Source organism: Streptomyces sp. NPDC006335, assembly GCF_040612795.1.
Lineage (GTDB): Bacteria > Actinomycetota > Actinomycetes > Streptomycetales > Streptomycetaceae > Streptomyces.
Window position 1 is genome coordinate 1 of sequence record NZ_JBEXQX010000010.1, and the last position, 56,331, is coordinate 56,331.

The 56,331-nt window shown below is 71.5% G+C and carries 51 protein-coding genes and 1 pseudogene (1 of these 52 only partly in view); 18 read left to right on the top strand and 34 right to left on the bottom strand.

Annotation, left to right across the window (positions count from 1 at the left end):
- The first annotated feature begins 615 nt into the window (after positions 1–615).
- Positions 616–1,680: a tryptophan--tRNA ligase gene (gene trpS, locus ABZ098_RS26215; protein ID WP_356595070.1), complete on the top strand. Its 1,065-nt coding sequence runs from the start codon at positions 616–618 to the stop codon at positions 1,678–1,680.
- Between the two features lie 61 nt (positions 1,681–1,741).
- Here the strand turns inward: trpS and proC are convergent, their stop codons facing one another.
- The 6 genes from proC to ABZ098_RS26245 all read right to left on the bottom strand — a co-directional run bounded on the left by proC (position 1,742) and on the right by ABZ098_RS26245 (position 6,224).
- Entirely contained in the window at positions 1,742–2,554 is an 813-nt protein-coding gene (gene proC, locus ABZ098_RS26220; protein WP_356595072.1) for a pyrroline-5-carboxylate reductase, read from the bottom strand.
- Positions 2,555–2,640: 86 nt separating this feature from the next.
- Positions 2,641–3,423: an ABC transporter permease gene (locus tag ABZ098_RS26225; protein WP_356595074.1), complete on the bottom strand. Its 783-nt coding sequence runs from the start codon at positions 3,421–3,423 to the stop codon at positions 2,641–2,643.
- A complete protein-coding gene (locus tag ABZ098_RS26230) occupies positions 3,420–4,235 on the bottom strand; it encodes an ABC transporter ATP-binding protein (protein WP_356595076.1) in 816 nt (271 codons plus the stop codon). Before ABZ098_RS26230 ends, ABZ098_RS26225 begins: the two co-directional genes overlap by 4 nt.
- Positions 4,236–4,412: 177 nt before the next feature.
- Positions 4,413–5,192, bottom strand: a complete 780-nt coding sequence (locus ABZ098_RS26235) for a class I SAM-dependent methyltransferase (RefSeq protein ID WP_356595078.1) — start codon at positions 5,190–5,192, stop codon at positions 4,413–4,415.
- A gap of 92 nt (positions 5,193–5,284) precedes the next feature.
- Positions 5,285–5,794, bottom strand: coding sequence for an EamA/RhaT family transporter (locus ABZ098_RS26240; protein ID WP_356595080.1), 510 nt, complete (start codon positions 5,792–5,794; stop codon positions 5,285–5,287).
- A 103-nt stretch (positions 5,795–5,897) separates the two neighbouring features.
- The gene (locus tag ABZ098_RS26245) at positions 5,898–6,224 is read right to left on the bottom strand and encodes an SH3 domain-containing protein (protein ID WP_356595082.1); all 327 of its coding nucleotides are present in this window, start codon (positions 6,222–6,224) and stop codon (positions 5,898–5,900) included.
- A gap of 183 nt (positions 6,225–6,407) precedes the next feature.
- Here ABZ098_RS26245 and ABZ098_RS26250 point away from each other — a divergent pair, with 183 nt between their 5' ends.
- Positions 6,408–8,504 (top strand): serine/threonine-protein kinase, encoded by a 2,097-nt coding sequence (locus ABZ098_RS26250; RefSeq protein ID WP_356595084.1) that lies wholly within the window; start codon positions 6,408–6,410, stop codon positions 8,502–8,504.
- Positions 8,505–8,565: 61 nt separating this feature from the next.
- On the opposite strand, the gene ilvD is transcribed toward ABZ098_RS26250, so the two are convergent.
- The 4 genes from ilvD to ABZ098_RS26270 all read right to left on the bottom strand — a co-directional run bounded on the left by ilvD (position 8,566) and on the right by ABZ098_RS26270 (position 13,095).
- Complete coding sequence (gene ilvD, locus ABZ098_RS26255; protein ID WP_356595086.1) at positions 8,566–10,419, bottom strand: dihydroxy-acid dehydratase; 1,854 nt, start codon at positions 10,417–10,419, stop codon at positions 8,566–8,568.
- Between the two features lie 101 nt (positions 10,420–10,520).
- A complete protein-coding gene (locus tag ABZ098_RS26260; protein WP_356595088.1) occupies positions 10,521–11,132 on the bottom strand; it encodes a TetR family transcriptional regulator in 612 nt (203 codons plus the stop codon).
- Between the two features lie 81 nt (positions 11,133–11,213).
- Positions 11,214–12,038: a sugar phosphate isomerase/epimerase gene (locus tag ABZ098_RS26265; protein ID WP_356595090.1), complete on the bottom strand. Its 825-nt coding sequence runs from the start codon at positions 12,036–12,038 to the stop codon at positions 11,214–11,216.
- Between the two features lie 115 nt (positions 12,039–12,153).
- Positions 12,154–13,095 carry a Ppx/GppA phosphatase family protein gene (locus tag ABZ098_RS26270; protein ID WP_356595092.1) on the bottom strand — a complete coding sequence of 314 codons (942 nt, stop codon included), beginning with the start codon at positions 13,093–13,095 and terminating at the stop codon, positions 12,154–12,156.
- Between the two features lie 71 nt (positions 13,096–13,166).
- Between ABZ098_RS26270 and ABZ098_RS26275 the strand changes: the two genes are divergently transcribed.
- Positions 13,167–14,027, top strand: a complete 861-nt coding sequence (locus ABZ098_RS26275; RefSeq protein WP_356595094.1) for a hypothetical protein — start codon at positions 13,167–13,169, stop codon at positions 14,025–14,027.
- 223 nt (positions 14,028–14,250) lie between these two features.
- Here ABZ098_RS26275 and ABZ098_RS26280 read toward each other — a convergent pair whose 3' ends face one another.
- Positions 14,251–15,921 carry a hypothetical protein gene (locus ABZ098_RS26280; RefSeq protein ID WP_356595096.1) on the bottom strand — a complete coding sequence of 557 codons (1,671 nt, stop codon included), beginning with the start codon at positions 15,919–15,921 and terminating at the stop codon, positions 14,251–14,253.
- Positions 15,922–16,152: 231 nt separating this feature from the next.
- Between ABZ098_RS26280 and radA the strand changes: the two genes are divergently transcribed.
- Both radA and disA read left to right on the top strand, forming a co-directional pair.
- A complete protein-coding gene (gene radA, locus ABZ098_RS26285; protein ID WP_356595098.1) occupies positions 16,153–17,562 on the top strand; it encodes a DNA repair protein RadA in 1,410 nt (469 codons plus the stop codon).
- 81 nt (positions 17,563–17,643) lie between these two features.
- Positions 17,644–18,768: a DNA integrity scanning diadenylate cyclase DisA gene (disA, locus tag ABZ098_RS26290; RefSeq protein ID WP_037717494.1), complete on the top strand. Its 1,125-nt coding sequence runs from the start codon at positions 17,644–17,646 to the stop codon at positions 18,766–18,768.
- 30 nt (positions 18,769–18,798) lie between these two features.
- On the opposite strand, the gene ABZ098_RS26295 is transcribed toward disA, so the two are convergent.
- Positions 18,799–19,662, bottom strand: a complete 864-nt coding sequence (locus tag ABZ098_RS26295; RefSeq protein ID WP_356595100.1) for a hypothetical protein — start codon at positions 19,660–19,662, stop codon at positions 18,799–18,801.
- A 612-nt stretch (positions 19,663–20,274) separates the two neighbouring features.
- Between ABZ098_RS26295 and ABZ098_RS26300 the strand changes: the two genes are divergently transcribed.
- From ABZ098_RS26300 to cseC, 5 genes are all read left to right on the top strand, one after another.
- Positions 20,275–21,222, top strand: a complete 948-nt coding sequence (locus ABZ098_RS26300) for an A/G-specific adenine glycosylase (RefSeq protein WP_356595102.1) — start codon at positions 20,275–20,277, stop codon at positions 21,220–21,222.
- A 236-nt stretch (positions 21,223–21,458) separates the two neighbouring features.
- Positions 21,459–22,001, top strand: a complete 543-nt coding sequence (locus tag ABZ098_RS26305; RefSeq protein ID WP_020122536.1) for a SigE family RNA polymerase sigma factor — start codon at positions 21,459–21,461, stop codon at positions 21,999–22,001.
- Positions 21,986–22,663, top strand: coding sequence for a hypothetical protein (locus tag ABZ098_RS26310; protein WP_356595104.1), 678 nt, complete (start codon positions 21,986–21,988; stop codon positions 22,661–22,663). The genes ABZ098_RS26305 and ABZ098_RS26310 overlap by 16 nt, the downstream gene beginning before the upstream one ends.
- A gap of 108 nt (positions 22,664–22,771) precedes the next feature.
- Entirely contained in the window at positions 22,772–23,476 is a 705-nt protein-coding gene (gene cseB, locus ABZ098_RS26315) for a two-component system response regulator CseB (protein ID WP_356595106.1), read from the top strand.
- Between the two features lie 17 nt (positions 23,477–23,493).
- On the top strand, positions 23,494–24,828 hold the full coding sequence (gene cseC, locus ABZ098_RS26320) for a two-component system sensor histidine kinase CseC (RefSeq protein ID WP_356595108.1): 1,335 nt from the start codon (positions 23,494–23,496) through the stop codon (positions 24,826–24,828).
- Between the two features lie 100 nt (positions 24,829–24,928).
- Here cseC and ABZ098_RS26325 read toward each other — a convergent pair whose 3' ends face one another.
- The 4 genes and pseudogenes from ABZ098_RS26325 to ABZ098_RS26340 form a co-directional block, all read right to left on the bottom strand.
- Positions 24,929–25,792, bottom strand: coding sequence for a class I SAM-dependent methyltransferase (locus tag ABZ098_RS26325; protein ID WP_356595605.1), 864 nt, complete (start codon positions 25,790–25,792; stop codon positions 24,929–24,931).
- Positions 25,783–26,217, bottom strand: a complete 435-nt coding sequence (locus ABZ098_RS26330; RefSeq protein WP_356595110.1) for a VOC family protein — start codon at positions 26,215–26,217, stop codon at positions 25,783–25,785. Before ABZ098_RS26330 ends, ABZ098_RS26325 begins: the two co-directional genes overlap by 10 nt.
- A gap of 197 nt (positions 26,218–26,414) precedes the next feature.
- Positions 26,415–26,807 (bottom strand): annotated as a pseudogene (locus ABZ098_RS26335) (helix-turn-helix transcriptional regulator); the annotation flags it as partial.
- Positions 26,808–27,689: 882 nt separating this feature from the next.
- Positions 27,690–29,255: an MDR family MFS transporter gene (locus ABZ098_RS26340; protein WP_356595112.1), complete on the bottom strand. Its 1,566-nt coding sequence runs from the start codon at positions 29,253–29,255 to the stop codon at positions 27,690–27,692.
- 143 nt (positions 29,256–29,398) lie between these two features.
- Here ABZ098_RS26340 and ABZ098_RS26345 point away from each other — a divergent pair, with 143 nt between their 5' ends.
- Positions 29,399–29,995, top strand: a complete 597-nt coding sequence (locus ABZ098_RS26345; protein ID WP_356595114.1) for a TetR/AcrR family transcriptional regulator — start codon at positions 29,399–29,401, stop codon at positions 29,993–29,995.
- Positions 29,996–30,740: 745 nt separating this feature from the next.
- Here ABZ098_RS26345 and ABZ098_RS26350 read toward each other — a convergent pair.
- On the bottom strand, positions 30,741–31,289 hold the full coding sequence (locus ABZ098_RS26350; RefSeq protein WP_356595116.1) for a M23 family metallopeptidase: 549 nt from the start codon (positions 31,287–31,289) through the stop codon (positions 30,741–30,743).
- A gap of 368 nt (positions 31,290–31,657) precedes the next feature.
- Here ABZ098_RS26350 and ABZ098_RS26355 point away from each other — a divergent pair, with 368 nt between their 5' ends.
- Positions 31,658–32,311 (top strand): HAD family acid phosphatase, encoded by a 654-nt coding sequence (locus tag ABZ098_RS26355; protein ID WP_356595118.1) that lies wholly within the window; start codon positions 31,658–31,660, stop codon positions 32,309–32,311.
- 703 nt (positions 32,312–33,014) lie between these two features.
- On the opposite strand, the gene ABZ098_RS26360 is transcribed toward ABZ098_RS26355, so the two are convergent.
- Positions 33,015–35,540 (bottom strand): ATP-dependent Clp protease ATP-binding subunit, encoded by a 2,526-nt coding sequence (locus ABZ098_RS26360; protein WP_053851123.1) that lies wholly within the window; start codon positions 35,538–35,540, stop codon positions 33,015–33,017.
- 430 nt (positions 35,541–35,970) lie between these two features.
- Here ABZ098_RS26360 and ABZ098_RS26365 point away from each other — a divergent pair, with 430 nt between their 5' ends.
- On the top strand, positions 35,971–36,738 hold the full coding sequence (locus tag ABZ098_RS26365) for an SCO3374 family protein (RefSeq protein WP_356595120.1): 768 nt from the start codon (positions 35,971–35,973) through the stop codon (positions 36,736–36,738).
- A gap of 35 nt (positions 36,739–36,773) precedes the next feature.
- On the opposite strand, the gene ABZ098_RS26370 is transcribed toward ABZ098_RS26365, so the two are convergent.
- The 10 genes from ABZ098_RS26370 to ABZ098_RS26415 all read right to left on the bottom strand — a co-directional run bounded on the left by ABZ098_RS26370 (position 36,774) and on the right by ABZ098_RS26415 (position 44,913).
- A complete protein-coding gene (locus ABZ098_RS26370) occupies positions 36,774–37,109 on the bottom strand; it encodes an Lsr2 family protein (RefSeq protein ID WP_031044473.1) in 336 nt (111 codons plus the stop codon).
- Positions 37,110–37,331: 222 nt separating this feature from the next.
- Positions 37,332–37,880, bottom strand: coding sequence for an amino-acid N-acetyltransferase (locus ABZ098_RS26375; RefSeq protein ID WP_356595122.1), 549 nt, complete (start codon positions 37,878–37,880; stop codon positions 37,332–37,334).
- A 9-nt stretch (positions 37,881–37,889) separates the two neighbouring features.
- Positions 37,890–38,294 (bottom strand): BlaI/MecI/CopY family transcriptional regulator, encoded by a 405-nt coding sequence (locus ABZ098_RS26380; RefSeq protein WP_356595124.1) that lies wholly within the window; start codon positions 38,292–38,294, stop codon positions 37,890–37,892.
- 128 nt (positions 38,295–38,422) lie between these two features.
- Positions 38,423–38,599: a hypothetical protein gene (locus ABZ098_RS26385; RefSeq protein WP_356595126.1), complete on the bottom strand. Its 177-nt coding sequence runs from the start codon at positions 38,597–38,599 to the stop codon at positions 38,423–38,425.
- A 59-nt stretch (positions 38,600–38,658) separates the two neighbouring features.
- Positions 38,659–39,357, bottom strand: coding sequence for a hypothetical protein (locus tag ABZ098_RS26390; RefSeq protein ID WP_356595606.1), 699 nt, complete (start codon positions 39,355–39,357; stop codon positions 38,659–38,661).
- Positions 39,358–39,487: 130 nt separating this feature from the next.
- Positions 39,488–40,285: a type III pantothenate kinase gene (locus ABZ098_RS26395; protein ID WP_020122551.1), complete on the bottom strand. Its 798-nt coding sequence runs from the start codon at positions 40,283–40,285 to the stop codon at positions 39,488–39,490.
- A gap of 5 nt (positions 40,286–40,290) precedes the next feature.
- Positions 40,291–41,277, bottom strand: coding sequence for a carboxylating nicotinate-nucleotide diphosphorylase (gene nadC / locus ABZ098_RS26400; RefSeq protein WP_356595128.1), 987 nt, complete (start codon positions 41,275–41,277; stop codon positions 40,291–40,293).
- A 5-nt stretch (positions 41,278–41,282) separates the two neighbouring features.
- On the bottom strand, positions 41,283–42,998 hold the full coding sequence (locus tag ABZ098_RS26405) for an L-aspartate oxidase (RefSeq protein ID WP_356595130.1): 1,716 nt from the start codon (positions 42,996–42,998) through the stop codon (positions 41,283–41,285).
- On the bottom strand, positions 42,995–43,987 hold the full coding sequence (gene panC / locus ABZ098_RS26410) for a pantoate--beta-alanine ligase (RefSeq protein ID WP_356595132.1): 993 nt from the start codon (positions 43,985–43,987) through the stop codon (positions 42,995–42,997). Before panC ends, ABZ098_RS26405 begins: the two co-directional genes overlap by 4 nt.
- On the bottom strand, positions 43,984–44,913 hold the full coding sequence (locus tag ABZ098_RS26415) for a DUF2520 domain-containing protein (RefSeq protein ID WP_356595134.1): 930 nt from the start codon (positions 44,911–44,913) through the stop codon (positions 43,984–43,986). Before ABZ098_RS26415 ends, panC begins: the two co-directional genes overlap by 4 nt.
- A 170-nt stretch (positions 44,914–45,083) precedes the next feature.
- Here ABZ098_RS26415 and ABZ098_RS26420 point away from each other — a divergent pair, with 170 nt between their 5' ends.
- Positions 45,084–46,379 (top strand): beta-eliminating lyase-related protein, encoded by a 1,296-nt coding sequence (locus ABZ098_RS26420; RefSeq protein WP_356595136.1) that lies wholly within the window; start codon positions 45,084–45,086, stop codon positions 46,377–46,379.
- Here ABZ098_RS26420 and ABZ098_RS26425 read toward each other — a convergent pair.
- Positions 46,326–46,493: a hypothetical protein gene (locus tag ABZ098_RS26425; RefSeq protein ID WP_356595138.1), complete on the bottom strand. Its 168-nt coding sequence runs from the start codon at positions 46,491–46,493 to the stop codon at positions 46,326–46,328. The genes ABZ098_RS26420 and ABZ098_RS26425 overlap by 54 nt on opposite strands.
- A 99-nt stretch (positions 46,494–46,592) precedes the next feature.
- Between ABZ098_RS26425 and ABZ098_RS26430 the strand changes: the two genes are divergently transcribed.
- Positions 46,593–47,699, top strand: coding sequence for a DUF5937 family protein (locus ABZ098_RS26430; protein ID WP_356595140.1), 1,107 nt, complete (start codon positions 46,593–46,595; stop codon positions 47,697–47,699).
- A gap of 34 nt (positions 47,700–47,733) precedes the next feature.
- Here the strand turns inward: ABZ098_RS26430 and ABZ098_RS26435 are convergent, their stop codons facing one another.
- The gene (locus ABZ098_RS26435) at positions 47,734–48,405 is read right to left on the bottom strand and encodes a response regulator transcription factor (RefSeq protein WP_356595142.1); all 672 of its coding nucleotides are present in this window, start codon (positions 48,403–48,405) and stop codon (positions 47,734–47,736) included.
- An 82-nt stretch (positions 48,406–48,487) separates the two neighbouring features.
- Positions 48,488–49,690, bottom strand: coding sequence for a sensor histidine kinase (locus tag ABZ098_RS26440; RefSeq protein ID WP_356595144.1), 1,203 nt, complete (start codon positions 49,688–49,690; stop codon positions 48,488–48,490).
- Between the two features lie 118 nt (positions 49,691–49,808).
- Between ABZ098_RS26440 and ABZ098_RS26445 the strand changes: the two genes are divergently transcribed.
- The gene (locus tag ABZ098_RS26445; protein WP_356595146.1) at positions 49,809–50,849 is read left to right on the top strand and encodes an SAM-dependent methyltransferase; all 1,041 of its coding nucleotides are present in this window, start codon (positions 49,809–49,811) and stop codon (positions 50,847–50,849) included.
- Here ABZ098_RS26445 and ABZ098_RS26450 read toward each other — a convergent pair.
- Positions 50,814–51,965 carry an NADH-quinone oxidoreductase subunit D gene (locus ABZ098_RS26450; protein WP_356595148.1) on the bottom strand — a complete coding sequence of 384 codons (1,152 nt, stop codon included), beginning with the start codon at positions 51,963–51,965 and terminating at the stop codon, positions 50,814–50,816. The genes ABZ098_RS26445 and ABZ098_RS26450 overlap by 36 nt on opposite strands.
- Before the next feature lie 31 nt (positions 51,966–51,996).
- On the opposite strand from ABZ098_RS26450, the gene ABZ098_RS26455 reads away from it, so the two are divergent.
- On the top strand, positions 51,997–52,500 hold the full coding sequence (locus tag ABZ098_RS26455) for a PH domain-containing protein (protein WP_356595150.1): 504 nt from the start codon (positions 51,997–51,999) through the stop codon (positions 52,498–52,500).
- Positions 52,497–53,840 (top strand): PH domain-containing protein, encoded by a 1,344-nt coding sequence (locus ABZ098_RS26460; RefSeq protein WP_356595152.1) that lies wholly within the window; start codon positions 52,497–52,499, stop codon positions 53,838–53,840. The genes ABZ098_RS26455 and ABZ098_RS26460 overlap by 4 nt, the downstream gene beginning before the upstream one ends.
- Before the next feature lie 39 nt (positions 53,841–53,879).
- On the opposite strand, the gene ABZ098_RS26465 is transcribed toward ABZ098_RS26460, so the two are convergent.
- Together ABZ098_RS26465 and ABZ098_RS26470 are read right to left on the bottom strand one after the other, a co-directional pair.
- Positions 53,880–55,310, bottom strand: coding sequence for a hypothetical protein (locus tag ABZ098_RS26465; RefSeq protein ID WP_356595154.1), 1,431 nt, complete (start codon positions 55,308–55,310; stop codon positions 53,880–53,882).
- Positions 55,311–55,443: 133 nt separating this feature from the next.
- Positions 55,444–56,331 carry the 3' portion of an alpha/beta hydrolase-fold protein gene (locus ABZ098_RS26470; protein ID WP_356595156.1) on the bottom strand. The gene runs 261 nt beyond the window's last position, so the window shows 888 of its 1,149 coding nt (coding positions 262–1,149); its start codon lies off the right edge, out of view; the stop codon is at positions 55,444–55,446.

Here is a 56,331-nt window from a genome sequence, read left to right on the forward strand (position 1 = left end):
TTCCCTTCGGTCTTGCGTTTCCGACTCTATCAGACCGTTTCCGGTTCCGATTTCCTCGGTGCTTTCCAGGTTCCCGCTTCCGCGTTTCCCTTTCCAGCGGTTCCGACTCTATCAGATCCTTTCGGGCCTGATTCCCAGTCAGAGGGGGCTTGCCTTCCCGGCTGTTGGGCCGTTCCGACGAGTGAGACTTTAGCGGATTCCCGGCTCCCGAGCTAATCGGGGGCCGTCGTCCTTTCGAACGCGGATTCCTCATTTCGCGAATACGCACACCAATACAGCGACGGCAGACAGAAGCGACTGTCATCGTTTGTTGGCTGGTACCTGCGGAATGGCTGTCCGGGGACCGACCGGGGTCGGCGCTCACGTCGGACAACTCGGAGAACACTACGTACCGGGCTGGGGAGTGTCAACTCAGGTCCGGACGGCCCCTTGGAGGCGTAGGCTGGCCGGCATGACAACGCGTACGTGCACCCAGCAGTGGTGGGCCGCCTGACGGCGGCCGTGGGCACGTATGCACTCAACGGCCGCCGCCTCGGCGGCCGTTCGCGTATCTCCCTCCAGAGCTTCTGAGGGTCGGCCGGCCGGGGACGGCGGTCTCGACCAGGAGGTGGAGAGATGACGCGGGTCTTCAGCGGGGTCAAGCCGACGGGGCATCTGACGCTGGGGAACTACCTGGGAGCCATGCGGCAGTGGGCCACGGTCGACCAGCATCAGGCCGAGTCGCTGTTCTGCATCGTCGACCTGCACGCCCTGACCGTCGACCATGATCCGGCGCGGGTGCGTCGGCTGAGTCGGCAGGCGGCGACGCTGTTGCTCGCTTCGGGGCTGGATCCGGAGCTGTGCACCGTGTTCGTCCAGAGTCATGTGGACGAACACGCGCGGCTGTCGTACGTGCTGGAGTGCGTGGCCACGGACGGCGAGATGCGGCGGATGATCCAGTACAAGGAGAAGGCCGCCCGGGAGCGGACGCGGGGCGGGAGCGTGCGGCTGTCGCTGCTGACGTATCCCGTGCTGATGGCCGCGGACATCCTGGCGTACGGGGCCGACGAGGTGCCGGTCGGGGACGACCAGGCGCAGCATGTGGAGCTGACGCGGGACCTGGCGGTGCGGTTCAACCAGCGGTACGGCTACACGTTCGTGGTGCCCCGGGCCACCGTGCCGAAGGTGGGTGCGCGGGTCATGAACCTTCAGGAGCCGACGTCGAAGATGGGGAAGTCCGACGACTCCGGGCCGGGCATCGTCTATCTGCTCGACGAGCCGGACGTGGTGCGGAAGAAGGTCATGCGGGCCGTGACCGACAGCGGGCGGGACGTCGTGTACGACAGGGAGGCCCGGCCTGGGCTGGCGAATCTGCTGGAGATCCTCGCGTCGTGCACGGGTGGGAACCCATCGGAGCTGAGCGGTGTATATGAGTCGTACGGCGCCTTGAAGAAGGACACCGCCGAGGCCGTGGTCGAGGTCTTGAGGCCCGTGCAGGACAGGCACAAGGAGTTGTGCGCGGATCCTGGCTATGTGGAGGGGGTGCTGCGGGATGGCGCGGAGAGGGCGCGGGCGATGGCGCGGCCGACCGTGGATGCCGCTTATCGCGCGATCGGGTTGCTTCCGGCCGCTTCCGATACGGCTGCCCCGAATACCGGCGTGATCGGCAGTGGTGCCGTGCTGAACGCCGCTGCCCGGTAGCCGCGGGACTTGGTCTGCGTGGGGGCGGCCTTGCTCGTGTGGTGGCCGCCCCCGGTCGGTGTCAGTCCTTCTTGCCGGAGGCCAGTGCGCGGCTGCGGTCGCGGGCGGCTTCGAGGGCGGCGATGAGGGCGGCTCGGACGCCGTGGTTCTCGAGTTCGCGGATGGCGTTGATGGTGGTGCCCGCGGGGGACGTGACGTTCTCGCGGAGCTTCACCGGGTGTTCGCCGCTGTCACGGAGCATCGTGGCGGCGCCGATCGCGGACTGGACGATCAGGTCGTGGGCCTTGTCGCGGGGCAGGCCGAGCAGGATGCCGGCGTCGGTCATGGCTTCGACCAGGTAGAAGAAGTAGGCCGGTCCGGAGCCCGAGAGCGCGGTGCAGGCGTCCTGCTGGGACTCGGGGACGCGGAGCGTCTTGCCGACGGCGCCGAAGATCTCCTCGGTGTGGGCGAGGTGGTCGGCGGTGGCGTGGGTGCCGGCGGAGATGACGGACATGGCCTCGTCGACCAGGGCGGGTGTGTTGGTCATGACGCGGACGACGGGGGTGCCTGCGGCCAGGCGCTCCTCGAAGAAGGAGGTGGGGATGCCGGCGGCGCCGCTGATGACCAGGCGGTCGGCCGGGACGTGCGGGGCGAGTTCGTCGAGGAGGGTGCCCATGTCCTGCGGTTTGACCGTGAGGATCAGGGTGTCGGCGGTCTTGGCGGCTTCCGGGTTGCTGACCGGGGTGACTCCGTAGCGGGTGCGGAGTTCTTCGGCTCGCTCGGGGCGGCGGGCGGTGACCAGGAGGTCGGCCGGGGCCCAGCCGGCGCGGATCATTCCGCTGAGCAGGGCTTCGCCGATCTTGCCGGTGCCGAGGACTGCGACTTTCTGGCTCATGCGGTTCAGTCTGGCACCGGGGTGGGGCATGCAGGGTGGGTGTCCGGTGGGCGGGACATGGGGTCGGTGGCTGACCTCGGGCAGTTCTAGGCCGTCCTCCGCCTCAGCGTCGCCGCTCCCAGTCCCAGGACCAGCAGGGCGCAGCCCGCCACGATCAGTGCGTCGCGGACGAAGGTCGCTGTCATGTCGGTGTGCCGGAGGACCTCGTTCATGCCGTCGACGGCGTAGGACATGGGCAGGACGTCGGAGATGGTCTCCAGGACGGGGTGCATGTTGTCGCGGGGGGTGAACAGGCCGCAGAGGAGGAGTTGGGGGAAGATCACGGCCGGCATGAACTGGACGGCCTGGAACTCGGAGGCCGCGAAGGCCGAGACGAACAGGCCGAGGGCGGTGCCGAGCAGGGCGTCGAGCAGGGCGACCAGCAGCAGGAGCCAGGGGCTGCCGGTGACGTCGAGGCCGAGGAACCAGACGGCGAGGCCGGTGGCGAGGGCGGACTGGATGATCGCGAGGGTGCCGAAGGCGAGGGCGTAGCCGGCGATGAGGTCGCCTTTGCCGAGGGGCATGGCGAGGAGGCGTTCGAGGGTGCCGGAGGTGCGTTCGCGCAGGGTGGCGATGGAGGTGACCAGGAACATCGTGATCAGCGGGAAGATCCCGAGGAGGGAGGCGCCGATGCTGTCGAAGGTGCGCGGGCTGCCGTCGAACACGTAGCGCAGCAGGAGCAGCATCAGGCACGGGATCAGGATCATCATCGCGATGGTGCGCGGGTCGTGGCGGAGCTGGCGCAGGACTCGGGCCGCGGTGGCGGTGGTGCGGGAGAGGCTGAGGGCGCTGGTGGGGGCCGGTGTGAGTCGGGGCGTGCTGGTGGTCATCGCGTGTGCTCCTTGGTGCGGCTTGCCTCGACGGCCTGGTCGACCAGGTGGAGGAAGGCCTCCTCGACCGTGTCGGAGTGGGTGCGGGTGCGGAGGGCTTCGGGGGTGTCGTCGGCGAGGATTTCGCCCTCGCGCATCAGGAGGAGGCGGTGGCAGCGCTCGGCCTCGTCCATGACGTGGGAGGAGATGAGGAGGGTGGCGCCGCGGCGGGCGGCGATGTCGTGGAAGAGCTGCCAGAGGTCGCGGCGCAGGACGGGGTCGAGGCCGACGGTCGGTTCGTCGAGGACGAGGAGTTCGGGGGTGCCGAGGAGGGCGACGGCGAGGGAGACGCGGCTGCGTTGGCCGCCGGAGAGGTTGCCCGCGAGGGAGTCGGCGTGGGTGGCGAGGTCGACGTCGTCGATGGCTCGGGTGACGTCGGAGTGGCGGCGGTCGGCGGCGGTGCGGCCAGGGGCGAGGATCGCGGCGAAGTAGTCGAGGTTCTGGCGGACGGTCAGGTCGTCGTAGACGGAGGGGGCTTGGGTGACGTAGCCGATGCGGGTGCGCAGGGTGGGGTGGCCGGCGGGTCGGCCGAGGACGTGGAGGGTGCCGGTGACCTTGGCCTGGGTGCCGACGATCGAGCGCATCAGGGTGGACTTGCCGCAGCCCGAGGGGCCGAGGAGGCCGGTGATCTGGCCGCGTGGGACGTCGAAGGCGAGGTTGCGCAGGACGGTGCGGGGGCCTCGGACGACGGTGAGGCCGTCGGCGTGGACGGCGGGGGCGGTGGGTCCTTCGTCGGTGCTGTCGTGGGGTGGCCCCGGCTCTTTATTCATCATGCGATGAATAATCCTCCCGAGAGTCCGGGGCGTCAAGCGCGGCTGCGTACGGGGCGCGGACGCGCTACGACCGGGAGACCGGGAGCGGCTGAGGACGCGGACGGAGCCTGGCCGGCGGGCTCGGGCATGTGGATGCGCGTGCGCGGCGGCCCTTGAGGTGGGGGCCGCCGCGCGGGGTCAGGCGTTGACGGCGACGAGCAGTTCGACGTCGTAGGTCTCCTCGACGGTGCCGTCGGGGAAGCGCTCCAGCAGGATGCGGCGCTCGTCGGTGAGGAAGGCGCCCGCGTGTTCCTCACCCGCGACCAGGAACAGCGAGTGGCTGCCGATGTTGGCGAGGTGGGTGTCGACGGGCACCCGGCGGCTCCAGCGGACCACTCGGTGCGTGAAGTCCAGGCGGCCGCTGGGGTCGGCCAGGGCGGAGCGGGCTCCGTTGCCGTTCACCTCGACGGCCGGGTGGGCTCCGTACTCCTTGAAGTGTTCGGCGATCCGGTCGACCTGGCCGGCGATCCAGGGGATGTCGAGGGCGTAGGTGTTCCACCACAGGGCCAGCGCACCGCCCGGTCGCAGGACGCGGCAGGCTTCCGGGACCGCGCGGGCCGGGTCGGTCCAGTGCCAGGACTGGGCGTAGGTGAGGAGATCGGCGGAGTCCGTGAGGAGGGGGAGGTCGTTGCCGTCGCCCCTGACGATCGGGAGACCGGGGTGGGTGCGGCGGAACTGCTCGGCCATGCCGTCCCCGGGTTCGACCGCGACGACCTCGGCGCCCCGGGCGTGCAGCAGCGCGGTCGCTATACCGGTGCCGGCGCCGATGTCGGCGATCCGGGCGCCGGTGATCGGGATTGCGGAGAGTTCCTCGATCGCGTCGAAGAGGGCGGGTGGGTAGGAGGGGCGGTTGGCGGCGTACTGGGCTGCGGCGGCGTTGAAGGAGTGGGCTCGGGTGGTGTGGAAGGAGGCGGCCATGAGGCCATGGTGGCCGGACGCCGAGACGGGGGCGGTGAGTTTTGGGTGAGAGCAGCGGGACAGGGCGGAGGCTGTCGGGTGCCCGGCGGGACTCAGCGGCGGCGCTTCTTCTTCGCGGGGTTTCCCGTGCGGCGGGCGCCGCGCTTCTCGTGCTCCCTCCGGGCGGCCTCGTACTCCTGCCGGTGCAGCTTCTCGCCCGGTGCCTCAGCGAGGGTACGGAAGAAGTAGGCGAGGAGAGACCCGACGAACCCGATGGCCAGGAGGCCGCGCAGGGAGGCCTGGCGGGCGGGGTCGGGGCGCTTGCCGAAGCCGTCCCAGGTGTTGCGGAAGGCCAGGGCGCTGCAGATCGCGAACATCGCGATGACGAGGACGGTCACGAAGCTGCCGGTGTCGGCGATCTGGAGGCCCTCGTAGGCGAAGCGGAGGATCAGGCAGGAGGCGACGGTGGCGGCCAGGGAGCCGGCGGCGGCGCCGGCGCGACGGAGGGCGTAGCCGTTGCGGTGGTCCACCCAGGTGGTGCCGAAGAAGCGGATCGGCTCGGGGCGGGGGCCGCCCTCTGGGGAGCCCGCGGGGATGTCCTGGGTGCCGGATTCGTCGCTCACGGGACGATTATGGCTCCGGGACGGGAGCGGGCTCCCTTCGGGGATCAGGAGCAGCGGTCGGCCACGACGTACTGGCCGCTGCTGCTGTTGGTGTCCTGGATGATCAGCCGCAGCGCGAGGCTACGTAGCCGTCGCTGCCGGTGAGGACGTAGGCGTCCGAGACGAACTCGCCGTTGGCGATGTTGTCCCAGATGTTCGACGTGCCGTACGGACCGGCCACCGACGTCCCCGGAGTCTGGCAGTAGATCGCGACCTGGGCGCCCTCGGGCAGGACACGGACGATGCCGTACTGGGTGCCGGGACCGCGGCGGACGTTGAGGCGGTAGCCGGGTGCGACCGCGTAGTAGTGCACGGCCGCGGTCGCGGCGACCGCCGTCGTGACGGTCTTGCTCTCGCTGTTCTCGACTTCTTCGACGCGCTCGACAGACATGACAAATCCTCCCCCGTTGGTCCCCATGACTGCCATGGGGTCCCGTTGATTCCCCTGAATCACGCCATGAAACACATGTACGCGACTCGCACGCGGAGACTAGCAAGCCGCCTCTGTCCCGTACGAGTCATCGACTAGGCTCCGTGCGTCGCGCGCGCGGACGATCAGCACGGGGGTGGTTCCATGGCGCCACAGGGCAACACCGGAGCGGGCGCGGAAGCGGAACTTCCCGAGTACGCCGGTCACTACCGGCTGGAGTCATGCCTCGGTTCGGGTGGGATGGGCGTCGTGCACGTCGCGCGCAGCACCTCGGGGATGAAGCTCGCGGTGAAGGTGGTCCACACGGAGTTCGCCAAGGATCCCGAGTTCAGGGGGCGTTTCCGGCAGGAGGTGGCGGCGGCGCGGAAGGTGAGCGGGGCGTTCACGGCGTCCGTCGTCGACGCCGATCCCGATGCCGAACGGCCGTGGATGGCCACGCTGTTCATCCCGGGCCCCACCCTCTCCGACGAGGTGAAGCGGAACGGGCCCTTGGGGCCTGCCGAGTTGCGCCGGCTGATGGCCGGGCTCGCGGAGGCGCTGCGGGACATCCATCGGGTCGGGGTGGTCCACCGGGACCTCAAGCCGAGCAACGTGCTGCTCGCCGAGGACGGGCCCAAGGTCATCGACTTCGGCATTTCTCGGCCAAAGGACAGTGAACTCCGCACCGAGACCGGGAAGTTGATCGGGACGCCGCCGTTCATGGCGCCGGAGCAGTTCCGGCGGCCGAGGGAGGTGGGTCCCGCGGCCGACATCTTCGCGCTCGGCTCGGTGATGGTGCACGCGGCCACCGGGCGCGGACCGTTCGACTCCGACAGTCCGTATGTCGTCGCCTACCAGGTCGTGCACGACGAGCCGGACCTGACCGGCGTACCGGCGAATCTCGCGCCGCTCATCGTGCGGTGTCTCGCCAAGGAGCCCGAGGAGCGGCCCACACCGGACGAGTTGATGCGGGAACTGCGGTCGGTCGCGGCTTCGTACGACACACAGGCGTTCATACCGGCGCAGCGCACGGGTGACGTGCCGGAGTCCGAGCGGGAGGTCGCGGAGCCGGTACGGCGGCCCAAGCGGCGTCCGGGTCGGATCGCGCTGTTCGTCGGCGGCGCGCTCGTCCTGGTCGCGGCTGGTGTGTTCGCCTCGGTCGAACTGCTCGGCGGGGGACAGGCCGAGGCAAAGGGCACCAGCTCACCCAGTGCCGAGGCCAGCGCGTTCCGCGCGTGGGCGGCGCGACCCGACTCCGGGGGCAAGGGCACGCCCCGGTGCTCCTACGCGGCGGGCAAGCTCCTCTGCGTCCGCTCGGGGTCGGTGTACGCCCTGGACCCGTCCGACGGCGGCCTGCTGTGGCGCCACTCCGCCGACACCGACCGTTGGAGCGCCCCGCCCGCCCTGTCCGGTGGCCTCGTACAGCCGTTGGCCGACTACGGCACCCGTCTGGAGGCGCTCGATCCCGCGTCGGGCCGGGCGCGTTGGCAGCGCGCGGTGCCGACGTACAACGGCATGTGGTCGACCGGCGGGACGGTGCTGGTCGCCGACGCGGACGGGACGGTGACCGGCGTGGACAGCGCGACCGGCGACACCGAGTGGAGCAAGGAGATACCCGGCCATGTCACGCCGTCGTTCTCCACGTTCCCCGGCGACCCGTCGTTGTACGTGACGAGCACGTCCGCCGACGAGTCGAGCACTCGGGTCACCGCCGTGGACGCGGCCACGGGTGAGGTGCGCTGGGACAAGCGCCTCGACGGTGCCCTGACACCGATCGGCGCCGAGGACGGATCCGTCTTCTTCCTCTCCGTCGACCAGGTCTACGACTACGCCAAGGCCGTCGTCCGCTACACCCCCGGGTCCGGGGCGACCCGGAGGGTGGCCCTGCCCGTGCCCCGCCAGGGCGCCCAGGCCACGGTGCACGACGGCGTCGTCTACGTCCTGGCCACGGGCGGATCGCTGGAGGCCGTCGCCCTCGACGCGGGCCGGCAGCTGTGGCATCTGGAGACGTCCGTCAGCCGCGGGTCCGTCCCGGTCTCCGACGGCGGCCACGTCTTCGTCACCGCGTCCGACGGGCGGCTGCTCGCCGTGGACGCGCACCGGGGAACCCTCGTCGGGCAGACACCGACGAGGCTCGGCGGCAACGGGAGCGATGTGGTCGCCACGCTGCCCAGGCCCGTTCTCGCCGCCCACCGCGTCTACGCCACCGCTCCGGACGGCACCGTGTTCGCCATGGACGCGCGCAGGCCCGCGTCCTGGTGATCCGGCGGGCCACGCGAAAGGGCCGCCCCGAAAGGACGGCCCCTGGGCTCAGGCAGCGGGATCAGCCCAACTTCGACACGTCCCGCACCGCGCCCCTGTCGGCGCTGGTGGCCATCGCCGCGTAGGCCCGCAGCGCGGCCGACACCTTGCGCTCGCGGTTCTTCGGGGCGTACACGCCACCCAGAGCCGCCTCGCGGCGCGCGAGCTCCGCGTCGTCGACCAGGAGCTCGATGGTGCGGCCCGGGATGTCGATGCGGATGCGGTCGCCGTCCTCGACGAGGGCGATGGTGCCGCCGGCCGCCGCCTCCGGGGAGGCGTGACCGATGGACAGGCCGGAGGTGCCGCCGGAGAAGCGGCCGTCGGTGATCAGGGCGCAGGCCTTGCCGAGGCCGCGTCCCTTCAGGTACGAGGTCGGGTAGAGCATCTCCTGCATGCCGGGGCCGCCCTTGGGGCCCTCGTAGCGGATGACGACGACGTCGCCCTCCTTGACCTGCTGGGTGAGGATCTTCTGGACGGCCTCCTCCTGCGACTCGCAGACGACCGCCGGGCCCTCGAACGTCCAGATCGACTCGTCGACGCCGGCCGTCTTCACGACACAGCCGTCGACCGCCAGGTTGCCCTTGAGGACCGCCAGGCCGCCGTCCTTGGAGTAGGCGTGCTCGACGCTGCGGATGCAGCCCTCGGCGGCGTCCTCGTCCAGGGACGCCCAGCGCTCCGACTGGGAGAAGGCCTCGGCGGAGCGGACGCAGCCGGGGGCCGCGTGCCACAGTTCGAGGGCCTTCGGGGAGGGCGAGCCGCCACGCACGTCCCAGGTCTTGAGCCAGTCCGCGAGGGACGGGCTGTGGACCGAGTGCACGTCCTCGTTGAGCAGGCCCGCGCGGTGCAGTTCGCCGAGGAGGGCGGGGATGCCGCCCGCGCGGTGCACGTCCTCCATGTAGTACGTGCGGTTCTTCGCCACGTTCGGGGCGACCTTCGCGAGGCAGGGGACGCGGCGCGAGACCGCGTCGATCTCGGCCAGGCCGAAGGGGACTCCCGCTTCCTGGGCCGCCGCCAGCAGGTGCAGGATCGTGTTGGTGGAGCCGCCCATGGCGATGTCGAGGGCCATGGCGTTCTCGAACGCCGCGAAGGTGGCGACGTTGCGCGGCAGGACCGTCTCGTCGTCCTGCTCGTAGTAGCGGCGGGTGATGTCCATGACCGTCTCGGCCGCGTCGACGTAGAGCTGCTTGCGGGCCGTGTGCGTGGCGAGGACCGAGCCGTTGCCGGGGAGCGAGAGGCCGATGGCCTCCGTCAGGCAGTTCATCGAGTTGGCCGTGAACATGCCGGAACAGCTGCCGCAGGTCGGACAGGCGTTCTCCTCGATACGGAGCATGTCCTCGTCGGAGATCTTCTCGTTCACCGCGTCGGACATCGCGTCGACCAGGTCGAGGGTGCGGACCGTGCCGTCCACGAGGGTCGCGCGGCCGGACTCCATCGGGCCGCCGGAGACGAAGACCGTGGGGATGTTGAGCCGCAGCGCGGCGTTCAGCATGCCCGGGGTGATCTTGTCGCAGTTGGAGATGCAGATCAGGGCGTCGGCGCAGTGGGCCTCGACCATGTACTCGACGGAGTCCGCGATCAGGTCGCGGGAGGGGAGGCTGTAGAGCATCCCGCCGTGGCCCATCGCGATGCCGTCGTCGACGGCGATGGTGTTGAACTCGCGCGGGATGCCGCCGGCCGCGACGATCGCCTCGGAGACGATCCGGCCGACCGGCTGCAGGTGGGTGTGGCCCGGCACGAACTCCGTGAAGGAGTTCGCGACCGCGATGATCGGCTTGCGGCCGATGTCCGCACCGGGTACACCGGAGGCGCGCATAAGGGCGCGGGCGCCCGCCATGTTGCGGCCGTGGGTGACTGTGCGGGACCTCAGCTCGGGCATCGTCGCTCGCTCCTTCAGACAGTTCTGGCTGCTATTGAGCGTACGCCGGTCATCCAGGGGGCGGGACAAGGTGTCCGGAATGCGGGACGCCCGTCTCGGAGTCAGGGCCCGGTCAGATGGTGCTGCACCACCGGGGCCACCCGCGCGATGATCTGCTCGACGTCCGTCGACGCCAGTGGTTCCACCTTGATCACGTACCGCAGCATGGCCGTCCCCACGAGCTGGGCGGCCGCGAGTTCCGCCCGCAGCTCCGCGTCCGGCAGGTCCACCTGGTCGGCGATGCGGCGCAGCAACTGGGAGGCGACGAGTCGGCGGAACACGGCGGCAGCGGTCTCGTTGGTCACGGCGGAGCGGACGATCGCCAGCAGCGGCATGCGGGTCGCGGGGTTCTCCCAGACGCCGAAGATGAAGCGGGTGAGGCGCTCTCCGACGTCCTCCACCGGGCCCTCGGCGAGCGCGTCGGGCGCGCTGAGGGCGGGCGCGGCGGCGACCTCCACGGCCGCCTCGAAGACCTGTTCCTTGGTGCCGAAGTAGTGGTGGACCAGGGCGGAGTCCACCCCGGCGGCCTTGGCGATCCCCCGCACGGACGTCTTCTCGTAGCCCCGCTCGGAGAACTCCTCCCGGGCCGCGAGAAGGATCCGGTCACGAGTGCCGGCCGCGTCCGATTCCGCACGCCGGGGCCGGCCGCGCTTCCGCGCGGTGACGTCACTCATGGTTCCTCGCCACGGACGCCCGCCCGCCCGCACGGCCCCTCACCGCCGAAGCCACCCGCACCCCCGGAGGCACCCGCGCGCTCATCGGCGGGGCACCTTGACCGGTGAGGCCAGGTGGAGGCGGGTGAAGGCCAGGGCTTCGGCGAGGTCGGCCTCGCGTTCGGCGCCGGACATCGCGCGGCGGGTGTTGACCTCGATGACGACATGGCCGTCGAAGCCGCTCAGCGCGAGGCCTTCCAGGAGCTCGGCGCAGGGCTGGTTGCCGCGCCCCGGCACCAGGTGCTCGTCCTTCGCGGAGCCCTTGCCGTCGGCGAGGTGGACGTGGCCGAGACGGTCCCCCATCCGGTCGACCATCTGCATCGCGTCGGACCGGGAGGTCGCCGCGTGGCTGAGGTCGATCGTGAAGTGCCGGTAGTCGTCCTTGGTGACGTCCCAGTCGGGGGCGTAGGCGAGCATCTCGCGGTCGCGGTAGCGCCAGGGGTACATGTTCTCGACGGCGAACCGTACGTCCGTCTCGTTCGCCATGCGCCAGATCCCGCTGACGAAGTCACGGGCGTACTGGCGCTGCCAGCGGAACGGCGGGTGGACGACGACCGTGCTCGCCCCCAGTTTCTCGGCGGCCGCACGGGCCCGCTGGAGCTTGACCCAGGGGTCCGTCGACCACACCCGCTGCGTGATGAGCAGGCAAGGAGCGTGCACGGCGAGTATGGGGATCCCGTGATAGTCGGAGAGGCGGCGCAGGGCCTCGATGTCCTGGCTGACCGGATCGGTCCACACCATGACCTCGACGCCGTCGTATCCGAGACGCGCGGCGATCTCGAAGGCCGTCGCCGTCGACTCCGGGTAGACGGAGGCCGTCGAGAGGGCGACCTTCGCATCCGGGATCCGTACGACTGGTTCTGCCACGGTCGTCAGCCTACGGCGTCCGCCGGGGTGGGACGGGACGCCTACTGGCCGTTGTGGTGCTTGCCACTGGGCGGGTGCGGGTGCGCTGTGGTCGCTCGCACATTTCCCCGCGCCCCTAGAGGCCCTGCGTGGAACCCATGTGGTCAAGTCTGCGCAGGATCACACCCTCCCTCAGCGCCCATGGGCAGATCTCGACCGTTTCCACTCCGAAAAGATCCATCGCGCCCTCGGCCACCAGCGCTCCCGCCAGGAGCTGGTTCGCCCTGCCCTCAGAGACGCCCGGGAGCTCCGCCCGCTGTTCCGTCGTCATGCCGGCCAGCCTCGGGACCCACGCCTCCAGGGACTCGCGCTTGAGCTCGCGCTGGACGTAGAGACCCTCGGCGGAGCGGGCCGCGCCGGCCAGGCGGGCGAGCTGCTTGAAGGTCTTGGAGGTGGCGACCACGTGGTCGGGAGCGCCGAAGCGGGCGAACTCGCCGACCGTGCGGGCGATCTGGGCGCGCGCATGCCGTCGCAGCGCCCGGACGGCCTCCGGGTCCGGGGGGTCTCCGGGGAGCCAGCCGGCCGTGAGGCGGCCCGCGCCCAGGGGCAGGGAGACCGCCGCGTCCGGTTCCTCGTCGATGCCGTAGGCGATCTCCAGGGAGCCGCCGCCGATGTCGAGGACCAGGAGCTTGCCCGCCGACCAGCCGAACCAGCGGCGGGCGGCGAGGAAGGTGAGACGGGCCTCCTCGGCGCCGGTGAGGACCTGGAGCTCGACGCCGGTCTCGGCCCGCACGCGCGCGAGGACGTCGTCGGCGTTGCTGGCCTCGCGGACGGCGGAGGTGGCGAACGGCAGCAGGTCCTCGACGCCCTTGTCCTCGGCGGCCTGGAGCGCGTCCTTGACGACGGAGACCAGTTTCTCGACGCCTTCGGGACCTATCGCCCCGGCCTGGTCGAGAAGTTGGGCAAGGCGCAGTTCCGCCTTGTGCGAGTGCGCGGGCAGGGGGCGTGCGCCGGGGTGCGCGTCCACCACCAGCAGGTGCACCGTGTTCGATCCCACGTCGAGGACACCGAGTCTCATGTAGGGAACGCTACTGCCAGCAGGGCGTTCGACTGTCTCCGGAGGGGCCTCGGGCGACTTACCCTGGACGCGTGCCAAAGACGAAAAAGGTGAAGGACGACAAAACGGCCGTTTCTGCCGACGGTCCTTCGCGGGTGAAGTCACCGAAGCAGTCGCGGAAGGCCATGAAGGCGGCCCTGAAGGCAGACGAGAAGGGGCTCGACTTCGCGCGCGCGTGGGTGGAGTTCCCGGATCCGGCGGACGACGAGCAGGTGTTCCGCTGCGATCTGACATGGCTGACCTCTCGGTGGAACTGCATCTTCGGCAGCGGCTGCCAGGGCATCCGGGCCGGCCGGGCGGACGACGGGTGCTGCACTCTGGGTGCCCACTTCTCCGACGAGGACGACGAGCAGCGGGTCGCCGAGCACGTGGCGCGACTGACTCCGGACATCTGGCAGCACCATGCCGAGGGCACGCGGGGCGGCTGGGTCTCGGAGGACGAGGACGGCGACCGCCAGACCCGGCCCTTCGAAGGCTCGTGCATCTTCCAGAACCGGCCCGGCTTCCCGGGCGGCCAGGGCTGCTCGCTGCACATCCTGGCGCTGCGGGAGGGCCGCGAGCCGCTGGAGACCAAGCCGGACGTCTGCTGGCAGCTCCCGGTGCGGCGCACGTACGACTGGATCGACCGGCCCGACGACACCCGCGTCCTCCAGGTGTCCATCGGTGAGTACGACCGGCGCGGCTGGGGCCCGGGCGGCCACGACCTGCACTGGTGGTGCACGTCGGCGACCTCGGCACACGGCGCCGGCGACCCGGTCTACGTCTCCTACCGCCCCGAACTGATCGAGCTGATGGGCAAGGCGGGCTACGACCGCCTGGTCGAGCTGTGTGAGCAGCGCCTGGCCTCCCAACTGCCCCTGGTGGCCCCGCATCCGGCGGACCCGACCACCTGAGCGGTGGGATCGGCCGGCGCGGGGGCTGGTCACGGGCACGAGAAGGCGCGGGTGCGTGGGGCTGAGCACGCGCGGTCCCGTGGAGCTGGGCACGCGCGGTCCCGTGGGGCTGGGGCCGCCTGTTGTCGCGGCACCCCGACGGCGCGCACCCCGGCTTTGCCGCCGCGCCCTGGCTCTGCCGCGCACCTTGACTCCGCCCCCGCCCGCCCCGCCCCCGCATTCGCTACGACGCGGACGGGCTCGGGTCCTCGCTGTCCGTCGGTGAGGGGGTCGGGCTCGCCGGGTCGGACGGGGTGGGGTCCGGCGGGGTCGGGGAGGGGGACGAGCTCGGCGGGTCGGACGGGGTGGGAGACGAGGGGGTCGAGACCGTGGGGCTGGGGCTGGACGGGGATGTCGTCGGCTCGCCGGGGGTGGACGGCGCGGGCGCGGTGCCGTAGCCCTCGATGGTGACGACGGCGCCCGCCGGTGCGATCGCCACGCGCGCGCTCCAGGGGCCGGACGGCTCACGCAGATGATCGACGTACACCTTGATCGTCAACGTCTCGCCGGGCTTCAGGGTTCCCGAGGACTGGCTCAGGTAGAGCCAGGAGGCACCCGTGGTGGCCGACCAGCGGACCGGGGCGTCGCCGGTCGCGGTGAGGGTGACCAGCGTGGTGTCGCCGTCGTTGCCGGCGCCGACCTCCAGGTGTCCGGCGCCCTGCCGGCCGGCGACGCTCACGACCTCCACCGAGACGTCGGGCCGGCCGTCCTTGGTGAAACGGGTGCCGGGTTTCGGGCTGGCGTTGCCGGCGTTCTGGTAGCCGCCGCTCGCCGCCACGCCGTCCAGGCTGTCGGGGCCGTGCGCCTCGCTGGCGCTGGCGGAGTGGCCGTCGGCCCCCTCGCCGGGGCCGCCCCGGTAGGCGGCCCACAGGGCGAGCACGGGGGCGGCGACGACGGTGGCGACGACGGTCGTGGTGACGGCACGCGCGCGGAGTCGGTCGCGGCGGGCGGCCCGGTCCTTGGGGTCCATCGGGAAGCCGCGCCGGTCGAAGCGGGGCACGGCGACGCCACGCGCGCGTGGCGGATGCGCCGACGCCTTGTGCAGGGCCGCGCGGGGCGCCTCGAGCACGGGCAGCTCGGCGGGCGTGGTCATGGCGCCGGGCCAGCGGCCGGGGATCGCGCGCTCGGCACTGCGGCGGCAGCGCGGACAGTCGTCGACGTGGCGCACGAGTTCGCGGCGCAGGGCGGAGCTGAGCACGAACTGGCTGTCGCCGGTGAGCCGCATCACGCTCGGACAGTCGCCGGTCTCGACGACGGCGAGGGCGGCGCGCGTGCGCTCGACCTCACAGGCGGCGGAGGCGAGCAGTTCGCGGGCGCCGGCGAGGTCCATGCCGAGAACGGCGGCGACCTCGTGGGCGGCGAGGTGGTGGCGCACGGCGAGTTCGAGGGCCTCACGCTGCTCGGGGGTCGTACCGGCCGCCTCCGGCCAGGCCAGCAGGGCGAGTTCGCGGCGCCGCGCCTCCAGTACGTCCTCGGCGACCGGGGGTTCGGCGGGCTGCTGGGAAGCGCCGTGACGGCCCGCGGCGTGGGTGGCCTGACGTTTCTGCTTGGCCTCGGCCAGCTTGCGCAGACAGGCCCAGCGGGCCAGGGCGTACAGCCAGGCCCTGCGGTCGCCGGCCGCGTCCGGGCCGCCGCGCCGCTCGGCGAGCGCGAGGACGTCGGCGAGGGCGGCGGTCGCCGCGTCGTGGTCGCACAGCACGGACATGCAGTAGGTGAACAGGCCGTCCAGGTACGGCTCACAGCGCGCGGGCGGCCGCTGTGCCAGCGTGCGCGCGGCACCGCGGTCGCGCTCCTGCCGTTGCGCCCGGTGCGCGCCGGTGGTGCGGGTCGAGGTCTCCGGACTGCTGCTCATCATCCGTGGACCGTAGGGGGCGAAAGATGGCCCCTTCCTGTGCCTTGAGCAGTTTTACTCCGTACGGGTGAAACGATCCCTCAATAGGGGACAGGAACCCTCGATTCCATGGCTCGTTCCCGTCGTGACGTGGCCGATTCACGTGTCGGGGCGAGGGGGCGGCCCGGACGCCGACGCGCATGCCGCCGAGCGGGCGGCGAACGCGTTGTCAGTGGCGGCCGTTACGGTTCGTGCATGGCCACCCGTACGAAGTCCGCCAAGGAGCGCCCGTCCTACCGCTGCACCGAGTGCGGCTGGCAGACGGCCAAGTGGCTCGGCCGCTGCCCCGAGTGCCAGGCCTGGGGGACGATCGAGGAGTACGGCGCGCCCGCGGTGCGTACGACGACACCCGGCCGCGTCACCACCTCCGCCGTGCCCATCGGCCAGGTCGACGGCCGCCAGGCCACCGCCCGCTCCACCGGCGTGCCCGAGCTGGACCGGGTGCTCGGCGGCGGTCTCGTGCCCGGCGCGGTGGTGCTCCTCGCGGGCGAGCCCGGCGTCGGCAAGTCCACGCTGCTGCTGGACGTGGCGGCCAAGGCGGCGAGCGACGAGCACCGCACGCTCTACGTGACCGGCGAGGAGTCCGCGAGCCAGGTCCGGATGCGCGCCGACCGCATCGGCGCGATCGACGACCACCTGTATCTCGCCGCCGAGACCGACCTGTCCGCCGTCCTCGGACACCTGGACGCCGTGAAGCCGTCCCTGCTGATCATGGACTCGGTGCAGACGGTGGCCTCCCCCGAGATCGACGGCGCCCCCGGCGGCATGGCCCAGGTGCGCGAGGTGGCCGGGGCGCTGATCCGGGCCTCCAAGGAGCGCGGCATGTCCACCCTCCTGGTGGGCCATGTCACCAAGGACGGCGCGATCGCCGGGCCACGCCTGCTGGAGCACCTGGTGGACGTGGTCCTGAGCTTCGAGGGCGACCGGCACGCGCGCCTCCGGCTCGTACGGGGCGTCAAGAACCGCTACGGCGCCACCGACGAGGTCGGCTGCTTCGAGCTGCACGACGAGGGCATCACGGGCCTCGCGGACCCAAGCGGACTTTTCCTGACACGTCGTGACGAACCGGTCCCCGGCACCTGTCTCACCGTCACCCTGGAGGGCCGCCGCCCCCTGGTGGCCGAGGTGCAGGCGCTCACCGTCGACTCGCAGATCCCCTCGCCCCGGCGCACCACCTCGGGTCTGGAGACCTCGCGCGTCTCGATGATGCTCGCCGTCCTGGAGCAGCGGGGCCGGATCAGCGCGCTCGGCAAGCGGGACATCTACTCCGCGACGGTCGGTGGGGTAAAGCTTTCGGAACCCGCCGCGGACCTGGCGATCGCCCTCGCCCTGGCCTCCGCGGCCAGCGACACCCCGCTGCCCAAGAACCTCGTCGCGATCGGCGAGGTGGGCCTCGCGGGCGAGGTCAGACGGGTCACGGGCGTCCAGCGCAGGCTCTCCGAGGCCCACCGTCTGGGCTTCACGCACGCGCTCGTTCCGGGCGATCCCGGCAAGATCCCGGCCGGCATGAAGGTCCTGGAAGTCGCGGACATAGGGGACGCCCTGAGGGTCCTTCCGCGCTCCCGTCGGAGAGAGGCCCCCCAGGACGCGGGGGACCGCCGGTAGACTTTGCCCTGGTCTCGCCCGTCCGTACGAACCGAATGTGCGACACGGGAGCGCCCAAGACCCCGCGACCGGAGGAGAGCAGTGGCAGCCAACGACCGGGCAGCAGCTCCCGGAAAGTCCGGTGGGAGTGCCGGTTCCGATGGCCTCATGCGCGCCTCCCTGAGCGCCGTGGCCCCCGGCACCGCCCTGCGCGACGGCCTCGAGCGGGTGCTGCGCGGCAACACCGGCGGACTCATCGTGCTCGGCTTCGACAAGACGGTGGAGACGATGTGCACGGGCGGTTTCGTCCTGGACGTCGAGTTCGCGGCCACGCGTCTGCGTGAGCTGTGCAAGCTGGACGGCGGCATCGTGCTCTCGTCCGACCTGTCGAAGATCCTGCGGGCGGGTGTGCAGTTCGTGCCCGACGCGACGATCCCCACGGAGGAGACGGGCACCCGGCACCGCACCGCGGACCGGGTGAGCAAGCAGGTCGGTTTCCCGGTCGTCTCGGTCTCCCAGTCGATGCGGCTCATCGCCCTGTACGTGGACGGCCAGCGCCGCGTCCTGGAGGACTCGGCGGCGATCCTGTCCCGCGCGAACCAGGCCCTCGCGACCCTGGAGCGCTACAAGCTGCGCCTGGACGAGGTCGCCGGCACGCTCTCCGCGCTGGAGATCGAGGACCTGGTGACGGTCCGGGACGTCTCGGCCGTGGCCCAGCGCCTGGAGATGGTCCGCCGTATCGCCACGGAGATCGCCGAGTACGTGGTCGAACTCGGCACGGACGGGCGCCTCCTCGCCCTCCAGCTCGACGAGTTGATCGCGGGCGTGGAGCCGGAGCGCGAACTGGTGGTCCGGGACTACGTCCCCGAGCCCACCGCGAAGCGCTCCCGCACGGTCGACGAGGCGCTGTACGAGCTGGACGCGCTGACCCACGCCGAGCTCCTCGAACTCCCCACCGTGGCACGCGCCCTGGGCTACACCGGCTCCCCCGAAGCCATCGACTCGGGTGTCTCCCCCCGGGGCTTCCGCCTCCTGGCCAAGGTCCCCCGCCTGCCCGGCGCGATCATCGACCGCCTGGTGGAGCACTTCGGCGGCCTCCAGAAGCTGCTCGCGGCCAGCGTCGACGACCTCCAGACGGTGGACGGCGTGGGCGAGGCAAGGGCGAGGAGCGTCAGGGAAGGCCTGTCCAGGCTGGCGGAGAGCTCGATCCTGGAACGGTACGTGTAAGGGCTTTTGGTTTTCGGGGCCCCTGGTCGTTCAGTCGTTCTCCAGCACGAACGAAGCCTGCGCCGTGGCGTACCCGGGTGCCTTGACCTCAACGAGGTAGGTACCGGCCCCCGCCGACCCCGCCGGAGGCGTCGCGCACTGCGGAGCGCTCGGCTTGCGGTCCCACGTCACGGTGTAGGTGATGCTGCTCCCGGCCGGTGCCCGGTAGACCAGGTTCCCCGGGGTCTTGGGACAGTCGGCGGACGACCAGTAGGCGTCGTCCGCGCCGGCCTGAGTGATCGTCAACACCGCGCGCTTGGGCCCGAGATCGACCTTGCAGTCCGTGCCGGAGGTGTTCGTCGCGGTCAGCAGCAGCGTGGGGGTCTGGCCGGGGTCGTAGGCGTTGTGCAGACTCCGCACGCTCAACCTCACCGCGCCCGCCGTGCAGTTGGGCAGCGAGGAGCCGGCCGGGAGGGTGTCGCCCTGCCCGACCCCGAGACCCGTACCGCCGCTCCCGGCGCTGCCGGAGCCGCCCGCTCCGGCGGAGCCACCCGTACCGGTCTCACCGCCGGCTCCCGAGCCACCCCCCGCACCCGCGCCCGCGCCGGCGCCCGCGGCTGCACCGGAGCCCGATCCCGGGCCTCCGCCGGTGCCGCCGCCGGTCGTCGACTCGTCGCGGCCGCCCGGGGCTTGACTGATCGCCGGCCCGGAACCGGAGGGACCGGGGGTGATCGTCGAGGGGGAGGGATTCTTGTCGTTGGGCCCGTCCGCGCCGTTCTTGCCGCCTCCGCCGCCGGAGGTGACGATCCATGCGATCAGCAACGCCAGCACGGCGAGGACGGACAGCATGACGGCCCTCCGTCGCCAGTAGATGGAGGAGGGAAGCGGCCCGACCGGATTGCGCAGAGATCCCACGGCGCAAACTGTACGAGAGATCGGCGAGTTCGCCGCCCTCACCCGCCGCCCGGCGCCACAACTTTTCAGGATCATCATTCCGGAACTGACACGTGACGATCGCGGGGTGTGACCGTATCCGCCCACCGCCTACGGTCCGTGACCACGGACTTCGAGGACGGCGCGATCACCCGGACATCACCGACCTCGTCGATGTCATCCCCACGTGGGGATGACACCGCGTAGGAACGTGGACGGGGGCCGGACTCCCGCTCTTCGGCGCGTTGTTCGCTCCCGGGGCGCACCCGTTCGCGATCGCGTCCCTTGCACCTCTGGCCAAGGCCGCTTCCCGACTGCGCCGCCCAGAGCGCGAGTTGCCCGCCGCTCGCCGCTGCCGGAGTCAGCGGCACGGGCTCGCCCGTGTCCCGGCAAGGGTGATGGAGCCCCGGGCGGTGCGTTGCGTCGAGCCGCAGGCGGTCCGCAGCGTGAGGCCGTCCGCACGGGCGCACGGTCCTCGGAGGCGGCGGCACATCTCGTCGGACCGGCCCCACTGGCCCCGATCACACCCCGCGTCGCCCCCCTGGGTGGCGGTTCGCCCGCGCGGGCCCCCGGCCATGGCAGGATCGGAAGGCCATGACTGCGCCCACGAAGCCCCCGCACAGCAGCCCCGCCGACGGCAGCACCGACGGCATCACCGACGCTCCGCTCGGAGCGGGCCTGCACTCCCCCGTCATCGACTGGTTCGACGAGCACGCCCGGGATCTGCCGTGGCGGCGGCCCGAGGCCGGGCCGTGGGGGGTGATGGTCAGTGAGTTCATGCTCCAGCAGACGCCCGTGAACCGGGTCCTGCCGGTCTACGAGCAGTGGCTCGCGCGGTGGCCGCGACCCGCCGACCTGGCCGCGCAGGCACCCGGCGAGGCCGTGCGCGCCTGGGGACGGCTCGGGTACCCGCGCCGGGCGCTGCGGCTGCACGGCGCCGCGGTCGCCATAACGGAACGGCACGGCGGTGACGTACCGACGGACCACGCGCAACTGCTCGCGCTGCCCGGCATCGGCGAGTACACGGCGGCCGCCGTCGCCTCCTTCGCGTACGGGCAGCGGCACGCGGTGCTCGACACCAATGTGCGGCGGGTGTTCGCGCGGGCGGTGACCGGTGTGCAGTACCCGCCGAACGCCACCACCGCCGCCGAGCGCAAGCTGGCCCGCGCGCTGCTGCCCAAGGACGAGAAGACCGCCGCGCGCTGGGCCGCCGCCTCCATGGAGCTCGGCGCGCTCGTCTGCACGGCCAAGAACGAGACCTGTCAGCGCTGCCCCATCGCCGCGCAGTGCGCCTGGCGGCTCGCGGGCAAGCCCGAGCACGACGGGCCGGCGCGGCGCGGACAGACGTACGCCGGTACCGACCGCCAGGTCCGCGGCAAGCTGCTCGCCGTGCTGCGGGAGGCCCACACGCCCGTCCCGCAGACGGTGCTCGACCGGGTGTGGCACGAACCGGTGCAGCGGGCGCGGGCGCTGGACGGTCTGGTCGCGGACGGGCTCGTCGAACCCCTGCCGGGTGGTTTGTATCGGCTGCCGTTGACATAGCCCTGCACAAAGCAAACCGGCAAATCCCCCTGAACCGGCGCGAACAACCGCGCCGGTTTACCCCTTTTCGGCTTCCGTTACACAACCGACGGACAGCCGATTGCCAGCCGCGCGCTGCTCCGCACAGCCCCGTGACAACCGCTCCGTAGCTTCATTGCCATGCCGCACACCAGGCGGCAGCACACGAGATGAGAACCGGCAGTGACTGCCGGAACGGGGATCAGGAGGCGGTCGACATGGCGCAGGGAGAGGTGCTCGAGTTCGAGGAGTACGTCCGCACCCGGCAGGACGCGCTGCTGCGCAGCGCACGCCGTCTGGTCCCGGACCCGGTCGACGCGCAGGACCTGCTCCAGACGGCGCTCGTACGGACGTACGGCCGCTGGGAGACCATCGAGGACAAGCGGCTCGCGGACGCCTACCTGCGCCGGGTGATGATCAACACCCGTACGGAGTGGTGGCGGGCGCGGAAGCTGGAGGAGGTGCCGACCGAGCAGCTCCCGGACGCCTCGGTCGATGACTCCACCGAGCAGCACGCGGACCGCGCCCTGCTGATGGACGTCATGAAGGTGCTCGCCCCCAAGCAGCGCAGCGTCGTGGTGCTGCGACACTGGGAGCAGATGTCCACGGAAGAGACGGCCGCCGCCCTCGGCATGTCGGCCGGTACGGTCAAGAGCACGCTGCACCGGGCGCTCGCCCGGCTCCGCGAGGAGCTGGAGGCCCGCGACCTGGACGCACGCGCGCTGGAGCGTGAGGAGCGGGAGCGTTGCGCGGCGGCCTGACCGAATCCGGGCCCACCCGGCCGGACCTCGCTCCGGTCCGGGGGATCTTCCAGGCGGCAAGCACGGCGGTGGTCGTGCTGGCCGCCCTCGCCCTTTTCGTCTCCGCCTGCGCCACCGGCGGCACCGGCACCCGTGACGAGGGTCCGGCACACGCGGTCGCGGGGGTCGACGCCTCACCTTCCGTCATGCCCTCCGCCCTGGCCGCCCCGCGCCTGGACCGCAAGGGCGCGGTCGCTCTCCTCAAGTCGGACCCGAAGGTCTCCGCGGCGGTCAAGCGCGATCTGGAGCCCTGTGGCACCGACCAGTACCCGGTCGACCTGTTCTACGGCGACCTGACCGGCGGCCCGGCCGACGACGTCGTCGTCAACGTCGTGACCTGTGCGGATCTACTGGGCGTCGGCTCGTACGTGTATCGCGAGGAAGGCGGTTCGTACCAGAATGTCTTCCACGCCGAGGAACCTCCGGTCTACGCCGAGATCGACCGCGGCGACCTGGTGGTGACCAAGCAGGTGTACGAGAAGGGCGACGCGGTGTCGGAACCGTCCGGCGAGAACGTGACCACCTACCGCTGGGTCTCGGGGAGGTTCGCCGCCGTGTACCGCACGCACAGCGACTACAGCGACGTCGTCGGCAAGGATCCGGCGCCGGTGCCCGACAGCTGACGTACGGCATGATCCGCCGCGTCCGGCGTGAACCGGTCGGGCCGCCAGGAACGATCCCCCAGTGACCGCAACGACCCCTCAACGACCCCGAAGAGTGAGAGCACCCGGATGGCAGACCAGACCCACGTGCTGTTCGTCGAGGACGACGACGTCATCCGCGAGGCCACCCAACTCGCCCTGGAGCGGGACGGCTTCGCGGTCACCGCCATGCCCGACGGGCTGTCCGGCCTGGAGGCGTTCCGGGCGGACCGTCCCGACATCGCCCTGCTGGACGTCATGGTCCCGGGCCTGGACGGGGTCAGCCTGTGCCGCCGTATCCGCGACGAGTCCACCGTGCCGGTGATCATGCTGTCGGCGCGCGCCGACTCCATCGACGTGGTGCTCGGCCTGGAGGCCGGCGCCGACGACTACGTGACCAAGCCGTTCGACGGGGCCGTCCTGGTCGCCCGTATCCGTGCGGTGCTGCGCCGCTTCGGGCACGCGGGCGGGGCCGACCGGGGCGAGGTGGACGCGGCCGGGGCCGCCGGGGGCGTGCTGACCTTCGGGGAACTGGAGATCGACACCGAGGGCATGGAGGTGCGCAAGGCCGGGCAGCCGGTGGCGCTCACCCCCACCGAGATGCGGCTGCTGCTCGAGTTCTCCTCCGCGCCGGGCACGGTCCTGTCCCGGGACAAGCTGCTCGAACGGGTGTGGGACTACGGCTGGGGCGGTGACACCCGGGTCGTCGACGTCCATGTGCAGCGGCTGCGGACCAAGATCGGCCAGGACCGGATCGAGACGGTCCGCGGCTTCGGTTACAAGTTGAAGGCCTGAGCAGGGGGACCTGGAGCATGCGGGGGATCCTTCGGGGCCCGGTGACGGAGCGTGTGGTGGTGCGGACAGGGCTGAGATGGAAGCTCAGCGCGGCCATCGCGCTGGTCGGCGCGCTCGTGGCGGTCGCCCTGAGCCTGGTCGTGCACAACGCGGCCCGCGTCTCGATGCTGGACAACGCGCGCGACCTCGCGGACGAGCGGATCCGGATCGCCCAGCGCAACTACGAACTGACGGGCAAGCCGAACTTCCCCAGCATCGCGGTCGACGACCGTCATCTGCCGCCCCCGCTGCGCGAGAAGGTCGAGGAGGGCCGCCGGGCGACGTACGTCTCCGACCGGCCCGACCGGGGGCCGGACATCTGGGCCGCGGTCCCGGTCAAGGGCGGACATGTGCTGTCGCTGCACACCGGGTTCACCGACCGCAGCACCGACATCCTCAAGGACCTCGACCAGGCCCTGGTGATCGGCTCCATCGCGGTGGTCCTCGGCGGCAGCGCGCTCGGCGTGCTCATCGGCGGGCAGTTGTCACGGCGGCTGCGGAAGGCGGCCACCGCGGCGAACCAGATGGCCAAGGGCGAGACCGACGTGCGGGTCAGGGACGCGATCGGCGGGGTCGTACGGGACGAGACCGACGACCTCGCGAGCGCCGTGGACGCCATGGCGGACGCGCTCCAGCAGCGGCTGGAGGCCGAGCGGCGGGTCACCGCGGACATCGCGCACGAGCTGCGGACACCGGTGACGGGTCTGCTGACGGCCGCGGAACTGCTGCCTCCGGGGCGGCCCACTGAGTTGGTCCTGGACCGGGCGAAGGCCATGCGCACCCTCGTCGAGGACGTCCTGGAGGTGGCCCGGCTCGACGGCGCCTCCGAGCGGGCCGAGCTCCAGGAGATCCTGCTCGGCGAGTTCGTCGCCCGGCGGGTGGCGGCCAAGGACCCGGAGATCGAGGTCCGTGTGGTGCACGAGTCGGAGGTCATGACCGACCCGCGCCGCCTGGAGCGGGTGCTGTTCAACCTCCTCGCCAACGCCGCCCGGCACGGCAAGCCGCCCATCCAGGTCACCGTGGAGGGCCGCGTCATCCGGGTCCGCGACCACGGCCCCGGTTTCCCCGAGGACCTCCTCGCCGACGGACCGAGCCGCTTCCGCACGGGCAGCGCGGACCGCGCGGGGCACGGGCACGGCCTGGGGCTGACCATCGCGGCCGGTCAGGCGCGGGTGCTGGGTGCGCGGCTGACCTTCCGCAACGTCCGTCCGGCCGGGGCACCGGAGGAGGTTCCCGCGGAGGGGGCGGTGGCGGTGCTGTGGCTTCCTGAGCACGCGCCCACGGCGACGGGGAGTTACCCGCTGCTGCCGTGACCGGTGGGGCCCTTCGGGTGGGGGCCCTTCGGGTGGGAGCCCTGCGGGTGGGGACCCTCCGGGCGGGGGCCCCTCGAGTGGGCCCCTTCGGCTGGGTCTCTCAGGTGCTCGCCACCATCAGTTCCTCCCCCCTGGACGGTCGTACGCCGTCCGTCCGGTCCGCGAAGTACCGGCGGTCCAGCTCCTCCGCCGGGACGTGCCGGGCTTCCCGGAAACCGGACTCGCGCGCCAGCGCCAGGATTCCGGCGGGCTCGAAGAAGCTGAGGAACGGGGTGCCGGCCGCCCGCGCTCCCCTCACCGCCGCCTCCAGTTGCGGCCGCTGATCCGGCTCGACGTCCTGCGGCGGCCGTAGGAAGGTCGTCACGAACGCGGACCCCGGGGCGAGCCCGGCGACCAGGCGGAACGTGGCCTCGTTCGCCTCCCGGGTGAGGTACATGGTGACGCCCGTGGAGGCCACCACCGCGGGGCGACCGGGATCGAACCCCGCCTCGGCCAGCCGCCCCCACCAGTCCCCCTCGAAGTCGACCGGCACGAGCCGCAGCCACTCGGGGACACCGAAGCCGAGCTCCTCCAGCCGCTGCCGCTTCCAGGTCTGCGGTCCCGGCCGGTCGACCTCGAAGACCCGCAATCCGCGCTCGGCGGCGATCTCCGGTCTGCGCTGGGCGAACGTGTCGAGGCCGGCGCCGAGGACGACGTACTGCTCGACACCCCCCTCGACACCCCCCTCGACGACGAAGTCCTCCACGTACCGGGTCCGCGCCACGATCGACGCCCGGGTGCGGCGCGTGGCGTCCACGTCCATGTCCGGGCGGTCCCGCCACCCGTCGTCGGGTCCCGCGAGCCGCAGCCCGATCTCGTCCTCCAGCACATGCGGCGGCGGATCGGCGCGCACGTGCAGGGCCCGCCAGAGCGCGACCCGTACGGCGGTGTGGTCGGCCTCGACCACGTCCTGCGTCACGCCCAGTCCTTCGAGAAGTCCAATTCCTCGTTGCGCTGGGTCAGCGAGTACCAGTTGCCGTTGTCGTCGCGGAAGATCGCCTCGATGCCGTACGGCCGCTCCTGGGGCTCCTGGATGAACTCCACCCCGCGCGCCCGGAACGTCTCGTAGTCACCGCGGCAGTCGTCGGTCCGGAACGCCCCCGCGCCCATCACGCCCTTGCCGACGAGCTTCCTCAGCGCCTCGGCGGACTCGGGGTCGAGACCCGGGCCGTCGAGACTCATCAGGGCCAGTTCGACGCCCTCCTGCTCCTTGGCGCCGACGGTGACCCATGTCATGTCGCCCATCGCGACCTCGCTGCGCACCTCGAAGTCCAGCTTCTCGGTGAAGAAGGCCTTCGTGCGCTGCTGGTCGAAGGTCCATACGGTGGTGATGCCCAGACCCTGGATCATGGCTCCGCCCTCCTGTCGTCGTCCGGGATTACCTCTCCGTCACCGTAGGCAGCGGCGGGGCTGATCCGCTTCTCCGAAGTTGCGGTCCTCATGGGGGGTCCGTCGGTGGAGGTGGGTGTGGCTCTCGCGGTGGCTCCTGCCGTGGCGCTCGCGGTGCCTTTCGCGGTGCCTTTCGCTGTGTCTCTTGCGGTGCCTTTGGCGGTGGGGAAGCCGCCGGCCCAGAGCATGGCGTAGCAGCCGGGGATCAGGGCGGCACCGCGGCCCACGTGCCGGGTGCGGTACTCGCTCGGGGTGAGGCCGGTCCGCGCCTTGAAGCGGGCGGAGAAGGTGCCGAGGCTGCTGAAGCCGACCAGGTGGCAGATCTCGGTGACGCTCAGATCGGCGCCTCTCAGCATCTCCTCGGCCCGCTCGATCCGCCGGTGCGTGAGGTATTGGCCGGGGGTCTCGCCGTACGTCTCCTTGAAGGCCCGGATGAAGTGATACCGCGAATAGCCCGCGTGCGCGGCGACGGCGTCCAGGTCGAGCCCCGGATCGGCCCAGTCCCGGTCCATGGCGTCCTTGGCGAGCCTGATCTGCCGCACTTTGTCCATGAGGCCGATGGTGACACGCGGCACTGACATCGAGCCTGGGGCGATCGGCATCGGGGGTGATCGGCATCGGGGGTGATCGACACCGGGGGCGGTCGGCTTCGGGGGGCGGTCAACCCCGAGGGGCGGTCGACCCCGAGGGGCGGTCGACTCCGGGGGACGGTCGACTCCGGAGGGCGGTCGACTCCGAAGGGGGGCGGTCAGCTTCGGGAGGGGGCGGTCGACTCCGGAGGGGGGCGGTCAGCTTCGGGAGGGGGCGGTCGACTCCGGAGGGCGGTCAGCTTCGGGCAAACGTCCCCCTGGGCGATTGACTCCTCGAGCCATCTATTCGTCGGGCCGTCGCCTGCGCGGCTGTCGCCTGCGCGGGGCCATCGCTTCCGCGGGTCGCCCTCCGCGGGCAGGCCTCAGGGGGGGCCATCCCCTGCACGGGCCACCCCCTCCGCGGGCCGTCGCCTACGTAGACCATCGCCTGCACCGCCCGCCCCCTCCATAGGCCGTCACCCCCATAGGTCGTCACCTGTGCGGGCCCAATCCCTGCATGAGATTTCCCCATCACAGGCCGTCACCACCGCAGGCCGCTACCACCGCGGAGCCATTCCTCCGCAGGCCATCCCCCACACAGGCCGTCACCACCGCAGGCCATCACCACCGCGGGGCCAGCCCCTCCCGTCGGCCCCCGGCAACCCCGCCTCCGCGCCACTGCCGCCCGCCGACGAAGGCGCCACCCAGTTCATCCCGCCGGTCGCGGCCGCCCCAGGGCCACCCCCTCCGCAGACCGTCCCCCACAGGCCGTCACCACCCCACGGCCACCCCCTCCGCAGGCGGGCATGGAGAAGGCCCCCGGGGCGGACACCATCCGGGGGCCTTCGGTACGGAAGGGGCGGCTCAGACCTCGACCAGCGGCGCCGGTGCCGGGTCGTCCGCCGACTTCTGGGGCCCCGCCCCCTTCAGCGGCACCTCCTTGACGAACACCGCCGCCACCAGGGAGACCACGGCGACGATCGAGCCGAGCAGGAACGCGGAGTGCGTGCCGGCGGAGACCGCGTACTGGTACGCCTCGCGCACCGCGTCCGGCAGCTTCTCCAGACTCTTCGCGTCGAGCTGCGCGGACTGCTCGGTCACCTTGGAGCCCAGTTCCCCACCACGCTCGGCCATGGTGTCCTGGACCCGGTGGTTGAACAGGGCGCCCATGATGGCCACGCCGAAGGAGGAGCCGAGCGTACGGAACAGGGTGGTGGACGAGGACGCGACGCCCATGTCCTTCATCTCGACGCTGTTCTGCGCGACCAGCATGGTGATCTGCATCAGGCAGCCCATGCCGAGTCCGACGACGGCCATGAAGACACCGGAGGTGAACCGCGAGGTCCCCGTGTCCATGGTCGACAGCAGGTACAGGCCGATCACCATCAGGACGCTGCCGGCGACCGGGAACACGTAGTACCGACCGCTGTTGGTGGTGATCCGGCCCGCGACCATCGAGGTCACCAGCATCGCGCCGAGCATCGGCAGGAGCAGCAGCCCGGAGTTGGTCGCGGAGGCACCCTGCACCGACTGCTGGTACAGCGGCAGGAAGAGGGTGGCGCCGAACATCACGAAGCCGGTGATGAAGCCGATGATCGACATCAGCGTGAAGTTGCGACTGCGGAAGATGTGCAGCGGTACGACCGGCTCGGCCGCCTTGGTCTGCCAGAACACGAATCCGACCAGCGCGGCGACGCCGATGCCGATCAGCTCCATGATCCGCGCGGAGCTCCAGGCGTACTCCGTGCCGCCCCAGGTGGTCACCAGCACGATGGAGGTGATGCCGACGGTCAGCAGGGCGGCGCCCAGGTAGTCGATACGGGCCTGCGCGCGCTTCTTCGGCAGGTGCAGCACCGCGCTGATCAGGCCGAGCGAGACGACACCGAGCGGCAGGTTGATGTAGAAGGACCAGCGCCAGCCCCAGTTGTCGGTGATCGTGCCGCCGACCAGCGGACCGCCGATCATCGCGAGCGCCATGACGCCGGCCATCATGCCCTGGTACTTGCCGCGCTCCCGCGGCGGGATCAGGTCGCCGATGATCGCCATGACACCGACCATCAGACCACCGGCGCCGAGGCCCTGGACGGCCCGGAAGCCGATGAGCTGCCCCATGTCCTGGGCCATGCCGCTGAGCGCCGAGCCGACCAGGAACAGCACGATCGAGCTCATGAAGACGCCCTTGCGGCCGTACATGTCGCCGAGCTTGCCCCAGAGCGGGGTGGCGGCCGCGGTGGCCAGCGTGTAGGCCGTCACGACCCACGACAGGTGCTCGAGTCCGCCGAGCTCGCCGACGATCGTCGGCATCGCGGTGCCCACGATCATGTTGTCGAGCATCGCGAGCATCATGGTGATCATCAGCGCGAGCAGGACGACCCGCACGCTGCGCTGTTTCTTGTCCGGCTCCGTCTCGACCGTCTGTGTGTCCGCCATCGTTCCCACTCCCCTGAGGTCCTGCCGTACTGCCCCCGCCGGGGTACTTACTTGCCGCCCGGCTAGTTGTCTACACTGGGGAAGGTAGAGCCGTAACTAGCCGGGCGTCAAGTAAGTTTTGTGGAAAGCCGAGGAGCACGAGGATGGGCGGCACCATGGACGTGACGAAGCAGCAGCGCCGCGGCAACACGCGCCAGCGCATCCAGGACGTGGCTCTCGACCTCTTCGCGGAGCAGGGGTACGAGAAGACGTCACTGCGGGAGATCGCCGAGCACCTGGACGTGACCAAGGCGGCGCTCTACTACCACTTCAAGACCAAGGAAGAGATCCTCGTCAGCATCTTCGACGACCTGACGCAGCCGATCCTCGACCTCATCGAGTGGGGCCGGAACCAGCCGCACACGCTGGAGACGAAGCAGGAGATCGTACGGCGCTACAGCGAGATCCTGGCCGGGGCGACGCCGCTGTTCCGCTTCATGCAGGAGAACCAGGCGGCGGTCCGTGAACTGCGCGTCGGCGAGACCTTCAAGGAGCGCATGCAGGGGCTGCGCGAGATCATCGTCGACCCGGAGGCGGACCTGATCGACCAGGTCCGCTGCGTCAGCGCGATCTTCACCCTGCACGCCGGGATGTTCTTCCTCCAGGACATCACCGCCGACCCTGAGGCCAAACGTCAGGCAGTCCTGGAGGTCGCGACGGACCTGGTCACGCAGGCGCAGGGGGGAAACGGGAAGGGGTAGCGGGCAGGGCGGGGTTCAGGGCGCGGCCTCAGGATCAGGCGGGGGTGAACCCAGGGCTGGCGCCTGTGGATCGCCCAAGAGGCGAGCCCAAGACCGCCACCTGCGCATCACACCGCCACCTGCGCATCACACCCGCAGATCACACCTGGCAGCCCGAACGACAGGCGCCTGAGGTGCGGCCCGGAACGGGGCGAGTTTCAGACGCCGAGGATCGTGCCAGGGCAGCCTGAACAGCCGGCGTCCGCGCTCGCCTGGGCGTGACGCGAGGGGCTGGCGCACGGCCATCCCCACAACCCGACGAACCCCTCCCGCGGAAGCAGGGAGGAATTGGCGTCCGCGGCCGACAAAGATCAGCACGAGGGGCTGGCACACGAGGGACTGACACACGAGGGGCTGGCGCACGAGGGGCTGGCGCACGCGGACCGACCGGACGCAGCAACGGCCGGCACCCACGGCCCGCCCCAGCCACAGCGCGAGGAGCTGCCGTTCACGGCCCGCCCCAGCCGCAGCGCGAGGAGCTGGCGTTCACGGAGCGACCGGGGGCAGCGTCAACAGCTGACGCCCCCGAACCCACCCGAAGGCAACACGGGAAGCTGACACCACGGTTCGCCCCCGCCCCACCCCGAGGCCACCCCGACCGCCGCACGACCCAAACCCCAGCCGCTGGCACCCAGAGGGCTCACCCCCGGGAGCGGCGCACCCCGACGCCCACCCCACCGCCCTCACCTGACCCGGCAGAACAGGCTCAGACCTTGACGCCCTTGGCCCGCAGGAAGGCGACCGGGTCGATCGCCGAGCCGTAGTTCGCGGTGGTGCGGATCTCGAAGTGCAGGTGCGGGCCGCTGGAGTTGCCGGTGTTGCCGGACAGGGCGATGCGCTGACCGGTCCTGACGACCTGGCCGACCTTGACCTTGATCCGGGAGAGGTGGGCGTACTGCGAGTACGTCCGGTTACCGTGCTTGATCACTATCGCGTTGCCGTAGGCGGGACCGTCACCGGCACCCCCCGGACCCGCCTTGACGACGGTCCCGCCGTGCGCGGCGACGACGTTCGTACCGCTCGGCACCGCGAAGTCCTGCCCGCTGTGGGTGGACTGCCACATGCCACCGGCCTGCGCGTAGCTCGCGCTGAGCTTGTACTTCTTGACCGGGTCGACCCAGGAGGCCGAGGAGGACGCGGCCGAGGCGACTCCGGCCCCCAGCACAGCCGACGCCCCGACGGACGCGGCCACGACGGCCACACGGGTGCGGAGCAGGGACGTACGGGAGGAGCGGTGGGAGACGCGCTGGAACATTCGGAACCTCATGAAGCAGGGGACAGGGAAACCACCCGGCGCTCGAAGGCGGCCGGATGGCGCATCCCTTGGTAACCCCGAGGACCGAATAGCCCCAAACAGCGCATCTACGACGGAATGTAGTAATGGGCGGAGAAGGTGCGTACGAGAAGTCCCACCCTCTCCGTAATTCTCTTCACTATTCCGCCTAGTAATGGACAAATCGCCTGTGCGGCAAGTCACCGGCGACCCCCATGCAAAAACCCCGCCAAGTGACGCACGTCTCTGGCTTCCTACCAAGCGGTAACCCTACGGTTCCCCTCGCGCCACCCTCGCCACCGAACATGCACCAGACAACGGCATACGGACGTGAGAGGACCCCCACACATATGAGAAGCCGACGCCCCCGGGCGCGCCGCGCAGCCGTAAGCACAGCCGTAAGCACCGTCTCCGCCGCCGCACTTGTCGCCCTGGCCGTCCCCGCCGAGGCCGCGACGACGACCGCAAGCACCTCCACGACCACCACGACCACCACGGCCGCCGCCGCGGCCGTCGACTACGCCACCTGGCAGACCGACTGCCAGGCCGTGATGAACCAGGCGCTCCCCTACCTGAAGACGCGCATCGCCGCCCCCGGGCCCGGCGAGAAGCAGGCGATCGTCCTCGACATCGACAACACCACCCTGGAGACGGACTTCGGCTTCAGCTACCCGCAGCCGGCCAACAAGCCCGTCCTCGAAGTCGCCAAGTACGCCCAGGAGCACGGCGTTTCCCTGTTCTTCGTGACCGCCCGCCCCGGCATCATCGCCTCGGCGACCGACTACAACCTCAAGCAGGCCGGCTACCAGGTGAACGGCCTGTACGTCCGCGGCTTCATCGACCTGTTCAAGAACGTCGCCACCTACAAGACCGCCCAGCGCGTCGACATCGAGAACAAGGGCTACACGATCATCGCGAACATCGGCAACAGCCCCACCGACCTGTCGGGCGGTCACGCCGAGAAGACCTTCAAACTCCCGGACTACGACGGCCAGTTGTCCTGACCCACTCGCTGCGGACCGCGTACGCGCACGCCGTGGGGCCGGCACCTTCGGGTTCCGGCCCCCTCACGCGTTACGAAGCCAGGGAGGATGCAAGGGCGCTGAGGACACGTCACACGTCGAACTCGCGGGCGCCGTACAGCCCCTCCGCGACGAACCGCTCACCGCGGTCCAGCGCACGGCGGGACAGTAGCTCACCTTCCAACAACCGTCGTCCAGATGGAGTTCACGGTCGGGATCCGCAGGGAGACAACGACCGACGCGCGAGTGAAGGCCACCCAGGACGCCCGCTCCGCCGCACTCCGCGGTTGTGATCCCGCCGGCACGACCACGGACCGCTCGGGGTGCAGCGGCACCACGCCGTCCCCCCGACTGGCGCTGACCAGCGCCCACGTCCTGCGCCACAACGGCTGCGGCTCGCCGCGCCGGATCGTGCGGCCGGCCCTCGACAAGGAGACAGCCCACTGCCCCGCGGGCCCCGCGGACTCGCACCCCGCCCGACGATCCGCTCCCGCCCCTCAGGAACGTCACCCGGGGCGGCCCGAGCCGGGGACCTGGACCGGACCTTCCCTGACTGGCCCGGCTCGCCGCCTGGTGAAGGAGGTGAACGGGCAGAGTCGCGCGGCCCAGCAGGTCGCAACAGAACGCGAGAGGGGCCGGTGCTCCGCGAGCACCGGCCCCTCTCGTCGGCCTACGGCCGTGAGGCTTACGCCTCCTTGCTCAGGTTCGGCCCGGCACCGCCGGCCGCCTGCTCGATCGGCGGGACGTCGGGCAGTGCCGACTTCTCCTCGCCGCGGAAGGTGAAGGTCTGGGTCTCGCCCTCGCCCTCGGTGTCGACGACCACGATGTGGCCGGGACGCAGCTCGCCGAAGAGGATCTTCTCCGACAGCGTGTCCTCGACCTCGCGCTGGATGGTGCGACGCAGCGGACGCGCACCCAGCACCGGGTCGTAACCCTTCTTGGACAGCAGCTCCTTGGCGGACTGGGAGAGCTCGATGCCCATGTCCCGGTCCTTGAGGCGCTCGTCCACCTTGCCCACCATCAGGTCGACGATCTTGAGGATGTCGTCCTGGGTGAGCTGCGGGAAGACGACCACGTCGTCGACGCGGTTGAGGAACTCGGGCCGGAAGTGCTGCTTGAGCTCGTCCGAGACCTTGTTCTTCATGCGCTCGTAGTTGGTCTTCTTGTCACCCGAGGCCGCGAAGCCCAGGTTGAAGCCCTTGGAGATGTCCCGGGTGCCGAGGTTGGTCGTCATGATGATGACCGTGTTCTTGAAGTCCACGACCCGGCCCTGGGAGTCGGTCAGGCGACCGTCCTCCAGGATCTGCAGCAGCGAGTTGAAGATGTCCGGGTGGGCCTTCTCGACCTCGTCGAAGAGGACGACGGAGAACGGCTTGCGGCGGACCTTCTCGGTCAGCTGGCCGCCCTCTTCGTAGCCCACGTATCCGGGGGGCGAACCGAAGAGCCGCGAGACCGTGTGCTTCTCGCTGAACTCCGACATGTCGAGGGAGATCAGCGCGTCCTCGTCACCGAAGAGGAACTCGGCGAGCGCCTTGGACAGCTCGGTCTTACCGACACCGGACGGGCCGGCGAAGATGAACGAACCACCGGGACGCTTCGGGTCCTTGAGGCCCGCACGCGTACGACGGATCGCCTTCGACAGCGCCTTGACGGCGTCGACCTGGCCGATGACCCGCTTGTGGAGCTCGTCCTCCATGCGCAGCAGACGCGAGGACTCCTCCTCGGTCAGCTTGAAGACCGGGATGCCGGTGGCGGTCGCGAGGACCTCGGCGATCAGCTCGCCGTCGACCTCGGCGACGACGTCCATGTCGCCGGCCTTCCACTCCTTCTCCCGCTTGGCCTTGGCGGCCAGGAGCTGCTTCTCCTTGTCGCGGAGGGAGGCGGCCTTCTCGAAGTCCTGCGAGTCGATCGCGGACTCCTTGTCCCGGCGGACACCGGCGATCTTCTCGTCGAACTCGCGGAGGTCCGGCGGTGCGGTCATCCGGCGGATGCGCATCCGGGAACCGGCCTCGTCGATCAGGTCGATCGCCTTGTCCGGCAGGAAGCGGTCCGAGATGTACCGGTCGGCCAGGGTCGCGGCCTGGACGAGGGCCTCGTCCGTGATGGAGACACGGTGGTGGGCCTCGTAGCGGTCGCGCAGACCCTTGAGGATCTCGATCGTGTGCGGGAGCGAGGGCTCGGCGACCTGGATGGGCTGGAAGCGGCGCTCGAGGGCCGCGTCCTTCTCCAGGTGCTTGCGGTACTCGTCCAGCGTGGTGGCGCCGATGGTCTGGAGCTCACCGCGGGCCAGCATCGGCTTCAGGATCGAAGCGGCGTCGATGGCGCCCTCGGCGGCACCCGCACCGACCAGCGTGTGCAGCTCGTCGATGAACAGGATGATGTCGCCGCGGGTGCGGATCTCCTTGAGGACCTTCTTCAGGCGCTCCTCGAAGTCACCGCGGTAGCGGGAGCCGGCGACCAGCGCGCCGAGGTCCAGGGTGTAGAGGTGCTTGTCCTTGAGGGTCTCGGGCACCTCGCCCTTGACGATGGCCTGGGCGAGGCCCTCGACGACGGCGGTCTTGCCGACGCCGGGCTCACCGATCAGCACCGGGTTGTTCTTGGTACGGCGGGACAGCACCTGCATGACCCGCTCGATCTCCTTCTCGCGCCCGATGACCGGGTCGAGCTTGGACTCACGAGCGGCCTGGGTGAGGTTCCGGCCGAACTGGTCGAGGACCAGGGACGTCGAGGGGGTGCCCTCGGCAGGCCCGCCGGCGGTGGCGGTCTCCTTGCCCTGGTAACCGGAGAGCAGCTGGATGACCTGCTGCCGCACCCGGTTGAGATCTGCGCCCAGCTTGACCAGGACCTGGGCGGCGACGCCCTCGCCCTCACGGATCAGGCCGAGCAGGATGTGCTCCGTGCCGATGTAGTTGTGGCCCAGCTGAAGGGCCTCGCGGAGCGACAGCTCCAGGACCTTCTTGGCACGGGGGGTGAAGGGGATGTGCCCGGACGGGGCCTGCTGGCCCTGGCCGATGATCTCCTCCACCTGCTGGCGGACCGCCTCGAGCGAAATCCCGAGGCTCTCAAGGGCCTTGGCGGCGACACCCTCACCCTCGTGGATCAGGCCCAGGAGGATGTGCTCGGTGCCGATGTAGTTGTGGTTGAGCATCCGGGCTTCTTCCTGAGCCAGGACGACAACCCGCCGCGCGCGGTCGGTGAACCTCTCGAACATCGTTAATCGCTCCTCAGAGCGGTCAGGCAGTGGGGGGAACTTCCCCTCCCTGTCCTTCCGCAGCTTAGTCCCGCAAGCGGGGACCGCTCATTCCAACTGCCGACACCGTCGATGGCCTCCTGACCCCGAACGCCGACATCTGCTCCAACCCGATGGTGCGAGACGATGTTCCCGCAGGCCAGACAGATACCCCACTCGCCAGTACGCCGATGGCGAACGTGAGACGGCCTTTCCTGCGTGTCGCCCCCTCCCACTAGGGATGTCTTACCCGCTCCGACCGACACTCCATGCCGTACGCCCCTCGTCCCTCCGCTACGGGCGAACAACCTTGTGCCACCCCGCACCTCCGCACGCCCCCTCTTCAAACACTCTTCGCACACGTCGGTACACCCAGCGTAACTCTCGCGCCTTTCCGGCGGTTGCACTCGGCATGGTCGCCCGCCACCTCTCTCTCCCCACCGGTCTCACCGCGGTCCCGCTCCCCCGTCAGCCGCCCGACCGGGCCGCCTCCGGCGACGATCAGGTCCGCCACTGGTACGAGAACGAACTGGGCTGGCCCACGGTGCCCGCGAGCACGCCTGAATCTCCCGTACGGCTGCGCCTGGGGCTGCGTTTCGACGTCCTGGACGTCCCGGCCGAGGCGGGTCGCGCGGCCCTGCGCCACCTCGCCCGGGAATCCCCGGTGGCGCTGCGGGGCGACCGCATGCGGCTCCTGGTGGCGGTGGGCAGCGCGGAGGAGCTGCCGGGCCTGCTGGACTGGCTGGAGTGGGGCGCCCTGGCACTCGATCTACGGGCGATCGGCGCGGGCGGAGCGATGCGGGCACCCCTTCCGCCGGAGCCGGGGGTGGGCGGACTGGGGGAGGTGCCGTCGGGGCGGCCTGCGCGGCCGGGGCCCGGCGAGGGCGGACCGCCGGTCCTGCCGTCGCTCCCGGGGGTACCGAAGGCGGGCGGGCTCACGCCCCGGCCGCGAGCGGCGGAGGCGTGCCGGACCGCCGGAAACCGGCGACCGCTCGTCCCGGGCGCCCTGCAGGGGGCCGCCGTGTGGCTGCGGCCCCCCGAGCCTGGGTGCGAGGTCGAGGCCTCGCTGCCGACGGTGTCGGCGCTGGGGGGCGGTGGGGACGCCCCCGATCTCGTACGCGTCGTGAACACGGTGGCAACGCAGTGCCACCGGCTGCGGTTGCACCGCGCCCGGCCATAAGCCTTCGCGGGCCCCGGCCCTCGCGGACCTCTCGATCAGGCGTTGGCCTTCTCGTAAGCCTCGCGAATGCTCGCCGGAACACGGCCGCGGTCATTGACCTCGTAACCGTTCTCCTTGGCCCAGGCGCGGATCTGAGCGGTGTCCTGGCTGCCACCGGAAGCGGCGCGCGTCTTTCCGCGCCCGCCCGAAGCACGGCCTCCAGTGCGTCGACCGCCCTTCACGTAGGGCTCGAGAAGGCCACGAAGCTTGTCCGCATTGGCGGTCGTGAGATCGATCTCGTACGTCTTGCCGTCCAACGCGAACGTGACGGTCTCGTCCGCCTCGCCGCCGTCGATGTCGTCGACAAGAAGGACCTGAACCTTCTGTGCCACCGGATTTCCTTTCATCCAATACTTGAGGGCCGGGGGTCTGCGGCGTCCGCCGTTTCGCCGTCCCCTGTTATATGCAGTACTGCAGTACGTCGGAAAGCAAACCGCTTTTGCTGGAAAAACACAAACCCCCGGGAGAGACCGACAGGGGTCTCCTCGTCCGGAAACATGCGCGTTTCGGACATAGGGAACCTGGGCACGGCCGAGCGCCAGAATCCTTGGCGATCACAGATGCAGAAGCATCCGGCTGTTGCCCAAGGTGTTCGGTTTCACCCGTTCGAGACCGAGGAACTCTGCCACGCCTTCGTCATAGGAACGCAGCAGCTCTGCGTAGACATCGGTGTCAACGGGCGTCTCACCGATCTCGACGAAGCCGTGCTTGCCGAAGAAGTCCACTTCGAAGGTGAGACAGAAAACGCGACGAACACCGAGCCAGCGGGCCGTCTGCAACAACTTCTCCAGCAACTGATGCCCGACCCCGGCGCCCCTCAGTCCGGGCTTCACGGCGAGAGTGCGCACTTCCGCGAGGTCTTCCCACATGACATGCAGGGCGCCGAAGCCGACCAGCTCGGCGTTGTCGTCGCGCTCGGCGACCCAGAACTCCTGGATGTCCTCGTAAAGCGTGACGGTCGCTTTGTCGAGCAGGATGCGGTCGCGGACGTAGGAGTCAAGGAGCCGACGGATGCCGGCGACATCGCTGGTGCGGGCCCGCCGGACGGTGATGGCTTTTGCGGTGACTTCGAGGTTCTCGGCGGAGGGGCTCTTCGCGGACATGAGCGGACGCTATCGCCCGCCGTCCCGCGATGCCGAGTCGGGGTTCTCCGTGGACGGTCCCTGGGCGATGCGCACGGCGTCCTGGAGTGCCAGTCGCTGTTCCTCGCTCATCATCCCGAAGAAGGCGACGAGAGCGGCGGCGGGGTTGTCGCTCTGGGACCAGGCCTCGTTCATCAGTGCGGCGGCGTAGGCGGCCCGTGTGGAGACCGCCTCATATCGATAGGCCCGGCCTTCCGCCTCACGGCGCACCCAGCCCTTCTGATGGAGATTGTCCAAAACGGTCATCACCGTGGTGTACGCGATGGACCGTTCCTGCTGAAGGTCTTCCAGGACTTCTCGAACGGTGACCGGGCGGTTCCACTTCCACACCCGCGTCATGACCGCGTCTTCGAGTTCTCCCAATGGGCGAGGCACACCTCAGCACAATAGTGGGAGATCCGGCTATCGGCGTGACGGACGTGCACTTTCGACGTCAAACAGCAACAAAAAGGGCGTACGACTCCGAAAGCGCGGTGGCTCGGGAGTCGTACGCCGACAGGGGTTCAGGCGTCGGGACCGGAGGTCTGCTTGGCGCCCTCCACGCGCGCGAGGGCGGCGTCGACGGCCGCGTCCTCCTTGGCCTTGTTGGCCCCGCCCTGGGTCTTCACGATGACCCGGATCACTCCGATGAAGAACACGGCCATGACGACCGGGGGCACGAGCGCGGAGACGTAGTCCATGCCTCCAGAGTAGCCAGCGGAATCGGGACGACCCGGGCGGGGTGCGGGCTGTCCCGCGTTCAGCCCGCGGCCAGCTGCTGCGGCGGGTTCGCCGGGGGCGGGGCCGGCTTGCGGCGGGGGAAGACCTCGCCGGGGGTGGGGATGGGCCGGGCGGGCTTCGGGTCGGCCGGGGCGGGGGCGGGCTTCTCCGCGGGCCTGACCGGGGGCTTCGCCGGACGCTTCGCCGGCTCCTTGGCGTCCTGTTCCGCCGGCCCGCCCCGGGCGACCCCGGGCGGGCCCTCGCCGAGCCCGCCGGAAAGGCCCCCGGAAAGCCCCCCGGGCAGCGCCAGGAGACGCGTACGGGACGCCGGGACCGCAGGGGCCGCCGGGGCGCGCCGAGCGCCCGTGGCGCCCGCCAGACGGGCGCGTACGTCGCGTTCGGCCAGCATCTGGCAGCGGATCAGCAGGGCCGCTCCGGCCGGGTTGCCGCGCAGGGCCCGGAGCGCCGCGAGATCGTCGGGCTCGGGCCGGTACCCGGCGCCCAGCGCCTCCTCCAGCAGCGTGAGGTAGCCGGCGGCGGTGCCGGGCAGCGCGGCGCGGTACCGGGCGAGGTCGGCCACCAGGAAGGCGCGCAGCCGGGCACCCTCACGCACCGCCTCGTCGAGGGACTCGGCGAGGCGGTGGCAGTCCTTGATGTCCTCGGCCGAGGCAGGGGCGGGGTGAAGGGCGAGGGCGAGGGCGCGGCGGAGCACAGCCAGCTCCTCCACGCCGAACGCCATGCCGCCGCGGGATCCGTATGGCGTGGGCATGCGGCGACAGTACGCGCTAATCAGACAAATTCGTCATAAGGGACAGGTGTGGCGTGACCGGGCCACCCCAATGCCGGTCCGGGCGGCCCGGACCGGCAGGTCACATCCGCGAGACGTTCCGCTCGTACACCAGCCGCAGCCCCACCAGCGTCAGCCAGGGCTCGTGCTCGTCGATCACCGACGACTCCCCCAGCACCATCGGCGCGAGCCCGCCCGTGGCGATCACCGTCACGTCGTCCGGGTCCTCCGCGAGCTCCCGGGCCATCCGGCTCACCACGCCGTCGACCTGCCCCGCGAAGCCGTACACGATCCCGGACTGCATCGCCTCGACCGTGTTCTTCCCGATCACACTCCGCGGCCGGGCCACCTCGATCTTCCGCAGTTGCGCCCCCTTGACCCCGAGCGCCTCCACGGAGATCTCGATACCGGGCGCGATGACCCCGCCGACGTACTCCCCGCGCGCGGACACCGCGTCGAACGTCGTCGCCGTACCGAAGTCCACGACGATCGCGGGGCCGCCGAACAGCTCGACGGCCGCCACCGCGTTGATGATCCGGTCCGCGCCGACCTCCTTGGGGTTGTCGGTGAGGATCGGCACCCCCGTCTTCACCCCGGGCTCGACCAGCACGGCCGGCACGTCGCCGTAGTAGCGCCGCGTCACCTCGCGCAGTTCGTGCAGCACGGACGGCACGGTGGCGCAGATCGCGATCCCGTCGATGCCGTCGCCCAGTTCGTCCCCGAGGAGCGGGTGCATGCCCATCAGGCCCTGGAGCAGGACGGCCAGCTCGTCCGCGGTGCGGCGGGCGTCCGTGGAGATCCGCCAGTGCTCGACGATGTCCTCGCCGTCGAACAGCCCGAGGACGGTGTGCGTGTTGCCTACGTCGATCGTGAGGAGCATCGCGACTACTCCGCCTCGCGCAGGTCGAGGCCGATGTCGAGGATCGGCGAGGAGTGGGTGAGGGCACCCACGGCGAGGTAGTCGACGCCGGTGCCGGCGTACGCGCGCGCGTTGTCCAGCGTCAGCCGCCCGGAGGCCTCCAGCGCGGCCCGCCCGTGCACGAGCGCGACCGCCTCCTCGCATTCGCCGGGGGTGAAGTTGTCCAGCAGGATCAGGTCGGCGCCCGCGTCCACGACCTCCCGCAGCTGGTGCAGGGTGTCGACCTCGACCTCGATCGGCACGTCCGGGAAGGCCTCCCGGACGGCCTTGAAGGCCTGTGCGACGCCACCGGCGGCGACCACGTGGTTGTCCTTGACCAGCGCCGCGTCGGACAGCGACATCCGGTGGTTGACCCCGCCCCCGCAGCGCACCGCGAACTTCTCCAGCGACCTGAGCCCCGGAGTGGTCTTCCGCGTGTCCCGCACGCGTGCCTTGGTGCCCTCCAGTGCGTCCGCCCACGCGCGCGTGGCGGTCGCGATGCCGGAGAGCCGGCACAGCAGGTTCAGCGCGCTGCGCTCGGCGGTGAGGAGGTCACGCGTGCGCGTGGTGACCGACAGGAGCTTCTGTCCGGCCTCCACCCGGTCGCCGTCCTCGACGTGCCGCTCGACCTCGAACTCGGCCTCGCAGACCACCGAGAAGACCGCCTCGGCGACCCTGAGGCCGGCCACGACGCCCGCCTCGCGCGCGACGAAGTCGGCGGTGGCGACGGCGTCCTCGGGGATGGTCGCGACGGTCGTCACGTCCACGCCGTGGTCGAGGTCCTCCTGGATGGCGACATTGGCGATGTCCTCGACCTCCACGGGGTCGAGCCCGGCGTCGGCCAGGAGCTGCGCGAGCGCGGGGTCGAGCCCGCACTCCAGGTATTCCTCGTCGAGGCCGTCGGCGGCGGCGCCACAGGCGCAGCCGTCGCCGCAGCCGCCGGACGAGGCGAGGGGAAGGTCGTCGGTGCTCACTGGTGTCACTGCTCCTGAAGGTGCTGCCGGGTCGGGGGGAAGTCTGCGGTATCGGTGGTGTGCACGGCGAGGGTCCGGTCCGGGTTCAGCCGTACGACGATGTGGCGGCGCCATGCCGTGTCGTCCCGGTCGGGCCGGTCCTCGCGCCAGTGGCAGCCGCGCGTCTCCTCGCGCTGCAAGGCGGCGGCGACCAGGACGCGGGCCACGCACAGGAGGTTGGTGGCCTCCCAGGTGTCGACGCCGGGCTCGGCCGTCTTGCCGTTCTCGGCGAGGGCGTCACGGGCGTCGGCGTGCAGCCGGTGCAGGGCGTCCGCCGCGCCGGTCAGGGACGCGGCCGAGCGCAGCACGCCCGCGCCGCGCGTCATGGTGCGCTGGATCGCGAACCGGGCCTCGGGGGCGAGCAGGGGGTGGGCGGGCGTCTCGGTGCGCTCGACGGGGACCGGCACGCGCGCGTGGAGGCCGTTCGCCTTCTGGACCGCCGCGATGTCGGCCACGATGCGCTCGGCGTAGACCAGGCCCTCCAGGAGGGAGTTGGAGGCGAGCCGGTTCGCTCCGTGCACACCGGTGCAGGCGACCTCACCGCACGCGTACAGGCCGGGGACGGTCGTACGGCCCCGGGGGTCGGTGCGCACGCCGCCGGAGGCGTAGTGGGCGGCCGGTGCGATCGGGATGGGCTCGGTGACCGGGTCGATGCCGTGGGCGCGGCAGGCGGCGAGGATCGTCGGGAAGCGGTGCTCCCACATCTCGGCGCCGAAGTGCCGGGCGTCGAGGAACATGTGCTCGGCGTCCTGCTCCTGCATGCGGCGCGTGATGCCCTTGGCGACGATGTCCCGGGGCGCCAGCTCGGCCAGTTCGTGCTGCCCGACCATGAAGCGCACGCCGTCGGCGTCGACCAGGTGGGCTCCCTCGCCGCGCACGGCCTCGGAGACGAGCGGCTGCTGTCCTTCGGCGTCCGGGCCGAGGAACAGCACGGTGGGGTGGAACTGCACGAACTCCAGGTCGCTGACCTCGGCGCCCGCACGCAGGGCGAGCGCCACGCCGTCGCCGGTGGACACGGACGGGTTGGTGGTCGCGGAGAACACCTGGCCCATGCCGCCGGTCGCGAGGACCACCGCGGGGGCGTGCACGGCGCCCACGCCGTCGTGCTGGCCCTCGCCCATGACGTGCAGGGTGACGCCAGCCGTGCGGCCGTCGGCGTCGGTGAGCAGGTCGAGGACGAGGGCGTTCTCGATCGTGCGCAGTCCCCGCGCGCGGACGGCCTCGACGAGCGCCCGGGAGATCTCCGCCCCGGTCGCGTCACCGCCCGCGTGGGCGATCCGGCGCCGGTGGTGGCCGCCCTCGCGGGTGAGCTCCAGGTCGCCCGCCTCGGACTCGTCGAAGTGCGCGCCGGTCGCGATCAGCCGGCGTACGGCGTCCGGTCCCTCGGTGACGAGGATCCGCACGGCCTCCTCGTCGCACAGGCCCACGCCCGCGACCAGGGTGTCGTCCAGGTGCTGTTCGGGGGTGTCGCCCTCGCCGAGGGCCGCGGCGATGCCGCCCTGCGCCCAGCGGGTGGAGCCGTCGTCGAGGCGGGCCTTGGTGACGACGACGGTCCTGAGGCCCTCGGCCTCGCAGCGCAGGGCCGCGGTGAGACCGGCCACGCCGGAGCCGACGACCACGACGTCCGCGTCGATGGACCACCCGGGCGCGGGTGCGTGCAGTCGTATGCCTGTGCTGCTCACGAGGCGGCTCCGAAGGTCAGGGGGATGTTGTCGATCAGCCGGGTCGTCCCCACCCGGGCGGCGACGGCGAGGACGGCCTCGCCGGTGAAGTCGTCCTCGATCTCGGTGAAGTCGGACGGGTCGACGAGCGCGAGGTAGTCCAGGGCGAGCGGCGGGTCGAGGCGCGCGGCGTCGTCCAGGATCAGCCGGGCGGCCGCGCGGACCGCCGACGGGGCTCCCGGCAGGGCCTTGGCGACCGCGTGCGCGTCGGCGGCCGCGCGGGACTCGCCCAGGGCGCTCAGGGCCTCGGCACGCGCGTGCGTGGCGGGCACTTCGCGGGCCCGCGCGCGCAGCGCCTCCTGTGCCGCGTGCCGGTCGCGGCCCGCGAACAGCGCGCGGGAGAGCGCGAGTGCCGTGCGCCGTTCCTTCGGCGCGAGGTAGCGGTTGCGGCTGGAGAGGGCCAGGCCGTCGTCCTCGCGCACGGTGGGCACGCCGACGATCTCGACGCCGAAGTTCAGGTCGCGCACCATGCGGCGGATCAGGGCCAGCTGCTGGGCGTCCTTCTGGCCGTAGAGGGCGATGTCCGAGCGGGTGAGGTGGAGCAGCTTGGCGACGACGGTCAGCATGCCGTCGAAGTGGCCGGGGCGTGAGGCGCCCTCCAGGCGCTCCCCCATCGGGCCCGCACTGACGCGCACCTGGGGCTCGCCGCCTGGGTAGACCTCGTCGACGGAGGGCGCGAAGACGGCGTCCGCGCCGGCGTCCTCGGCGATCTTGAGGTCGGCGTCCAGGGTGCGCGGGTAGCGGTCGAGGTCCTCTCCCGCGCCGAACTGGAGGGGGTTCACGAAGACGGTGACGACGACCTCGCCGTCCCGTCCGGCGATCTCGCGGGCGGTGCGGATCAGGGTCGCGTGGCCCTCGTGCAGGGCGCCCATGGTCATCACGACGGCCCGGCGGCCCACGCGCGTACGTGCGTGCAGTTCGCCGGCGGTGCGCAGCAGGGTCGTGTTCATCGGCCGTCTCCCTCGGCGCCGTCGGTTCCGGTGGCGAGTACCCCGAGGAGGTCCTCGGCGAGTTCTGGCTTGAGCAGGCCGTGGGCGAGCGCCCGGTCGGCGGTCGCGCGGGCCATCGCCAGATAGCCGGAGACGGTCTGCGGGGCGTGCCTGCGCAGCTCCGTGATGTGCGCGGCGACGGTGCCGGCGTCCCCGCGCGCGACCGGGCCGGTGAGGGCCGCGTCGCCGGAGCGCAGGGCGTTGTCGAGGGCGGCGCCGAGCAGCGGGCCGAGCATCCGGTCGGGGGCCTCGACGCCGGCCGAGCGCAGCAGCTCCATGGCCTGGGCGACCAGGGTGACCAGGTGGTTGGCGCCGAGGGCGAGGGCCGCGTGGTACAGCGGGCGCTTGTCCTCCTCGATCCACTCGGGCTCGCCGCCCATCTCGATGACGAGCGCCTCGGCGGCCAGCCGCAGTTCCTCGGGCGCGGTGACGCCGAAGGAGCAGCCGGCGAGGCGCTGGACGTCCACGGGGGTGCCCGTGAAGGTCATCGCCGGGTGCAGGGCCAGCGGCAGGGCGCCCGCGCGCAGGGCGGGGTCGAGGACCTTCGCGCCGTAGCGCCCGGAGGTGTGCACGAGGAGTTGCCCCGGCCGCACCGCCCCGGTCTCGGCGAGGCCCTCGACGAGCCCCGGCAGGGTGTCGTCGGGGACGGTCAGCAGCACCAGGTCGGCCCGCTGGAGAACTTCCGCGGGGGTGACGAGCGCAGCGTCCGGGAGCATCAGCTCGGCGCGCCGCCGGGAGGCGTCGGAGACCCCGGAGACGGCCACCGGACGGTGCCCGGCGAGTTGGAGGGACGCGGCCAGCGTCGGCCCCACCCGGCCGGCGCCGACGACGCCGACGGTGAGCCGCGCGGGGCGGTCCTTGCTGTCTGGCTGTTGGGCTGTAGTCACGCGACGGCGGCCTTCCCGTTCCAGTCCGCATCTGGGTACCGGACGATTTCTCGTCATGTTAACGCGATCGGTTCGAGGGACGTCCGGTTGTCCACAGGCTGTGGGTTTCCGTGGGCCGGGAGTGCGGAAATGGGCGTGCCCGGGCCGGGGGCGCACGAGATGATCCGCGCATGAGTGACAAAGGGCGGCACGGGGCCGGTAGGACAGCCGACGAGGGACGACCGGAGCAGGTCACGGAGGGGGAGCGGGCGGAGCAGCTCACGGAGGAGGAACGGCTCCTGCGCCGCCGCGCACGGCGCCTCAGCGCCTATCGGAGCGCACAACGCACGCTCGCGCGCCTGGGGTTGCTCGCACCCCTGCGCGAACGTCTCGCGCTGCTCGACGGGGCGGACGCCCTCTACGACCTGGACGAGCCGTCCGACCTGTACGGCAACGGCGTGGTCGCGGCCCTGGAGGAGAAGGTCGCGGGTCTGCTCGGCAAGGAGGCCGCCGCCTTCTTCCCGACCGGCACCATGGCCCAGCAGGTGGCGCTGCGCTGCTGGGCGGGCCGCACCGGCAGTCCCACCGTCGCCCTGCACGCCCTGGCCCACCCCGAGGTGTACGAACGTGACGCCTTCCGGGAGGTCTCCGGTCTGCGCCCGGTCCATGTGACGAGCGAACCGCGGCAGCCCACGGCCGACGAGATACGCGGTTTCGAGGAGCCCTTCGGGGCGCTGATGCTGGAACTGCCCCTGCGGGACGCCGGTTTCGTGCTGCCCACCTGGGAGGAGCTCACCGAGGTCGTGGAGGCGGCTCGCGAGCGGGACGCGGTGGTGCACTTCGACGGGGCACGCCTGTGGGAGACCACCGTCCACTTCGGGCGCCCCCTGCCCGAGATCGCGGACCTCGCGGACAGCGTCTACGTGTCGTTCTACAAGTCCCTCCAGGGCTACGGCGGGGCCGCGCTCGCCGGCCCGAAGAGCCTGGTCGAGGAGGCGAAGACCTGGCGGCACCGGTACGGGGGCGCGGTCTTCCAGCAGTTCCCGACCGCCCTGTCGGCCCTCGCCGGACTGGAGCACGAACTGCCCAGGCTGCCCGAGTACGTGACCCACGCGCGCGTGGTGGCCGCCGCACTGCGCGAGGGGTTCGCCGAGGCCGGGCTCGGGTGGGCGCGGGTGCATCCCGAGGTGCCGCACACCTTCGACTTCCAGGTCTGGCTGCCGTACGGCGTCGACGAGCTCTCCGAGGCGGCGATCCGGCAGTCGGAGGAGACCGGCACGGCCCTCTTCATCAACGCCTGGGACGAGAAGGGCCCGGGCCTGTCCATGACCGAGGTCTACGTCCGTGCCGCCGCCCTGGAGTGGACGGCGGCGGACGTGCGGACGGCGGCCGCCGACTTCGTGGCCCGGCTGCGGGAGGTCACCGGCCAGGGGTCAGCGGACCGGTCGGGCCTGCCGTCGCAGCCCCCGGCGCAGCGCGCGCCGTAGCAGCTCCCGGGCCGGCCGTCCCACCGGGACGTGGGTGCCGGGCGCGGGCGGGGCAGGGGTGCCGAGCTGCCGGGCGCGGTAGGTGTCGAGGAGGTGCTGCTGGGTGATGCTCATGGCTCCAGGCTGCGCCGCCACGGCGGCCGCGTCGCGTCGATTTGACGGCCCCTGTCAATCGGGGACGGCGTTGTCAGTGGCGGGGTGCACCATGAGGTCATGAGCGTGCGCATCGACATCGCGGGGCTGCGGCCGGAGAGGGTCGCCGTCGTGCCCTCCCCCCTGGCCGAGCTCGGCATGGCGCTGCACGCGCTGGCCGAACCGGGCCACCATCCGGGACTCCAGGCCTGGGTGACGGGCGTGACCGCGCGGCTCGACCCGCACCTCGCCGACCGGATGTGCGAGGCGGACTTCCTGTGGCGGACGACGTTCTCGGACCTGTTCATGCCGTTCGCCGGTGTGGCAGGGCGGACCACCCTTCCCGGGGCCTGCATCGCCGAGGACCTGGACCTGCTCGACAAGCTGACGGACGAGCAGTTCGTGGACGCGGCCCTGGAGTTCACCTGCGCGCTGCCGTACTGCTCGCACGGTCCGAGCGCGCTCTCCGACAGCGCGTTGCACCGGCGTGCCCTGGAGCTGGCCGCCTCGCGCGGACCGCGCCAGGTGCGGTTCGCCGAGCGGTTGTTGGCCGACCCGCCGCGGATCCGGGCCTGGTTCCGGCAGTTCGTGCAGGACTGCGACGAGGCGTTCTTCGCGGACACCTGGTCGCGGCTGCGCCACCAGCTGGCGGCCGACGCCCGCCACAAGACGGACCTGCTGCGCCGCAAGGGTCTCGCGGAGGCGCTGACCGCGGTGTCGCCGGCGGTGACGCTCGACGAGGCGGCGGGCCGCATCACGGTCGACAAGCTGGGCATCGGACACAGCGCCACGGCCGAGGGCGGGCTGCTGCTGATCCCGACGAGCCTGGGCTGGCCGCACCTGAGCGTCCTGCACCGGTACGGCTGGCAGCCCGCCCTGCACTACCCGGTCGGCTCCCCCGAGCTCGCCTCCCCGCCCTCGGTCGAGCAGTTGGCCCTGCGGCTGGGCGCGCTCTCCCATCCGGTCCGGATGCGTCTGTGCCGGCATCTGGCCCGCAGCGCCTACACCACCAGCGAGCTCGCCCAGGTGCACGGCATGACCGCCCCGGAGATATCCCGGCACCTGGGCGTCCTCAAGAAGGCGGGCCTGATCACCACCCGCCGCCGCGGCCGGTACGTCCTGCACCAGCTCGACGTCACCGTGGTGGCGCGGCTGGGCAGCGACTTCCTGGAAGGGATTCTGCGGTAGCTCCGGCCATGTCGTTCGAGGTCGGGCCCGTGTCTCAGCCCTGCCCGCCCGCGCGCACCAGCCCCGTCTCGTAGGCGAGGACCACCACCTGCACCCGGTCCCTGAGGCCCAGCTTGGTCAGGATGCGGCCCACATGGGTCTTCACCGTCGCCTCGGACAGCACCAGCCGGGCCGCGATCTCGCCGTTGGACAGCCCCTGCGCGACCAGCACCATGACCTCGCGCTCGCGGCCGGTGAGCCGCTCCAGCTCCGCGTGCTGGGGCTCCTTGCCGGTGGCGGGCAGCATGGGAGCGAACCGGTCGAGCAGACGCCGGGTCGTCGAGGGGGCGACCACGGCGTCACCGCTGTGCACCGAGCGGATCGCGGTGAGCAGCTCGCCGGGGGGCACGTCCTTGAGCATGAAGCCGGAGGCGCCCGCCTTCAGTCCCGAGAAGGCGTACTCGTCGAGGTCGAAGGTGGTCAGGATCAGCACCTTCGGCGGGTCGGGCTCCGAGCAGATGCGGCGGGTGGTCTCCACACCGTCGAGCTTCGGCATGCGGACGTCCATCAGGACCACGTCCACGGCGGTCGAGCGCAGCACCTGGAGGGCCTCCACGCCGTCCCCCGCCTCCGCGACGACCTCCATGTCCGGCTGGGCCGCCAGCACCATCCGGAACCCGGTGCGCAGCAGCACCTGGTCGTCGACGAGCATCACGCGGATCGTCATCGGGCCTCTTCCGTTTCCTCGGGTTTCGTACGGCATGTCGTTGGGGGGCGTGACAGGTGTCAACAGGGGGCGCGTGTCGACGTCAATGCGCTGGTTTGAGCGGCAGCAGCGCACTGATGCGGAATCCTCCGCCGGGGCGGGGGCCCGCGTCCAGGGTGCCGCCGACCATGCCGACCCGCTCGCGCATGCCGATCAGGCCGTGACCGGCTCCGTCGGCGCCGCCCTCCTCGTACAGCTCGTGCGGGGCGCCCTTGCCGTCGTCCTCGACGAGCAGGCCGAGGCCGTCGTCGAAGTAGACCAGGCGCACGCTCGCACCCGCGTTCGGCCCGCCGTGCTTGCGCGTGTTGGTGAGCGCCTCCTGCACGATGCGGTACGCGGTCAGCTCGACGCCGCTGGGCAGCGGGCGCGGGGTGCCCTCGACCTTGAAGTCGACGGGGAGCCCGGAGCCGCGGCACTGCTCGACGAGGTCCTCGATCTGCTCGACGTCGGGCTGCGGGACGTACTCGCCGCCCTCCTGGTGCTCGCCGGTGCGCAGCACGCCCAGCAGGCGGCGCATCTCGGCGAGCGCCTGGCGGCCGGTGGAGGAGATGGTCTCCAGGGCCTTCTTGGCCTGGTCGGGCGCGGTATCGAGGACATAGGCGGCGCCGTCGGCCTGGACGACCATGACGGACACGTTGTGCGCGACGACGTCGTGCAGTTCGCGGGCGATCCGGGCGCGCTCGGCGGCGACGGCGACCTTGGCCTGCGCCTCGCGCTCCTTCTCCAGACGGGCGTTGCGCTCCTCGAGCTGCGCGAAGTAGGCGCGGCGGGTGCGGATCGAGTCGCCGAGCACCCAGGCCAGGGCGAACGGCACGGACTGGAAGATCATGAGCGCGACGTTGCCGAGCACGCCGGTGTTCTCGTTCGGCCAGCGCAACTGCGCGACGGGCGCGGCGCACAGGCCGATCGTCAGCGCCAGCCGGGACGCCCAGCGGCTGCCGGTGGCGGCCACGGTGTAGACGATCACCAGGAAGGCGAAGTCGGCGGACGTGGTCTCCACGTCCAGCACGACCTGCGCCACACCGAGTCCGATGGCCAGCAGCAGCATGCGCTCCGGCATGCGCCGGCGCAGCGCGATCACCACGCACAGCAGCAGGACGATCGGGATGATCGCCACCGGGGACTCGGTCCCCTGGGACTCCCCACGGGCGGTTTCGCTCGCGAGCGAGATCCCGAGCAGGAAGACGGCCCAGAAGACGTCGACCCCTGTCGGGTGCCTGCGGAGGAAGTCATAGAGGCGTTGCACGTAACCCAGCGTAGGGAAGCGTGATGTGTGCAGGGGTCAACCGGAGGACCGATCCGTACCGCCCGCGCGTACTCCCCAAGGTGGAGGCCCCTTTCCCCGGTGCGCCTAGCCTGACGGCGTGACCAATGACACGACGGACGGCTGGACCGGCTGGCGGGCCGCCGCCGAGGCCGCTCTCTACGGCCCGGACGGCTTCTACCGCAGGCCCGAGGGGCCCGCCGGACACTTCCGTACGTCCGTGCACGCCTCCCCGTTGTTCGCGGAGGCCGTGGCCCGGCTGCTGTGCCGCCTCGACGAGGCGCTGGGCCGGCCCGCCCGGCTCGACTTCGTGGACATGGCCGCGGGGCGGGGCGAGTTGGCCACCGGTGTCCTGGCCGCGCTGCCCGCGGAGGTGAACGCCCGCACGCGCGTGTGCGCCGTCGAGGTCGCCGACCGCCCCGCCGCCCTCGATCACCGCATCGAGTGGCTGTCCGAACCGCCGACGAACATCACCGGGCTGCTGTTCGCCAACGAATGGCTGGACAACGTCCCCGTGGAGATCGCCGAGACCGACTCGGCGGGCGTACCCCGACGGGTTCTCGTACGGCGCGACGGCCGCGAACGTCTCGGGGAGCCGGTCGCCGGTGCGGAGGCGGAGTGGCTGGAGCGGTGGTGGCCCCTGCCGGCCGAGGAAGGACTGCGGGCCGAGATCGGCCTGCCCCGCGACGAGGCGTGGGCGGCGGCGGTCGCAACGGTCGCGCGGGGCCTAGCGGTGGCCGTCGACTACGCCCACACGGCCTCCTCGCGCCCCCTGTTCGGAACGCTCACCGGCTTTCGTGAGGGACGCGAGAGCGCACCCGTGCCGGACGGGTCGTGCGACCTCACGGCCCATGTGGCGCTGGACGCGTGCGCGCAGCCCGGAGGGCGTGTGCTGACCCAGCGCGACGCCCTGCGCGCCCTGGGCATCACGGGCGCACGCCCCGCGCTGTCGCTGGCGTCGGCACAGCCCGCGGAGTACGTACGCGCCCTCGCGCGCGCCGGGGAGGCCGCCGAGCTCACCGCGGCGGGCGGACTCGGCGACTTCGGCTGGCTGCTCCAGCCGGTCGGCGTGTCCGCCGACACCGCGGACGCGCCCCTCGCCGGCCTACTTGTCGATGTCCCCGACCACGAAGAACAGTGACCCCAGGATCGCCACCATGTCGGCGACCAGCGTGCCCGGCAGCAGCTCGACCAGCGCCTGGATGTTGTTGTACGAGGCCGAGCGCAGCTTCAGCCGGTACGGCGTCTTCTCGCCCTTGCTGACGAGGTAGTAGCCGTTGATGCCGAGCGGGTTCTCGGTCCACGCGTACGTGTGTCCCTCGGGCGCCTTGAGGACCTTGGGGAGCCGCTGGTTGATCGGCCCGGGTTCGAGTTCCGCGAGCCGGTCCAGGCAGGCGTCGGCGAGGTCGAGGGCGTTGTGGGTCTGCTCCAGGAGGACCTCGAAGCGGGCGAGACAGTCGCCCTCCTGGCGGGTCACCACCTTCAGCGTGTCCTGGAGCTCGCCGTAGGCCAGGTACGGCTCGTCGCGGCGCAGGTCGAAGTCGACGCCCGAGGCGCGCGCGACGGGCCCGCTGACGCCGTACGCGTGGACGGTCTCCGGGGCGAGGACGCCCACGTCCCTGGTGCGCCCCCGGAAGATCTCGTTGCCGAGGACCAGGTCGTCGAAGCGGTCCATGCGCGAGCGCACGGCGGAGACGGCGGCACGCGCACGCGTGGCCCAGCCGGCCGGCAGGTCCTCCTTGAGGCCGCCGACGCGGTTGAACATGTAGTGCATCCGGCCGCCGGAGACCTCCTCCATGACGTTCTGGAGGACCTCCCGCTCCCGGAAGGCGTAGAAGACCGGGGTGATGCCGCCGAGCTCCAGCGGGTACGAGCCGAGGAACATCAGGTGGTTGAGCACCCGGTTGAGCTCGGCGAGCAGCGTGCGCGTCCACACGGCCCGCCGCGGCACCTCCATGCCAAGCATGCGCTCCACGGCGAGGACCACGCCCAGCTCGTTGGAGAAGGCCGACAGCCAGTCGTGGCGGTTGGCGAGCATGATGATCTGGCGGTAGTCGCGCGCCTCGAAGAGCTTCTCCGCGCCCCGGTGCATATAGCCGATCACCGGTTCCGCGCTCATGATGCGCTCGCCGTCCAGGACCAGCCTCAGGCGCAGCACGCCATGGGTGGACGGGTGCTGCGGTCCGATGTTGAGCACCATGTCGGTGCTCTCCGCGGCGCCGCCGATGCCGACCGTGGTCTCCGTCGTAGGAGTCATGGACACAGTCTGTCCTACGTACGCTGGCCCCATGGAGACGGGGAGCGGGCAGGACACGGAAGTCGCGGGCGACGAACCGGTGTGGACCGGGCTGCCGCGGGGGCTGCTGCGGATGCGGCGGCTGTTGCTGGTGGTGTGGCTGGGACTGATCGCGGTGGGCCTGGGGCTGCTCCTCGGGCTGCTGTGCGGGCCCCTCTGGGCGGCGTTCGCGCTGCTGCCGCTCGCCCTGGCCGGCTGGGGCTGGGTGATGCTCGGCCGCAACTGGCGCTCCTGGCGCTACGCCGAGCGCGCCGACGACCTGCTGATCAGCCGGGGCGTGCTGTGGCGCGAGGAGACCGTCGTGCCGTACGGCCGGATGCAGCTCGTGGAGGTCACCTCCGGGCCCGTGGAGCGGCACTTCGGGCTGGCCAGCGTCCAGCTCCACACCGCCGCCGCGGCGACCGACGCGACCATCCCGGGCCTCGACCCGGCCGAGGCGGAGCGGCTGCGCGACCGGCTCACCGAGCTCGGCGAGGCCCGATCGGCGGGCCTGTGACGGCGCCGGGCGTCGACGACGCCGTACAGGAGAAGCCGGAGAAGGAGCCCGTCGCCGAGCGGCGGCTGCATCCCATAACGCCGCTCAGGCGGGCGTGGGCGCCGGTCGCCGTCGTCATCGGGTGGGCCGTGCACGACCCCGACCAGGCGCAGCGCCAGCTCACCCGGCTCACGACCACCACCCTGCTGATCGCCCTCGCCGTCGTCGTCCCCGCGGCCGCCCTGTACGGCTTCCTCACCTGGTGGTTCACCCACTTCGCGGTGACCGACACCGAACTGCGCATCCGGACCGGCCTGTTGTTCCGGCGCACCGCGCACATCCGCCTCGAACGCATCCAGGCGATCGACGTCACCCAGCCGCTCCTCGCGCGCGTGGCGGGGGTCGCGAAGCTCCGCCTGGACGTCGTCGGCACCGACAAGAAGGACGAACTGGCCTTCCTCGGGGAGCGCGAGGCGCGGACGCTGCGCGCGGAACTCCTCGCACGCGCCGCCGGGTTCGCCCCCGAGACCGCGCACGAGGTCGGCGAGGCCCCGGCGCGCGAGCTGCTGCGCACGCCTCCACGTGATCTCGCGCTCTCCCTCGTGCTGACGGGCGCCACCTGGATCAGCCTGGTCGCCGCCCTCGTCGTACCGACGCTGCTGTGGTGGGCCACCCACAGCCTGTGGACGGTCCTCGCGACCGCCGTACCGCTGCTCGGCGCGGCGGGGGCGAGCAGCGTGGGGCGGTTCGTCACCGAGTACGACTGGACGGTGGGCGAGTCCCCGGACGGGCTGCGCATCGACCACGGGCTCCTCGACCGCAGCCACGAGACGGTGCCGCCGGGGCGGGTGCAGACCGTACGGATCGTGGAGCCCCTGCTGTGGCGGCGGCGCGACTGGGTGCGGGTCGAGCTGGACGTCGCCGGCTCGTCCAACTCCGTGCTGGTGCCGGTCGCCCCGCGCGAGGTCGCCGAGGCGGTCGTCGCGCGCGTGCTGCCCGGAGTCGTCGTGCCGCCCCTGTCGGCGCTGTCACGGCCCCCGCGGCGGGCCGGGTGGTGCGTGCCCCTGTGGTGGCGCGGCCACGGACTCGCCGTCACCGACGCGGTGTTCGCCTCGCGGCAGGGGCTGCTGCGCCGGAGCCTGGCGCTCGTCCCGCACGCGAAGGTCCAGAGCGTACGGGTCACGCAGGGGCCCTGGGAGCGGCTGTGGCGGGTCGCCGAGGTGCATGTGGACACGGGGGCGAACAAGACCGTCACGGCCCGCCTGAGGGACGCCCAGGAGGCCACGGAGCTGCTCGCGGCGCAGGCCGAGAGGTCGCGGACGGGACGAAAAGGGGCACGGCCCGACCGCTGGATGGTCTGACCGTGCCCGTCGGGGTGCCCGCGCGCACCTGTGCGTCCGTCAGGAGACGGCGCTGCGCAGCCCCTGTACGTCGATCTGCTCCGTCTCGTCGTGGGCCGTCAGGTCGATGACCTGGCCGATGCCCCGCGACTCCTCGTCGGCCGGCTTGAACTCCGCCTCCGCCTCGGCCTTGTGCAGGGCGAGGGCCTCCTGGCCGACGACGTCGGCGAGGTCCTCGTTCTGCACGGCCTCCAGGGCGTCCCGCGAGGCCCCCGACTTCGTGCCGAAGAAGTCGAACCCGCCCTCGACCCGAGGGCGTCGCACGGGAGCCGCGGGCACGACGGCGACCGCGGTCGGCGCGATGAAGTGCCCGGCGGGCTGCTGCTGCGGTGAGGTGGCTCCCGCCGTGGTGGTGGCGGCCGCGTGCTCGTGCCCGTCGGCCGCCTCGGGCTTCCCCCGCGCCTCGTCCTCCTGCGCGGCCTCCGCCTCGGCACCGGCGGTGCTCGCCGCGGCGGAAGCGGCCTGCGTGGGCTGTCCCTTGGGGGCGGCCTCAGCCTTGGGGCCGGACGTGGTCTTGGGGCCGGACGTGGTCTTGGGGCCGGACGTGGTCTTGGAGGCGGCGGCCTTGGGGCCAGCCGTGGGTTCGGGGTCAGCCATGGCCTTGGGGGCAGCCGTGGGTTCGGGGTCAGCCGTGGTTTTGGCTGCGGCCTCGGTCTTCGCCCCGGCCTCGGTCTTCGCCCCGGCCTCGGTCTTCGCAACGGGCTCGGTCTTCGCCCCGGCCTCGGGCGTCGCCCCGGCCCCGGTCTCCGTCCTGACGGCTCCGCCGCCGCCCTCGTCGAGCCGCTTCAGCGCCGCGTTGGCCCGCAGGAACAGCCGGGACCCCTCCGGGGAGAAGATCGCGGGCCGCTCCGGCTCGTCCTCGGAAACGTCCGGAGCGTCCGAAGCGGTCGAAACCTCTGCGGGCTCCACGTCCTCGGCAGCCGCAGCCACGGTCGGCGCGTCGGCCCGCTCCCCCGGCGGCAGCGCGCGCGCCGGGGCGGCCTCTATCTCCAGCAGCCGGCGGCCCTCCAGGGCGCTCGCCCGCTCGGTCTCCGCGGTGGCGTACCGCCGCAGCAGCGCCGCGTGTTCGTTGCGCAGGCCCGCCAGCTCCGTGCGCTTGGCCCGCAGCCGCTGCTCCAGCTTGACGCGCAGCTCGCGCGACTCCTCGAGGTCGCTCTCGAGTTCGGCGACCCGCTCCTCGTGCCGCCACTCGTCGCTCGCACGCGCGCGCGTGAGGTCGGCGACCTGCTTGCCCGCCTGCGCGTCCCACCGGCGCATGACGGCCGCCCCGACGACTGCGACCGCCGCGGCGAAGGCGGCTATCACGCGCAGCACGGCCTGCTGCGAGAACACCCAGGGCCCGAAGGCGCAGACGAGGGAGACGCCTGCGATCGCCGACGGAGGCAGCAGCCTGTGCAAAGGCGGGGAATGGCGGTGACGTCCACGTGGCATGGCCAGAAACTTACCGCGCGTAGGCGAACGATGGTGCCCCGCCCCGTAAAAACACAGCCACGCCTCGGCCTTCACACGACATCAGGAATCGGGACCGCCGCCGAATTCGGCGCATTGATCACTCCTTGATCGCTCATTGATCGCTGACCTGTCGCTCATCGCCGCCGAGCCGCCCGCTGACCCACTCCAAGGTCGCCGGGATCTCCCGCCGCCAGGTGTTGAAGTTGTGCCCGCCGCTTTCGAGGATGATCGACGAGATACGTGTCGTTCCCATCGCCTTCACCCGCTCTATGAACTTCAACGTGTCCTTGTAGTTCGACTCGCCCACCTTGCTGCTGCTGACGAGCAGTGAGGTGTCGGGCGCGGGCAGGTGTTTGAGGCACCACCAGAGGTTGGCGCGGCCCCGGAGCGTCTTGTCGCCCTGGAAGAGGTCGCCCGTGGTCGCGTCGACGGGGGCGTTGTAGTACGGCGACAGGCCCGCCCCGGCGGCGTACACCTTGGGGTGGTGCATGGCGAGCTTCAGCGCGCAGTAGCCGCCCGTGGAGTCCCCGATGATCCCCCAGCTCCCCGGTTTCCTGCCGACCCGGTAGTGCTCGGTCACCGCTTCCGGAAGGTCCTTCGCGAAGAACGACTCGGTCTGCGGGCCGTTCGGAACGTCCGCGCACTCGGTGTCGCGCGGCGGCGCCACCGTCGGCCGCAGCATCACCAGGATCATCGGCTGCATACGCCCGTCCTTGGTGAGTTCCAGAGCCGTGCGCGGATAGTGGAGTTTGTCCACCAGTGCTCTCGCGGTGCCCGGATAACCGGTGAGCACGACCGCCGCCGGGAACGTCCGCTTCTGATAGCGCGCCTGGAAATACTCCGGCGGCAGATAGACGTACGCGGGACTCGCGATGTGGCTCGTGGGACCGACGATGTCGACCTTCTGGACCTGCCCGACCGACGACGGCCGAAAGCCGACCCTGCCGGGCACGTCCCCGACCTCGGTCACCCTCAGGGGCCCGCTCGACCGCTTGCCCGG

Excerpts from the sequence above, each read along its gene's own strand:
- panC (WP_356595132.1), bottom strand. The coding sequence starts at position 43,987 with ATGAACACGACCCTGCTGCGCACCGCCGGCGAACTGCACGCACGTACG.
- ABZ098_RS26230 (WP_356595076.1), bottom strand. The coding sequence starts at position 4,235 with ATGATGAATAAAGAGCCGGGGCCACCCCACGACAGCACCGACGAAGGA.
- cseB (WP_356595106.1), top strand. The coding sequence starts at position 22,772 with ATGGCAGACCAGACCCACGTGCTGTTCGTCGAGGACGACGACGTCATC.
- ABZ098_RS26340 (WP_356595112.1), bottom strand. The coding sequence starts at position 29,255 with ATGGCGGACACACAGACGGTCGAGACGGAGCCGGACAAGAAACAGCGC.
- ABZ098_RS26350 (WP_356595116.1), bottom strand. The coding sequence starts at position 31,289 with ATGTTCCAGCGCGTCTCCCACCGCTCCTCCCGTACGTCCCTGCTCCGC.
- ABZ098_RS26345 (WP_356595114.1), top strand. The coding sequence starts at position 29,399 with ATGGGCGGCACCATGGACGTGACGAAGCAGCAGCGCCGCGGCAACACG.
- ABZ098_RS26225 (WP_356595074.1), bottom strand. The coding sequence starts at position 3,423 with ATGACCACCAGCACGCCCCGACTCACACCGGCCCCCACCAGCGCCCTC.
- ABZ098_RS26250 (WP_356595084.1), top strand. The coding sequence starts at position 6,408 with ATGGCGCCACAGGGCAACACCGGAGCGGGCGCGGAAGCGGAACTTCCC.
- ABZ098_RS26455 (WP_356595150.1), top strand. The coding sequence starts at position 51,997 with ATGGAGACGGGGAGCGGGCAGGACACGGAAGTCGCGGGCGACGAACCG.
- ABZ098_RS26435 (WP_356595142.1), bottom strand. The coding sequence starts at position 48,405 with ATGACGATCCGCGTGATGCTCGTCGACGACCAGGTGCTGCTGCGCACC.
- ABZ098_RS26450 (WP_356595148.1), bottom strand. The coding sequence starts at position 51,965 with ATGACTCCTACGACGGAGACCACGGTCGGCATCGGCGGCGCCGCGGAG.
- ABZ098_RS26375 (WP_356595122.1), bottom strand. The coding sequence starts at position 37,880 with ATGTCCGCGAAGAGCCCCTCCGCCGAGAACCTCGAAGTCACCGCAAAA.
- ABZ098_RS26245 (WP_356595082.1), bottom strand. The coding sequence starts at position 6,224 with ATGTCTGTCGAGCGCGTCGAAGAAGTCGAGAACAGCGAGAGCAAGACC.
- ilvD (WP_356595086.1), bottom strand. The coding sequence starts at position 10,419 with ATGCCCGAGCTGAGGTCCCGCACAGTCACCCACGGCCGCAACATGGCG.
- ABZ098_RS26465 (WP_356595154.1), bottom strand. The coding sequence starts at position 55,310 with ATGCCACGTGGACGTCACCGCCATTCCCCGCCTTTGCACAGGCTGCTG.
- proC (WP_356595072.1), bottom strand. The coding sequence starts at position 2,554 with ATGAGCCAGAAAGTCGCAGTCCTCGGCACCGGCAAGATCGGCGAAGCC.
- ABZ098_RS26365 (WP_356595120.1), top strand. The coding sequence starts at position 35,971 with ATGGTCGCCCGCCACCTCTCTCTCCCCACCGGTCTCACCGCGGTCCCG.
- ABZ098_RS26330 (WP_356595110.1), bottom strand. The coding sequence starts at position 26,217 with ATGATCCAGGGTCTGGGCATCACCACCGTATGGACCTTCGACCAGCAG.
- ABZ098_RS26395 (WP_020122551.1), bottom strand. The coding sequence starts at position 40,285 with ATGCTCCTCACGATCGACGTAGGCAACACGCACACCGTCCTCGGGCTG.
- ABZ098_RS26280 (WP_356595096.1), bottom strand. The coding sequence starts at position 15,921 with ATGATGAGCAGCAGTCCGGAGACCTCGACCCGCACCACCGGCGCGCAC.
- ABZ098_RS26235 (WP_356595078.1), bottom strand. The coding sequence starts at position 5,192 with ATGGCCGCCTCCTTCCACACCACCCGAGCCCACTCCTTCAACGCCGCC.
- ABZ098_RS26300 (WP_356595102.1), top strand. The coding sequence starts at position 20,275 with ATGACTGCGCCCACGAAGCCCCCGCACAGCAGCCCCGCCGACGGCAGC.
- ABZ098_RS26360 (WP_053851123.1), bottom strand. The coding sequence starts at position 35,540 with ATGTTCGAGAGGTTCACCGACCGCGCGCGGCGGGTTGTCGTCCTGGCT.
- ABZ098_RS26270 (WP_356595092.1), bottom strand. The coding sequence starts at position 13,095 with ATGAGACTCGGTGTCCTCGACGTGGGATCGAACACGGTGCACCTGCTG.
- ABZ098_RS26390 (WP_356595606.1), bottom strand. The coding sequence starts at position 39,357 with ATGGCGTTCGGCGTGGAGGAGCTGGCTGTGCTCCGCCGCGCCCTCGCC.
- ABZ098_RS26355 (WP_356595118.1), top strand. The coding sequence starts at position 31,658 with ATGAGAAGCCGACGCCCCCGGGCGCGCCGCGCAGCCGTAAGCACAGCC.
- ABZ098_RS26430 (WP_356595140.1), top strand. The coding sequence starts at position 46,593 with ATGAGCGTGCGCATCGACATCGCGGGGCTGCGGCCGGAGAGGGTCGCC.
- ABZ098_RS26385 (WP_356595126.1), bottom strand. The coding sequence starts at position 38,599 with ATGGACTACGTCTCCGCGCTCGTGCCCCCGGTCGTCATGGCCGTGTTC.
- cseC (WP_356595108.1), top strand. The coding sequence starts at position 23,494 with ATGCGGGGGATCCTTCGGGGCCCGGTGACGGAGCGTGTGGTGGTGCGG.
- trpS (WP_356595070.1), top strand. The coding sequence starts at position 616 with ATGACGCGGGTCTTCAGCGGGGTCAAGCCGACGGGGCATCTGACGCTG.
- ABZ098_RS26260 (WP_356595088.1), bottom strand. The coding sequence starts at position 11,132 with ATGAGTGACGTCACCGCGCGGAAGCGCGGCCGGCCCCGGCGTGCGGAA.
- ABZ098_RS26305 (WP_020122536.1), top strand. The coding sequence starts at position 21,459 with ATGGCGCAGGGAGAGGTGCTCGAGTTCGAGGAGTACGTCCGCACCCGG.
- radA (WP_356595098.1), top strand. The coding sequence starts at position 16,153 with ATGGCCACCCGTACGAAGTCCGCCAAGGAGCGCCCGTCCTACCGCTGC.
- ABZ098_RS26425 (WP_356595138.1), bottom strand. The coding sequence starts at position 46,493 with ATGAGCATCACCCAGCAGCACCTCCTCGACACCTACCGCGCCCGGCAG.
- ABZ098_RS26420 (WP_356595136.1), top strand. The coding sequence starts at position 45,084 with ATGAGTGACAAAGGGCGGCACGGGGCCGGTAGGACAGCCGACGAGGGA.